Genomic DNA, 57671 nt, shown 5'->3' with positions numbered 1-57671 from the left:
GCTGCTGGGCCGGGACCGTGGCGAGGAGTCCACGGCCGTGACGGCGGCCGCCCGGCTGTACGTCCGCGGCGTGCCGGTGCGGTGGGCCGAGCTGTTCGCCGGGACCGGCGCGCGCCGCGTCGCGCTGCCGACCTACGCCTTCCAGCGCGACCGGTACTGGATCGCATCCACCGGCACGGACCCGGCGGGGCCGGACCGTGTGGATCACCCGCTGCTGCGCCTGGACTGGCTGCCCGCCCCGGTGCCGGAAACCGGCGGGCAGGACCCCGGTGCGGCCGGGGAAGCGATGCTGATCCCGGTCGCCGCGCCTGCCGGTGTGCCGGTGCCTGAGGCGGTCCGTACCGTCACCACCGCTGTCCTCGACGTACTGCGGCAGCACCTGTCGGACGAGGGCGGCGACGGGAGCGGTGCCGGGCGGCCTTCCCGGCTGGTGTTCGTGACCCGCGGGGCAGTGGCCACCGCGCTCGGAGCGGTGCCGGATGTGGTGGCGGCCTCGGTGTGGGGGCTGGTGCGTTCGGCCCAGCAGGAGAGCCCCGGCAGTTTCGTGCTGCTCGATGTGGACCCCGCGGACGACGGGGATCTCGCATCGGCCGCCGCGGGGGTGCGACGCGCTGTGCTGGGCTGCGACGAGCCCCAGCTGGCGCTGCGCGACGGTGAGTTGCTGGTGCCGCGCCTGGCCCCCGCCGACGCTCCGGACCCGGCACCGCCGGGCCCGGTGCGGGGCGGCGAGGGCACCGTGCTGGTCACCGGTGGCCTGGGCGGCCTGGGCGCGCTGGTCGCCCGGCACCTGGTCACCGGGCACGGGGTCCGTCACCTGCTGCTGGCCGGACGCCGGGGCGCCGATACCGAGGGCGCCGCCGAGCTGGTGGCCGGGCTGACCGCGCAGGGCGCGCGGGTGACCGTCGCCGCCTGCGACGTCTCCGACCGCGCGGCCCTGGCCGCCCTGCTGACGGATATTCCGGCCGAGCACCCGCTGACCGGCATCGTCCACGCCGCCGGTGTGCTCGACGACGGACTCGTCCAGGCGCTGACCCCGGACCGGCTGGAGACGGTCTTCCGTCCGAAGCTGGACGGAGCCTGGCATCTGCACGAACTGACCCGCGATCACGACCTGACGGCGTTCGTGGTGTTCTCCTCGGTCTTCGGCGTCCTGGGCAACGCGGGACAGGCCGCGTACACCGCGGCGAACGCGTTCCTCGACGCGCTGGCACAGCGGCGTGCCGCGGAAGGTCTCGCGGGCCTGTCCATCGGGTGGGGGCCGTGGCCGCAGGGCACCGGTATGTCCGCCGGGCTGAGCGCCGCGGAGATGGCCAGGATCGCCCGGGCCGGGTTGCCGGTGTCCTCCGTCGAGCAGGGACTGGCCTGGTTCGACGCCGCGACCGCTGCGCGCGGGGCGTCGGTGGTGGCGACTCGGGTCGACCGGGCCGCTCTGCGGGCGCGCGACACGGTCCCCGCCGTCTTCCGGGGCCTGGTCCCCGCCGCACCCGCCCGTCGGACCGCCGCCACCCGGACCTCCGACCCACTGGCCGGGCTGACGGGAGATCAGGCCCGCACCCGGCTGCTGGAGTCGGTGCGCGAACAGGTGGTCGAGGTGCTGGGGCTGGCGGGTCCGGCGGCGGTCGGGGCCGGGCGGTCGTTCAAGGACCTGGGCTTCGACTCCCTGACCGCCAACCAGTTGCGCAACGCCCTGCGCGAACGCACGGGCCTGCGCCTGCCCTCGACCCTGGTCTACGACCACCCGACCCCCGAAGCGCTGGCCGCCCACCTGTGGGCCGAGCTGGACGGCGGGCCCGCCGAGCGCCACCTGAGCGCGCCGGCGGCCCCGGACACGACGCGCGGCCCGGAGGCCGGGACGTCCGGCGCCGAGCCGATCGCGATCATCGGAATGAGCTGCCGGTTCCCCGGACAGGTGCGATCGCCCGAGGAGTTGTGGGAGCTGCTGGCCGCGGGCAAGGACGCCGTCTCCCCGCTGCCCGCCGACCGCGGCTGGGACCCGGATGTGTACCACCCCGACCCGGAGCGGGCGGGCAAGACCTCCGCGAGGGCGGGAGGCTTCCTCGACGGCGCCGCTGGGTTCGACGCGGGATTCTTCGGGATCTCCCCACGTGAGGCGGCCGCGATGGACCCGCAGCAGCGGATGCTGCTGGAGCTCGCCTGGGAGGCGTTCGAACGCGCCGGGCTCGACCCGGCCTCCCTGCGGGGCAGCGCGACCGGCACGTTCGTCTCCGCTCTCTCCCAGGCCTACGGCGCGGGAGCGTCGGCGGACGCCGACGGATACCAGCTCACCGGGACGCTCCCCAGCGTGCTGTCGGGCCGCCTTGCCTATCTGTTCGACTTGGCCGGGCCGTCGGTGACGGTGGACACGGCGTGTTCCTCCTCCCTGGTCGCGCTCCACATGGCGTGCCAGTCGCTGCGCTCGGGGGAGAGCGGCCTCGCTCTGGCCGGCGGTGCGACGGTGCTGGCCGGCCCGGACGTGCTGGTCTCGTTGAGCCGGCACCGGGTCATGGCGCCGGACGGGCGGTGCAAGGCGTTCGCCGAGTCCGCGGACGGCATGGGCATCGCCGAAGGCGCCGGCCTGCTGGTGCTGGAGAGGCTCTCGGACGCCCTGCGGCACGGGCACCCGGTGCTGGCCGTCGTCCGCGGGTCGGCGGTGAACTCCGACGGCGCCTCCAACGGGCTGACCGCGCCCAGCGGTCCGGCGCAGCAGCGCGTCATCCGGCAGGCCCTGGCCAACAGCGGACTCTCAGCGTCCGAGGTCGACGCCGTCGAGGCACACGGGACCGGCACCGCGCTGGGCGATCCGATCGAGGCGCACGCGCTGCTGGCCACCTACGGCCAGGACCGGGGCGGCAACCCGCCGCTGCTGGTCGGCTCGGTCAAATCCAACATCGGGCACACCCAGACCGCCGCCGGTGTCGCGGGTGTCATCAAGATGGTGATGGCGCTGCGGCACGGCCGGCTGCCCAGGACGCTGCACGTCACCGAGCCGTCCTCGCGTATCGACTGGAACGCGGGCGCGCTCCGTCTGCTGACCGAGACCACGCCGTGGCCCGCACTCGGCCGGCCGCGGCGGTGCGCGGTCTCGGCATTCGGCATGAGCGGCACCAACGCGCACGCCGTCCTGGAACAGGCCCCCACTCCCGCCAGCGAGCCCGTGAGCGGGACCGACGCGCCGGCCTCGGCGCCCACCGGCCGACCGCTGACCGCCGCCACGGCATCGGACGGCCCGGCGGCCTGGCCGCTGTCGGGCAGGTCCCCCGCCGCGCTGCGCGCCCAGGCCCGGAAACTCCTCACCCACCTGGAGAACCACCCCGGGCTGCGGCCCGTCGACATCGGCTACTCGCTGGCGACGACCCGTACCGCCTTCGAGCACCGGGCGGTGCTGGTCGGCGACGACCGCGCGGCGCTGCACGAGAGCCTGACCGCCCTGGCCCAGGGCGCCGCGCACCCCGGAGTGCTGCGGGGAACCGCGCCCGAACGCGGCCCGGTGGTCTTCGTCTTCCCCGGCCAGGACGCGGCCTGGCCGGGAATGGCGGCCGGACTCCTGGACGCCTCGCCCGTCTTCGCCGCCCGCGTCGACGAGTGCCGGGCGGCCCTGGCCCCGTACATCGACTGGTCGCTCACCGGCGTGATGCGCGGTGAGCGCGGTGCGCCTCCGCTCGAGGGGCGGCCCGATGTGCAGCAGCCCGTGCTGTGGGCGGTCATGGTCTCCCTCGCCGCCGTGTGGCGTTCGCTGGGGGTCGAGCCGGCCGCGGTGGTCGGCCATTCCCAGGGCGAGGTCGCCGCCGCCTGCGTCAGCGGCGGTCTGTCCCTGGAGGACGGCGCCCGTGTGGTGGCGCTGCGCAGCCGCCTGATCCGCGAACGGCTGTCCGGGAGCGGCGCGATGATGTCGGTGATGGCCCCGCGCGAGCAGGTCCAGGCGGTGCTCGACCAGGTCTCCGGCGCGGTGTCGATCGCGGCCGTCAACGGCCCGAGGATCGTGACGATCTCCGGCGACCCGGCCGCTCTGAACGAGGTCGAGCGCGCCCTGTCCGCTGCCGGGCTCATGCGCTGGCGGCTGCCCGGGGTGGACTTCGCCGCCCACTCCGCGCACATCGACCGGATCGAGCCCGAACTGCTGGAGCTGCTGGCCGGCGTACGGCCCCGCGCGTCGGAGGTGCCGTTCCACTCCACGGTGACCGGAGGCCGCCTGGACACCAGAGAGCTGGACGCCCGCTACTGGTGCCGCAACCTGCGACAGACCGTGTCCTTCGCCGAGACGATGACAGGCCTGGTGCGCGAGGGACACGGCATCATGATCGAGGTCGGCCCGCATCCGGTGCTCGCGGTCGGCACCAGCGAGATCATCGAGGACGCGGGCAGCCCCGCGGTCACCCTGGGCACCCTGCGCCGGGACGACGGCGGATGGGACCGCGTCCTGCGCTCGCTGGGGGAGGCCCACGCCCACGGCGTGCCCGTCGACTGGCCCACGGCGCTGACCGGTGGCCGCGCGGTGGACCTGCCGACCTACGCCTTCCAGCACGAGTCCTACTGGACCGCCCCGCCCACCCCGGAGCCCCGCACGCCCGGCTCCGCCGACGGGCCGCTGTGGGAGGCGGTGGGCCAGCGGGACGCCGCCGTCCTCGCCACGCTCATCGGCCTCGAAGTCGAACACAAGGACGCCCTCGACGCGGTGCTCCCCGCGCTGTCGGCCTGGCGCGAACGGCAGGACCGGCACGCCCTGGTCGGCAACCTCCGCTACCGGACGGCCTGGACACCCCTGCGCGTCCCCGCCGCCCCGTCCCTGACCGGCACCTGGCTGGTCGTCACCACCGGCGGTGCCGACGACGCGGACGTGACGGACGCCCTGACCGCACACGGCGCCCGATTCCGCCGCGCGGTCCTCGACGGGACCTGCACCGACCCCGGGACGCTCATGGCACGACTCGGCGACCTCGACCGCACGGCCGGAGTGCTCTCGCTCCTCGCCACGGCCGAAGAAGCCGACACCGACCGGCCCGCACTGCCCGCCGGCCCGGCCCTGACCGTCTCCCTGACCCGGGCCCTCATGAGCTCCGGCACCCGGGTGCCGCTGTGGACGGTGACCCGTGGCGCGGTCTCCACCGGCCCGGCCGACCCGGTACGCGACCCGCGCCAGGCCATGACCCTCGGACTCGCACGTACCGCCGCCCTGGAAACACCCTCGCTGCGCGGCGGATCGGCCGATCTCCCCGAGCGGCTCGATGCCGAGGCGGCCGGCCGTCTCGCCGCGCTGCTCTCGCAGGGCCCGGGGGAGGAACAGGCGGCGGTACGGTCCTCGGGCGTCCTCGTCCGGCGCCTGGTGAAGGCACCCGCACGAGCCGGCTCGCCCGCCACCTGGACACCCCGCGGCACGACTTTGATCACCGGCGGCACCGGGGCCCTGGGCCGCAGGACCGCCCGCTGGCTCGCCCGGCAGGGTGCCGAACACCTGGTGCTGCTCAGCCGCCGCGGCCCCGCCGCCCCCGGCGCGGCCGAGCTGTTGGCGGAGTTGAACGCCTGGGGGACGACCGCCGAGGCGGTGCCCTGCGACCTGACCGACAAGGACGCCGTGGCCGCCGTGCTCGACGAGCTCTCGGCGAACGGCACCCCGGTGCGCTCGGTGGTCCACCTGGCCGGTACCCGCACCCTCGGCCCGCTCGCCACGGCCGGCCCCGGCCATGTCGCCGAAGCGGTGCACGCCAAGGTGACCGGTGCCGCGCACCTCGACGAACTCCTCGACGACAAAGAACTGGATGCCTTCGTCCTGCCCTCGTCGGTGGCCGGGATCTGGGGCGTGGGCGACCACGCCGCACAGGCGGCGGCCGGGGCGTACCTGGAGGCGCTGGCGGCACAGCGCCGCGCCCGCGGTGCCCGCGCGACGTCGGTCTTCTTCGGCCCCTGGGAAGAAGCCCGCGAGCAACTGGGCGAACCCGGCAGCGAGCAGCTGCTGCGCACCGGGGTGTCCTTCCTCGACGGCGACCTGGCCCTGACCGGCCTCGCCCAGGCACTCCACGAGGAGGAGAGCGCGCCGACGGTCGCCGACATCGACTGGAAGCGCTACCTCCCCGTCGTCACCACAGCCGGCCCCAACCCCTTCTTCGCCGAGCTGCCCGAGGCGCAGGATCTCGCCCGGCCCGTACCCACCACCGGCGACGGCGAGTTCACGACGCGGCTGCGGCTGCGGAGCCTCCCGGCCACCGAGCGGCGGCGGCTGCTCCTGGACCTGATACGCGGCGAGGCCGCGGCGGCGCTCGGCCACGCGTCCGGCGACGCGGTCGCCGAGCACGCGGTGTTCCGCGACAACGGCATGGATTCCCTCGCGGCGGTCGACCTGCGCAACCGGCTCGCCACGGCGACCGGCACCGCCCTGCCCAGCACCGTCGTCCTCACCCACCCCACCCCGGCCGACCTGGCCGACCACCTCCTCGACCACCTCGCCACCCCGTCGGCGCCCAACCACGGCACCGTCGGCGCCTCCCCGACGGACCTGGTCGCCCGTCTCCACCGCGAGGCCGTACGGACCGGCCGCCCGGACGGCGCCGACACCCTGCTGTCCCAACTCGCCGCCCTGAGGCCCAAGAGCACCGAACCCCTCCCGCCCGCCGTGGACCGGCTCACCGCCGGCACCTCGGGCCCCCGCCTGATCTGCGTGGCCCCGATCGTCCCCCTGACCGGACCGGACACCTACTTCGCACTCGCCCGGGCCCTCCCCGAACACTGGGACATCTCCTGCCTGACGCCCCCCGGCTTCGGTGCGGACGAGGCCCTGCCCGCCACCCTCGAAGCACTCGTGGCAGGGCTTGCACAGGCCGTGCACGCCGAAGCCGGCGGCGAGGCCGCCGAGCCGGTGATCCTCCTGGGCACCTCGTCCGGCGGCATCCTCGCCCACGCGACCGCCCGCCACCTCGCCGACCGCGGCACCCCCGTACAGGCCGTCGTCCTCCTGGACACCTACGACCTGCGAACCCCCACCGCCCGCGCGCTCCTTCCCCACCTGTGGCACGGCCTGTACGAGCGCGAACACCTCACCGACGGCTACACCGCCACCGCCCTGTCCGCCTACGCCTGGACCGAACGGCTCCTGCACACCTGGACCCCCGGCCCCGCCCCCTTCCCGACTCTGCTCCTACGAGCCTCGGAGCCCCTCCCGGTCGCGCCGGGGACGGACCCGGGACCGCACGCCTGGCAGACCACCCTTCCCCACATCACCACCACCCTCACCACGCCGGGCAACCACTTCACCCTCGTCAACCAGCACGCCCCCACCACCGCCACCCACATCACCGACTGGCTCGGCGAACGGGGGTGCACCCGCTGACCTCCGAGGCGGACTGTCAGTGCCTGCACGCAGAATGACGGGCATGATCCAGACGCTTCCGCTGGCCCTGCCGGGCACCCTGGTGGACACACATCGCATCGACTTGACCGCGCCCTACTCCAAGGGCTGGGGCGTTCGGACCTACGATGTCGCGGCCGCGCCGAACGGGGATGTGTACGCGCTGCACGGGGTGCACCGGCACACCTACGGCGTGGCCGACGGCGAACAGGACCCGGCGACAGCCGATTTCGGGTACCGGATCATCACCCGGTACTCCGCGGACGGCGAGGTGCTGGCCGGCGCGGTGTGCTGTCCGTCCCGCGATGAGGAGAACGGCTCGGCCGTGGTCGACGGCAGCGACATGACGCTGTGCGTGCTGCCGGACGGCACCCTGTCCGTCAGTGCCCACCCGGACTCCACCACCTTGATCACTCCCGATCTCGGCCGGGTCCTCGCCGCCTACGACTCGAAGGACCGGCGCCCCTTCGAGAAGTTCACGCCGGGTGACGCCTTTGCCGGCTCGATCAGCGTCACGCCCTCGGGCCGCCTGCTGTGCGTCACCACCGAGTACGGGGTCTGGAACTACGGCAACCTGCTGGCCAACGTCGTCGGCCTGGCCGACGGCGCACTGACCCCCGCCTCCAAGCCCGTGATCGAGGCGATAGCCTCGCTCGACCCCAGCCCGAACCGCCACAGCGACGACGACCTGCGCAGCCACATCCGGTACCAGGGCGGCCGGGTGGGCCTGGCCCACCGGCCCCGGCCGGCGCTGACCGAGCTGCTGGACGGCGAGGACCGTCTGTCGGGGTGGCGGGACTCCCGGCTCGGCAGGCCCGTGCCGCTGGCCGACGACCTGTTCGTCGTCCCCGTCTACGCCCGCACCTTCCGCGGCGGGAGCCGCGGCCAGCCGTTCGTCTTCGCCCTCGTCGACGACCGGGGCACCATGACAGGGCGCCTCCACGGCATGCACGCATGGCGCGACAGCCCCTTCACCGGCTTCTGCTTCAACCTGGCCGCAGACCCGCACCGAGGCCGCGCCTTCCACCTCAACCGCTATGGCCTGTACGCCTGGAACAGAGCCGGAGCACTGCGTGCCAAGCTCGACACCGGGACGAAGACGTTCAAACCGCTCACCCACTTCACCCTCGCCGCCTGCTCGCCCGCCGGAGACCTGCTGCTGGTCCACAACAAGCAGCACCTCATCCTGCGCGTGCCCGCCCCCGACGACCTCACCGACCTCGCGCCGGCCGTCGAGCAGGCACTGCGCACCTACGCCAAGCAGCGCACCGCTCTCAAAAAGCAGTGGTCGCCCGTCAACTGGCACTGGGTGCACACGTCCGCGGTCCACCACCTCTGACGACGCGCCCCGGCGGCTGGGATCCTGATCGCCGGGCGATATGCTGGCAAAGGGTGTAAATTGGGCGAAAATGCTATGGGGAGAGGAGGCGGCATGTCCTCGAAGCGACGTCGTAAGAAGAAGGCGCGTAGCCGCAAGGCGGCCAACCACGGCCGTCGGCCACAGTGCTGAGTGCGACAGGCGAAGACGAAAGACCGGCAAGAGAAGCGGAGCTCTCTTGCCGGTCCTTCATGCCGCCCTCCGTCAGGCGGCGGCGCCGGCGATCCGCTGCTCCAGCGGTGTGTCCTTGCGGCTGACCGCCAGGTAGCCGACGAGGGTGCCGATCGGCAGCAGCAACGCGAGGCTGACCGGGCCCGTACCCCAGCCGAGGCCGCCGCGGCCGGTGGAGACGCCCATCCAGTCGGCGAACGAGGCTCCGAGCGGGCGGGTGATGATGTAGGCCGCCCAGAAGGCGGTGACCGGGTCGAGGCCGGCGAAGCGGCCTGCCAGCGCCGGCACGGCGATGAGGGCGGCGAAGAGGATGCCGGAGGGCAGGTACCCCAGCTTCAGGGTGCCGGCGGTGAGATCGCCGATCGCGGTGCCGAGCGCGAAGGTGGCGAGCACCGTCGCCCAGTAGAAGGTCTCGCGGCGGCGCGTGCGCACGCTGTGGATGGACAGTGTCTTCTCGGACGCGTACCAGGCCATCAGAACGGCGGCCAGCGCGAGGGAGAAGGCGACGGCCGAGACGGCGTAGGGGATTCCGGCCACGACGTGCACGACATCGGCGGCCATGGTGCCGAAGACGCTGACCATGACGATCGTGGACCAGTAGATCCAGGGCCGGTAGCGGCTCGACCGGAATTGCAGCGTCAGCAGGGCGGCCAGCCCGAGGAGTCCGAGACTCCCGGCCGGTATCGGGCCGAGCGTCCGGCCCAGGTAGTCCGAAGCCGTCTCGCCCATGCCGGTGGTGAGTACCTTCACTCCCCAGAACAGAGCGGTGACCTCCGGCACTTTGCTCCAGAGCGGCTCGGGCCGCTCCTGGGGCGGGAGGCCGCGGCCCGGCACTCCCCATGCCTGCTCGGTCACCGCTCTGCCGCTTGGCTCTGCCATCGTCGCTCCGCTCGCTTCTCCGGCGCCGCGCGCCGTCAACTGCAGGTTGTTCCGCTGCCCGGGCATGCTTGAGCCGCCCCGGCGCGAACGAAGCGATTTCGGCCGACCCGGCCAGTGCGTAGGGCACTGTAGACCATGAACCCATGAGCGACGTGGCCGCTGCCGCGGACGGGATCCGGGCGCCGCCGATCGACTCCCTCAGGGCCGGCCCGGGGGCGGAGCCGATGTCGGCCAGGTGCCGGACGAGCAGGGCATCGCGGTCCGTGTGGGACGCCACCCCGATGTCGACCGCGATGACGGCCACGCGTACGGAACTTCTTCGATGCGGACGTCCCAGCTGACTATGTGTCAGGAGCGGTCTCGGCCGGACGGTTTGCCGCTCTTCCCGGCCATTGCCGTCCGCACGGTCACGTCCCGGACCGCGGCGCGCTAGACATGGTGACGGTCAGTCGGTCAACAGGAGGGAACTGCTGTGAACGGCTTTGTCACCAGGAGCGCAAAGGCGATGCTCGCACTCTCCGTCGCGGCCGTGCTCGGTACGGCGGGCATGGGGACGGCGCACGCGCAGACGCATGCCGGGAACGCCGGGACGGCGCGCACCGCGGCCGACGCGGTGAAGGCCATGGTGGGCGAGCGCGGAGCACAGGCGAGACCCGACAGCCGCGTGGTGTGCTACCGCGCCCACGTCGCCGGCATCGGCTGGCAGAGCCCTGTCTGCAACGGCCAGGTGGCGGGTACCACGGGGCAGAGCAGGGCCATCGAGGCCCTGGAGGTCGCGACGTCCGGTGTCGGCGGGATCTGTGTGGAGGCGCATGCCGCCGACATCGGGTGGCAGGGCATACGGTGCGGCGGCGATCTGCAGAACGTCACCGTGGGCACCACGGGCGAGGCCCGGCGCATGGAAGCTCTCTGGCTCAACCCCCGCTCCGGTTCGGTGAGCGCCCAGGCGCATGTGCAGAACTACGGCTGGACGGGCTGGTACAGCGGCAACCCGGTAACCGTCGGCACGACAGGAGCCTCGCTCCGGCTGGAGGCGGTCCAGATCACCGTCTGATGTTGTGGAGGGAGCGCCGTGCTCTGGCGAGCACGGCGCTCCAAGCGGTCGGCGAGCGATACGGACGTGCCGGCGGGGCGGCTCCCGGCGCGGTTCAACAGGCGTTGAAATAATGGTCCTTGGCGGCGTACAGTCCGAAGGGTCACCACTTGGTGAAGCTCTGTTCGCGGGCACGCGTGTGCCCGGAAGCCACCGACCATGGAGGCGCACATGCCGAACGGATCCGACGACGGGGTGGCCACCCCCGGAAACTTCGACTTCGAGGCTTTCTACCAAGGGGGAGTGCTGCCGGGGACCGACCTCGTCCTCGGCGTGGTGCCGTGGGACATCGGCGGACCGCAGCCGGTCCTGGTCGCGCTCGCGGAGGGCGGGCGGCTGTCCGGCGACATCCTCGACGCCGGCTGCGGGCTCGGCGAGAACGCGCTCTACCTCGCCGGGCGCGGTCACCGGGTGACCGGTTTCGACGCCGCGTCCGGCGCGCTGGAGCAGGCGCGGGCGCGCGCCGCCTCCCGTGGCCTCGACGTCACGTTCGTCCAGGCCGACGCCACCACCCTCGACGGTGTCCAGCAGGGATTCGACACCGTTGTCGACAGCGCGCTCTACCACTGCCTCGACGGCGCCCAGCGCGGCGCGTACTCCGCGGCGCTGCACCGCGTGACCCGCCCGGGCGCACAGCTGCACCTCTTCTGCTTCGCCGACGTCAAGTGGCCCGGATTCAGCCTGCCCGTGATGACCGTCGCCCAGGACGACCTGCGCACACACCTGGGCGAGCACTGGCGGATCAGCGGGATCGAGCTCGTGGACTATGTCACGGCCTTCACCCGTCAGTACCTCCAGGAACACCAGGGGGACCTGGAGAAGGCGGGCGTCAGCGTCGAGATCGACGCGTTGCGCACCGACGACGCGGGCAGGGTGGTGGCCCCCATGTGGCAACTGCACGCGGTACGCCGGTAGCCACCGGCCCTTTTGGCTCTCGCCCGGATCGCGGGCCGAGCCGACTTCCGTCGGCCGGCCCGCGATCACGTGTAAGGCCGCGTCGGCGGTCGTCGCACCATCCCGGTCGGCGCTCGCTTCACCCCCGCGCGGCCACATGCCGGGCCACGCACTCGGTGATGGCGGGGATCACCCCCGTCATCTCCGGGCGCCAGGCCGGGACGGCGTTGACCTCGCAGACGGTGTAGGAGTCGGCGGAGTCGAAGAGGAGGTCCACCCCCGCGATGACGAGGCCGACGCTCTTGGCGGCCTGGACCGCCAGCGTCTCGGCCTCGGGGTAGCGGCCGTGGCAGAGCTCGGCGCGGCCGCCGCGCGCGAGGTTGGAGGCGAGGGCCCCGTCCCGGGACGTGCGGACCTCCGCGGCGACGGGCTCGCCGTCCACGACGACCACGCGCAGGTCACGGCCGTGGGACGGGGCCACGTACTCCTGGAAGAGGTAGGGCACCTCGTGCGCGAGGCTCCCGGCCACGTCGTGCAGCAGGCGGGTGTCCGGGGCGAGGAACACCCCGTTGCCGCCCAGCCCGTTGACGGATTTGACCACGCACGGCATGTCGAGAGCGGCACCGCGGATGACACCCGGGAGGGGAGCGGTGGCGTAGGACAGGGAATCGGGCACGGGCAGCCCGGCCAGGGCCAGCTCCTGCAGCTGCCAGAACTTGTTGTGGCACGTGAGCTGGGCCTCCAGCGGGTTGAGGAGCGTGGCGCCCATGCGCTCCAGGTGCCGCAGGAGGGTCACCTCACGGTCGTGGTGCTGGGTGCCGGGCACCTGGCGCACGCAGACCACGCTCGGCGCGGGCACGTCCAGGCCGGCCAGCGTGCGCAGGAACAGCCGCCCCTCGCGCACGCCGAAGAGCAGCTCGTCGGTGCGCCAGACGGCGAACCGCGGCCCGTGGATCTCCCCGAGCGCGGCGGCCAGTTCCCCGGTCGAGCGCTTCAGGGGCGCCGGGTGCGCCCGCGCCAGCATCCACACATCGGCAGGATTCCGGATCACCGACTGCGCCATCTGCCTGCCTTCGTTCACGTCAACCCCAAGGACCTGCAAGAACCTCTCCCCGGACCCCCGTCCTGAAACACGCGGCCGAAAGAGGGCCGTCGGTCGGCGCCGGGGCTTCTCGGCGGCCTCGTCCCCGGCTACGGTGCCCCGCGCCCGGCCGTCGGACGACGGTGACCTTCGGACCCAGGGAGGGAGGCGGGCATGACCGACGGCACGCTCTACGAGAGTATCGGCCCGGGATACGCCCGCACGCGCCGCCCCGACCCACGCATCGCCGCACGCGTCCGCAGCGCCCTGCGGGGCGCCCGGACCCTGCTCAACGTGGGCGCGGGAACCGGAAATTACGAGCCCGACGACCGCACCGTCGTCGCGGTCGAGCCCGCCGCGGCGATGCTGGCCCAGCGGCCGCCCGGCGCCGCCCCGGCGGTACGGGCCGTGGTGGAGGCCCTGCCCTTCGGCGACACCGCCTTCGACGCGGCGCTCGCCACCTTCACCGTGCACCTGTGGCGCGACGTGGCCGCGGGCCTGGCCGAGCTGCGCAGAGTGGCCCGGCGGCAGGTCATCCTCATGACCGAACCGGAGATCGGCCACCGGTTCTGGCTGACCCGCTACTTCCCCGAGACGCTCACACTGCCCAGCGAGGCCCACGCCCCCGCCGTCGCCGACATCCGCGAGCACCTGAGCGTACGGGCGGTCGAGGCCGTACCGGTGCCCGCCGACTGCACCGACGGGTTCGTCGGCGCCTACTGGAACCGGCCGGAGGCGTTCCTCGACCCCGCCGTCCGCGCGGGGATGTCCATCCTCGCCCAGCTCCCGCCCGCGGCCGCCGCGCGCGGGGTCCGGCGGCTGCGGACCGACCTCGCGCGCGGCGCGTGGGACGCCCGGTACGGACATCTCCGCACACTGCGGACGTACGACTACGGCTACCGGCTCGTCGTGGCGGGCGAGCAGGGCTGAACCGGCTTGCCCTTGCCGTACAGCCATGTGGCGAGGGCGGGCCCCGCGTCCCTGGGGGAGACCGTACCGGCAAGGGCGGTGAACTCCTCCGTCGTGCCGTGCCCGTCGCGGTGCCGCCCCGCCCAGGCGCGCAGCAGGCGGAAGAACGCCCGGTCGCCGACGACGGTGCGGACCGCGTGCAGCGCCATCGCCCCGCGGTCGTACACCGGGGCGTCGAAGAGGTGCGAGAAGTCGCCGGGGACGGCGGGCGGGAAGGCCCATATGGGATCGCTCGCCGGCTTGGCGCAATCGGCGTCGAACGCCTGCTGGGCGCCGATCCCGCCGTGCTGCTCGGCCCACAGCCACTCCGCGTAGGTGGCGAAGCCCTCGTTGAGCCACACGTCCTGCCACCGGGCGAGGCTGACGGAGTCCCCGAACCACTGGTGCGCCGTCTCGTGCACCAGCGTGACGATCTCGGGCGCGTGGGCGTACAGCGGTCTGGTCTGCGTCTCCAGGGCCGTGTACGGGATCTGCGGCGCGTGGTCCACGATCGCGCCGGCGGCGCCGAACGGGTAGGGGCCGAAGAGCCGGCTCTCCCAGTCGACGACCTCCGGCAGCCGTTTGAGCACGGGGGCCGAGGCGGCCGCCTCGCGCGGATCCACCGCGGTGAAGACCGGCAGCCCCGAGGGCGTGCGATAGCTCTCGGTGCTGAACTTCCCGATGGTGGCCGTGGCGAGATAGCCCGCCATCGGCTCGGGGCTGTGCCAGCGGAAGGTGGTGCGGCCCTGCCGGGTGCTCTGTCCGGTGAGCGTGCCGTTGGCGACCGCGGTGTAGCCCTCGGGCACGGTGATGGTGAAGTCGAACGCGGCCTTGTCCAACGGGTGGTTGTTCAGCGGGAACCAGGTGCGGCTGCCCTGCGGCTCCCCGGCCACGAAGGCGCCGTCGTCGGTGATGTTCCAGCCGTCGTACGGATCCCCGGGCACATTGATCGCCCGCGGGGAGCCGTCGTAGTCCACCGTGACCCGGAAGACCTCGCCGCGGCGCAGCGGGGCGCGCGGGGTGACGATCAGCTCCTGGCCGACGCGGTGGAACGCGGCGGGTGCCGCGCCGACCCGCACGGACCGGACGGTGAGCCCGGACAGGTCCAGGTCGAAGCGGGAGAGGTTCTGGGTGGCGCGCGCGGTGACCACCGCCCGGCCGTCGAGATGGGTGTCGGCCGGTGTGTAGGCGAGGGTGAGGCCGTAGTGCAGGGCGTGGTAACCGCCGTTGCCGTCCAGGGGGAAGAACGGGTCGCCGAGGCCGGGGGCCCCGGCCGAGGGCGGGTCGGGCGGCGGGCCCGCCGGAGCGGCCCCTGTCGCGGCGGTCAGGGCGACCACGGTGGTGAGGGAGACGAGAGTGCCACGGAAAGCGTTCACGGACCTTCCTTCCGGTCGTCGGCGCCGACGTGACACTGCCCGTCCCGGCGCCTCAGAACGCGGAGTTGGCGAACCAGCGTGTCAGGAGGTCCTCGTTCCCGGACACCTCGAAGGCGTCCGAGGAGCGGTCCCGGCGGCCGTACAGGAGCAGCAGCAGGTCCGCCGCGGCGCCCTGAACGGTGGCGTCGGCGTGCGCGCCGGCCGCGGCGTCCGGTTCGAGCCCGAAGCCGTCGGGGCGCAGGCGGACCAGCCAGTCGCCGCCGGTGTCGGTGCTCGCGAAGCGCAGGGTCTCACCGTCGCCCCGCAGGTCGGCCACCTTGGGGGCGAAGAAGGCCGCGTACGGCAGGTTGACCAGGAACTCGTCCACGGCGTCCGTCGCGAGGCCGCTGTCGATCACGGACGGGACGCCGGCGGCGGCTTCCGCGTCCGTGCGGTGGACCAGCGTCTCGATCATCATCCGCCGCACCCAGAACCTGGCGTGCTGATCGGCGCCCCACGCCCACATCGGCGCATCCGCGTCGACGGTCGTGAACGCGCTCGCCGCCACCTCGGCGCTCGCCGTGAGCCAGTCGGCGTAACCGCTCTCCAGGTCCGGGAGCTCCAGCTCCACGTCACGGCTCCGCGGCCGCTCCTGGACGCACTGGCGCAGGAGGACGGAGAACCAGCGCTGGACGCTGCCGGTGTGCTTGACGAGGTCGGCGAGCGTCCAGCCGGGGCAGCCGGGCACCGGCGTCGCCAGGTCGGCGCCCTTGACCAGGGCCACCATCCGCGCGGTGTCCGCCGCGATCGCCTCGCGGTGGACGGCGGGGGCGGACGCCCGGCCCGAATGATTCGACATATCCATGTTTTGCCGCGCTTTCCTGAGCCTTCGACCCGGCGTTCCGACGGGCCGGGCCTCTGCGCGCAGCCTGCCACAGGCCCGGGGAGCCCTCACGCCCGGGACCGCCCGGGTCGCCTTCGCGGCGCGGTCATCCCTCCAGCACCGCGCGCGCGAGGTCGAGGCCCAGGTCGTGGGTGCGGTGGACCGGGAGGCCGACGTCGGTGTACCAGTCGTCGGTGGCCTCCGGGTGCGGCCCCACGACCCCGACGCGGCCCGCGCCGAACGGGGTGACGAGCGCGGCGACCGTGCCGTTGGTGTAGGTGGCCAGGACCGTCGCGTCCGCGCCGCTGTCGAGCAGGAACTGCGGGCCGTCCTGGAAGAACAGGGTGCGCCGCAGGCCGCGCCAGTCCACGTCGACCAGGGTGTTGCTCTCGTCGTGGACCGTGGCGCCCGGCGAGCAGATGTACTGGTCGGTGTCGCCGGGCAGCAGGCCGAACCCCGGGGTGGCCCCGGCCAGATAGCCGCCGAGGCAGAAGCCCAGATAGCGGCCGCCGCCGTGGACGTAACCGCGGATCGCGTCGCGCTGCCGCCCGAGGTGCCGGAAGGCGTGGGACAGTGTGCCGCCGCCCGGCTGGGCGTACACCCGGGCCTGGGCCAGCGATTCGGCCGACAGCGGCACCGCCTCGCGCGGGCCGGTGTAGCGGATGTCCAGGTCCCACGGCCCGGCGGCGAGCAGCTCGGCCACCGCTTCGGGGCAGCCGGGCAGGGAGGCCGGCCCGCGGTAGACCAGCGCCAGCGGGCGCTGCCCGGCGGCCAGGACGGGGGCGTCGCCGGGCGCGCGGTCGGGGGTGCTCCGGGTGCCGAAGGCCCGGCGGAGCGAGTCGAGGATGCCGTTGGGTGCCATGAGTGCCTCATCGCCCCGTGCCGAAGCGGCGGCTACCGGCGGCGGGGTGCGAGCACGCGCTCACGGCCGGCGTCCCGGTGGTTCACGCCCTGGGCCGGGATGCCGCGCCAACTCGTGCCCGGCGTGAGGTACTCGCCCTTCATCAGCAGCGACAGCGCGTCGAGCCAGACACCCTCGCCGACCACGCCGTCGTAGAGCACGATCGCCCGGGTGCCGATGCTGGTGCCCGCCTGGACGGTGACCGTCGACATCTTCATGACACGGTCTTCGAACAGGTGTGTCTGCAACGATACGCCCGTGCCCACCGCGGCGTCGTCGCCGATGTCCACCAGGTCGAACTCGGTGAGGTAGGTGGTGCTGATCCAGGTGCGCCTGCCGATGCGGGCGCCGAACCAGCGCAGCACCGGCGGCAGGAACGGGGTCCCGGTCAAGGTGCCCACCCCGGCCGGTACGGCGGCCGCCTCGAAGAGACCGGTCACGAACTCCGTACGCCGTACGAACCAGCTCCACAAAGGTTCGACCCGCGGCCGGTAGACCCCGGCGACCAGGCGCTTGACCACCGCGCAGTACGCGATCACCGCGAGCCCCGCGCTCATCAGCAGGACCGGCGAGGCGAGGACGGGAAGCGCCAGGCCCGGCAGGCGGACCACGTCGGACAGCGTCAGCACGTACAGAAAGGCGCTCGTGCCGAGCACGGAGGCGGGCATGGTGGCGCGGAAGAACTCGATGCCCAGCCGCCGGCGCACCGCCTTCCGGGTCGGCGCGAACGTCAGGTCCTCGGGGAACGAACCGCTGCTCTGGCGCACCGGCAGGTGGATCGCGGGCGACCCCAGCCACGAGGTGCCCGCGGGCACGCCGTCCCGCGGTGGCACCGTGCCCACGCCGACGAGGGAACCCGGGCCCGTCCGGGTGCCCGCCGGTACGAACGCGGCATTGCCGACGAACGCCCGCCGGCCCACCTCGGTGGGCCCGAACGAGACCCGCCCGGCCGCGAAGGAGGCGGCACCGACGCTGGCCATGTCCGCGATGAAACTGCCCTCGCCGAGGGTGAGCAGGTCCGGGTCGAGGTGCGCGGCGGTGGAGACCTCGGCGCCCCGGCCGATCCGCGCGCCGAGGAGTCGCAGCCACGGCACGGTGTAGAGCGTGGCGTAGAGCGAGTTGGTGAACGTCAGGCTGAACTCCAGCAGCTTGTCCGCCATCCACTTGCGCACGCCGAGCGCGGACCGCAGCGGGCGGACACCGACCGGGACCGTCGGCAGGACCAGGCGCTTGCCCACGGCGACCACGCAGCACACCGTCAGCACGTACACCGGGCCGGACAGCGCCGAGACGAGGAGCGCCGCCCAGCTGTCCCAGGCCAGCAGGGCCCACCAGACCAGCGCCAGGCTCGGCACGATCACCGCGGGCACGACGGCCTCCAGGGCCGCGAGACCCAGCAGCGCGGCGGCGAGGTGGCGCGGCCGCCACCGCCCCACGTCGCCGTCGGCGCGCAGCATGGCCTCCACATCGGGGGCGAGCGCGTCGGTCGGGCCCGGCGGTGACCCGGCCCAGCGCGCACCGGAGGGAATCGCCTCGCCCTGGCCGATCACCGACTGCTCGCCGAGCCCCGACCCGGCCTCCATGCGGGCGCCGGGTTCGAGGACCGCGTTGGCGCCCACGTAGCACCGCGCGCCGATCTCGATCGGCGCGACCGTCACCCAGCCGTCCGCCACCCGCCACGGACGCAGGGTGGCGCCGTAACCGACCGAGGAATCCCCGCCGATGCGCAGCAGCGCGGGCACCGCCACGGCGTTCGTGGCGATCGTGGTACGGGGCCCGACGCGCGCGCCGAGCAGGCGCAGATACGCCGCCATCATGGGCGAACCGCTCAGCACCGGCAGCGGGCTGACGCTCAGCAGCAGGCCCAGCGCCCACAGCCGGAGGTACGTCCTGCCCCACAGGCGGTAGCGGCCCGGCCGGATGCCCGCCGCCAGCGGGCGTGCGAGCACCACCGGCACGACCCAGCGCACACAGAGGTAGCTGATCAGCACGCCCAACCCGGCCTGCACGGACGACCGGAAGGAGAGCTGGCCCCCGTTCCGGTCGAGCACCCAGGCCAGCGGCAGCGTGAAGGAGAGCAGCAGCAGATAGATCACCCCCGCCTGGGCCGCCCCCGCGGCCGCGATCCGCCCGCCGCCGTGGCGGATCGGCTCCGGGCGTGGCGGCCCGGCCGGCGGCGCGGTGTCCGGCGCCGCGCCCAGCAGGGCCGCGAGGCCGCGCACCGTCGGGTTGGCGTAGAGGTCGCGCAGGGTGGGCGCGCCGACGCCCCGGCCGCGCAGCAGCGACACGACGCGCGCCGCGAGCAGGGAGTGACCGCCGAGATCGGTGAAGAAGTCCGCCTCCGCCGACAGCGACGCCGGCCCGACGCCGAACACCTCCGCCCAGGCGTCCCGCACCTGCTCCTCCAACTCGCCCCGGGGGGCCACCACTTGACCGCCGCCCACCAGGCGGCGGCCGGTCGGCGCGGGCAGCCGCCGCCGGTCCACCTTGCCGCTCGGCATGGCGGGCAGCTCGGCGAGGATGTCCAGGAAGGACGGCACCATATAAGCGGGCAGCCTGCGCCGCGCGTGCTCGTGCAGCCGGGAGACGAGCGCCTCGTCCGTGTCCGAGCCGTCCACCGAGCGCACCACGTAGGCGGACAGCTCGCCGGCGCCGCCCTCCGCGTCCGGCGCGGGCACCAGCGCGGTGGCCGCCTCGGCCACGCCGGGGTCCTCCAGCAGCACGTTGTCGATCTCGCCGAGGTCGACCCGGTGCCCCCGCACCTTCACCTCGGCGTCGGCCCGGCCCAGGTACTCGAACTCCCCGTCCGCGTCCCTGCGGCCCAGGTCGCCCGTGCGGTAGAGCCTGCCGCCCGCCGGGGCCAGCGGGTGCTCGACGAACCGGTCGGCGGTCAGCTCCGGCCGCCCGACGTAACCACGGGCGACGCCGGGGCCGCCGACACAGATCTCCCCGACCGCGCCGTCGGGCACGGGCATGCGCCGCTCGTCGAGCAGCACCACCGTGTAGGTGGGCAGCGGCCTGCCGATGGTCACGGGCCGGCCCGGCAGCAGCTCCCCGCAGGTCGCCGTGACGGTGGCCTCGGTCGGCCCGTAGGTGTTGAGGATGCGCCGCCCCGGTCTGCTCCACCGCTCGACGAGCCGGGCCGGGCACGCCTCGCCGCCGACCATGATGCCGCGCAGGCGCGGCAGGTCCCGGGGGATCGTCGCCAGCAGCGTCGGCACGCAGTACAGCACCGTGATCCCGCGCTCCTCCAGCCAGTCCGCGAGCTCGGCGCCGAACCGCCCCGAGCCGGACGGGCCCGCCACGAGGGTCGCGCCGACCGCCCACGTCGGCCAGATCTCCTCGATGGAGAAGTCGAAGGAGATCGTCATGCCCTGGTGGACCCGGTCCTCGGGCCGTACGTCGTACAGCCCGGGGACGACGCGCAGGAAGTTGCAGATGCTCGACTGGGCGATCTGCACGCCCTTGGGCCTGCCGCTCGAACCGGAGGTGTACATGATGTACGCGAGCGGGTCGTCCTCCTCCCGGCCCGGCGGCGGGCGGGTGCGGGGTGCCGTCGCGAGCTCCTGCGCGCACGCGTCGAGGTCGAGCACGCGGCGGGCGAGCCCCGCGGTTCCCTGCGCGGCATCGGACGCGGTCAGCACCAGGTCGACGTCGGCGTCCTCGGCGATGTAGGAGACCCGGTCCGGCGGGGAGTCCGGATCGATCGGCACGAACGTCGCACCGGCCTTGCCCACCCCCAGCAGGGACGCGTACATCTCCACCGACCGCGGCACCAGGATCGCGACCCTCGACCCCGGGCCGATGCCGAGGCCGCGGAGGTGGTGCGCGAGCCGATTGGCGCGGGCGTCGAGTCCGGCGTAGGTCAGCCTGTGCCGCTCGCACTCCAGCGCCGTGGCCGACGGCGAGCGGTCACAGGCGGACTCGAACACCAGGTGCAGTCGCCTCGCGCCTGTGACCGGCCTGAACGTGGCCATGTTTCCATGGCAGCGCTGATCACGGGTGATCGCATCCTTGGGCGGGGGCGGTGCGATCGGTCAGCTCATGCGAGCGGGTGCGCGAGCCGGGCGAACAGCTCGGCCACGGTGGTGTCGGCGTCGGCGCCGGGGGAGAGGTTCAGGAAGCCGGTTCCGCGCGAACACCCCCACCCCGGCCTCGCGCAGCGCCTTCGTGCAAGCCAGACTTCACCTCGGTGGCGGGCGGCGCGACCTAGTTCACCAACACCGATCTCGGTGGCTACCACATCGCCTGCAACGCCGACATCGGCGAGGTGACCGTGGAGACGGTCGACGAGGCGGACGAGGTGGTCAACCGTTCCTCAACAGTGTCCAGGAGTGGGTCTTGGATCCATGTCCTGGAACTGCGCGCATCCCGAACGGTGTTGGGTGCGCTGGTTCCTCGCGTTTTCGTTGTCCCCGCCCGGCGACGCGCATCGTGTGCACGCTCCGTGGCGGGTGGGCGGGGTTCCTCACGCTCTCGGACAACTCGGTCGGCCTGGACGGTCCGATGCCCACGAAGATCGCTCCGGTCGTCGTGGGGCGGTGCCGTCCGTCGCCGGACCGGGTACCCGAGGGCGCGTCGCCCGATGGCGATGCTCGCGGCATCGTGACGGGACATCTTCCTGGTCTTGCTGGTCAGGGGTTTGCGCCAGTACTGGTCGCCCCAGATCGACGTGTACGCCGGGTCCACGGCGACGATCGCGAGGCCGAGTTCGGCGGCCATCGACACGATGCGGGCCTTGACTTTGCCGGTCGGGATTCCGGAGATCAGCTGCCGGAACCTCTTCCGTCGGCCGTGCTTCTCACGGGTCTTTTCCTGCGCGAAGTCCAGGTTCTCGATCCCGATCGCAGCGACACCGCACCGCTTGGCCCAGTGCAGGAGCCGGGTGAGGGCGTGCCGGATCTGTGCGTCCCGGTGGTCTGCCGACCCGGACAGGTCGAAGAAGAACCGGCGCGGGTCACCGGCAGGGTTGCCGTGCCCGTCGAGGCGGTAGGCGGCGAAGTGATCAGCGTTGGTGTCGACGCCGACCATGCCCTCTGCCCGTGCGCTGGCGAGCGGGATGGTCCGCACCGCGGGCCGCTGCCAGGACGCGGTGAGGTACCAGCGGCCCCGCTCCACGTCCAGGTGGATACGGTAGGCCACCGCCCGGTTGCCGCTGATCCGTTCGCGCCACTCCTCGCCTCGGTGCGCGAACGCGACCTTCGAGGCAAGGACGTACCGGCCATGGCGGGCGTTGGACAGGTGTGCCAGCGGAGCGGGCAGCTTGATGGACACCTCGCCGTCCGGGGTGACGCGAATCGTCTCGTTGCCCCACCGCTTCCCGCTCTCGCCGTCGGCGGCGAGGAACCAGCGCCCGGCTTCCCAGCGCCTGCGCCACTGGGCCTCGGTGAGCTGCGCGGCAGCCAGGTTGTGCCGGTTCCTGGCCATCTTCCGGCCACCGCGCACCACCCGCACCCGGCCCGATTCCCAGTCGGCGCGGGCCTGCTCCAAGCGGCCTTCCAGGCAAGCGAGACGGCGCGACTTGTGAAACCACTCTCCCTTCGGCCGGTAGCCGCCCAGGGCCCGCTTCGAGCCCTTCTCGCCGATCGGCAACGACAGCCTGTGCCGCAGCGTACGGATACCGGCCTCAAGATTGTGGATATGGGCGAGCAGACACCTGCGGGCCAGCGCCCATTGATCGTGGGTGGCCTTCGTGATCGCACCAGCGATACGAGAAGAGGACTGCTCGGTCAGCGACCGTTTCCGGGCCGCCCACTGGCCGTTGCCGTGATCGTTCCCGGCCCGGCAACGGACCTTGAGATCCCGGCAGGCCAGACGGCCCTGATACTCACCCACGACACGAAGGACTTTCTCATCCTCGGGAGTGAGGTGCTTGAGGCGGCCGCGTATCGCCACGCCGGACGGGCCGGCAACAACGAACGGATCACCGATCGGGCGGAGTCGATTCTTCTCAGCCATCGGCAGCAGCCGCCACCAGTTCGACGTTCATGCGGCCCAGCCGGTCTTTATGCTCCACCACCACGGTGGTCACAGCAGGGTCTGCCGACAGCTGACGCGCCTTCGTGCGGGCACCGTTCATGCCGGATGCGATCTCCGACTCAACGCGCACCACCTGGTGACCGGCCTTCGCCGCCCACTCCGACAACCGGGCCGCCTGCCGGGCGAGATCGCTCGTCTGGACATGCGAGGAGACACGGGCATACAAGCCAACGCCGCCGGTCACGGATGGCGACGTGTACGCGTCGATGTTTACCAGGATCGTGCGCGTCCCCACTCGCTCCGCAGGGACCGGCAACGTGCCCTCACGAAACCAGCGGTAGGCAATACGCGGGGCGATCCCCTGTGCGCGTGCCCAATCCGTCAGGTTCACACACAAGACGATACAGCACCCATGACACCCAAAATACGTTCATGGACACTTAGTTGAGATGTTCGCCACCCCCTCGGAGTGAAGGGGGTGGCGAGATCGGCGTGGTCGGGACGGCGGTGGCGGTGGCGAACGCGGTGCGGCACGCGACGGGGGTACGGGTGCGCGAGCTTCCCGTGCTCGTGGACGACGTTCTGCCACCACGCTGACGCGCTGTCTCCTCACCTGCCGCCGGGGGAGCGACGGGCGCGTGCTCTCAGTCCTGCCGGCTCGACGGCACGGGGAGTCGGGTCCGCGGCCCGCCCGCCGAGCCGGTGTTGAGCACGCCCGCCGGCTCCAGCAGCAGGATGGACGTCTCCTCCTCGGCCTTCGGGCAGTGTTCCGTGCCCCGCGGCACCACGAAGAGCTCACCGGGCTCCAGGACGACGTCCCCGTCCCTGAGCCGGATCGTGAGGCGGCCGCTGACGACCAGGAACAGCTCGTCCGTGTCGTCGTGGGTGTGCCAGACGAACTCGCCCTGAACCTTCGCGAGTTTGACCTCGTAGTCGTTGAGGTCGGCCACCTTCCGCTGTCCGCTGTGCCCAGTGGTCATGGAAGGCCGCGAGCTCCGCGGCGATGTTCACGGCTCGGGTGGTCGTGGTCATGGTGGTGCCTCCTGGCTCGTGGCCGGTGCTCCGGCCGGTGCCTCGAGGGTGCCGGGGCCGGCCACTCGCGGTCTTGTACGTTCCTTGCATGACCGGAGATCGTCCCCGCACGAAGATCAGCGCTTGGCGGCCGGCCGTGCCCGGCATCGCCGAGGTGTTCCACGCCCGGTTCGTCGACCACGCCTATCCGGCCCACACCCACGACACCTGGGCGCTGATGATCATCGACGCGGGCTCGGTCGAGTTCGCGCTCGACCGCCGCCGTCACGGCGCCACCGGGACGAGCGCCGTCGCACTGTTGCCGCCCGGGGTCCCGCACGACGGGCGGACCGTCACGGCGGCCGGGTTCCGCAAGCGCGTGCTCTACCTCGATGCGACGGTCCTCCCCGAGCGGTTCACCGGACCGGCGGCCGGGGTGCCCGTCCTCGGTGACGGCCCGCTGTGGCGGCGCATCCACGGGCTGCACGCGGCCCTCTCCCACGCCGGGGACGCCTTCGAGGCGGAGTCCCGGCTCTCCTTCGTCCGCGAGCGGCTCCACGGCCACCTCGACCGGCTCGCCGTCCTGCGCCCCGCCGGGCCCGGCCGCGAAGCGGGGCGCCTGGCAGCGCAGTTGCGCGACCTGCTCGATGCGCGGATGCGCGCGGGGGTCTCGCTCCAGGAAGCGGCCGGGATCCTGCAGGCCCACCCCACGCACCTCATCCGCTGCTTCAAGCAGACGTACGGGCTGCCGCCGCACGCCTATCTGACGGGCAAGCGGGTCGAGCGGGCGCGCTCGCTCCTGCTCTCCGGGCGGCGACCGGCGGAGGTCGCCACCGCCGTCGGCTTCTACGACCAATCACACCTGAATCGCCATTTCACCCGCCATGTCGGCACAACACCGTCCCGTTTCACGGCTGTCGGGAGGGCCTGAGGATCGGAGGCGGGGCCCTGGCGGGTGACCCTCTCAGCGCCTCCGGCACCCCTTTCGGGGGAACCGGGGCGCCCCTGGGAACCGGCGCGTCACGGTCGTACGTGACAGTGAAATCCCTTGAGTACAGCGCGAGATGGCTGTTCTCGGCCATGGGCGGACGCACCTCGCCCGCGCCCGTCGGCCGCTCCGCCCACAGGACCCGCCGCCGCGCCGCGGAAGCGCATATGCCGCGTTCCTCCAACCCGCCCACCAGCGCTTCCGCCACTGCTACCGTCGCGCGGCATGGAGCAGCTCTTCAGCCACGACGAACTCGCCCTTATCACGGCGGCCGCAGACGAAGCGGGCATGCCCCCGCGGGAGTGGGTCCGCTGCGCGGTCCTCCAGCACCTCACCGAGGATCCGTACGAGGAAGCGCACACCACCGCTTCCCGTACGCCCTACCGGCAGGATCTGGAGCACGCGGTGTGGCCGGTCACCTCCCACACCCGGTCCGGCAGGACCATGCACGAAGTGCACCACGCGGGCTGCTGGGTGCCGAAGGGCGGCGAGGAGACCCTCAGCACCGCGGAGGCGCGTGACGAACTCCTCGCGAGCAAGGCCCGGCCGTGCGACGCCTGCCTGCCGGAACGGTTCCTTACTCCCGCGTCGTAAGCGGCCCGTGAGGTCCGCACCACGTGTGCGCGGCGCCTGTCGCGGCCCCGCGCGCAAACCGCACAAAACGTCCCACGCGCCGGCGAAGTCCATTCGCCGCGGAAATCCTGTGGGCCGCCCCTGCGGCGGCCCCTGATCTCCTTCCGCGCGCGGCCTGTTCCGTCCACCGGTAATGGGCCGTTTCAGGCCAATCATGGCTTGCCCGGACACCGCCGATTTTGCGGTAGGTTCTGCCGTGGCCCATGATTGTGAGCGTGCGTCAGTTGTGACGCACCGGGCTATACGAATATGCCGCGCATATCTCGTTCAGCATTCAAATAGGTGAGGGCGGCGCACAGCCTCTCGCCCCGCCGGTAACACCCTCTTCTTCTCTCTAGGCAAGGCCGCATGCCCGTCCATCAGCTTCCGGACCTCATACGTCACGCCCGTGAACACTCCCCGTTCTATGCGAATCTCTACGCGTCCTTGACGACGGATGTGGATTGCCTCACGGCCCTTCCCGTCGTGGACCAGGGAGAATTCTGGGCAGCCAACACACTCCACGACAATCGCGTGCTCACCGGCCCGCTCACCGAGGCGTCCGTCTACAAGACCGGCGGCACCACCGGCGCCCCCAAGTTCTCCTGCTACACCCGTGAGGAATGGCGGGAGTTCGTCACCGCATTCGGCAGCGGACTCGTCGACGCGGGCCTGAAGCCCGGCCACCGCGTGGCGGATCTCTTCTACGCCGGCGAGCTGTACGCCAGCTTCCTCTTCATCCTCGACTCCCTCTCCCACGCGCCGGTCGACAACGTCCGGCTGCCCATCGGCGGCGCCGCGCCGCTGGAGTCGACGGTCCCCACCCTCCGCGACTTCGCCGCGCAGGTGGTCGCGGGCACCCCCACCACGCTCTGCCGCCTCGCCGAGCACCTGGTCGCCCGGGGCGAGCAGCTGCCCGCCGTTGAGCTCCTGTTCTTCGGCGGCGAGGCGCTCTTCGACGACCAGCGGCGCCTGCTGGCCGCCGCCTTCCCCAACGCCGAGGCACGCTCCCTCGGCTACGCCAGCGTCGACGCCGGGCTGCTCGGCTGCCCCGTGCCCGGACCCGACCCGCGCGTCCACCGCGCCTTCACCCCGCACTCCGTCGTCGAGATCCTCGACGAGACGACCGGGGAGCCGATCCTCGAAGCGGGCCGTCCCGGGCGGGTCGTCGTGACCAGCCTGTTCCGCCTGCTCATGCCGATCATCCGCTACCCCGCCGGTGACCGCGCGGAGTGGACGGACACCGAAGCCGGCCACTTCCGGATCCTCGGCCGCGCCGAGGAAGGCGTGCGCGTCGGACCGGTGTCGCTGTACTCGCAGGACGCCCAGGACGCCGTCGCCGCGGCGGACGGCGAGGGCCGCATCGTCGGCATGCAGCTCGTGGTGCGCCGCTGGGACGGCCGTGACGGGCTCGTCCTGCGCCTGGCCACCGCGCCCGGCGACGACGACCCGGCCGGTCTCGACGTCCTCGCCAAGGAGGTCGTCGAGGGGCTGTGCACGGCACGCCCGCTCTACCCCGACAGCCTGCGCGCCGGATTCGTCCACCCGATGGAGGTGGAGTGGGTCCGTAACCGCGACCTCGTCGTCAACTCCCGCTCCGGCAAGCTCATCCGCGTCATCGACGAGAGGCCGACCGCATGACCGCCCCCGCAACGGACCGGTCCCGCAGGCTCCCGCTCGTCCTGCGCAACCGCGCCTTCGGCACCGTCTGGCTGGGCCAGGTGCTGACCCAGGCCGCGGTACGCATGTTCCAGGTCGGTGTCTCCTGGTGGCTCGTCGCCTACGCCGTCAGCGGCGGCAACGGCCTCGCCTCGGGGCTGTTCATGGCGGTCAGCACGCTGCCCGCCGTGGCCCTGGCGCCCGTCGTCGCCCGCGCCATCGCCCGGCTCGCCCACCGCACGCTCCTGCGCGCCGCCGCGGGCACCGCGGGCGTGGCCGCGACGGCGCTGGCCGCCTGGGCCTACGCGAGCGACCTGCCGCTCGCGGCCGCGTACGCCGCGACCCTCGCCCTGGCCACCTGCCAGGCCTTCTTCGACCCCTGCCTGACCACCTCGGTGCCCGAACTCGTCGACGACGAGGACATCGAGGCGGCCACCGGCTTCGAGTTGTCCACCCAGTCGCTGGCGAGCCTCGGCGGGGCGCTGCTCGGCGCCCTGATCGTCGACCGCGCCGGAGTGGGCGGGCTCGCCGTCGGCTGCGCGGCCGCCTATGTGACGGCCGCCGCGCTCATCGCGACCGCGCGCTTCCGCCCCGCGGACGGGGGCGCGGAGGAGGGCGCGGGCACCGAGGAGCGGCGGACGCTGCGTCAGGTCCTGTCCGGCCTGCCCTTCGTCCGCAAGATCCTCATCAGCTTCACCGCCGCCAACCTCTTCACCACCGCCGTCTTCGTCGTCATCCCGCTCTACACCAAGGGTGTGCTCCACGGTGGCGGTGGCACCGTCGCCCTGCTGGAGGCCTCGCTCGGCACGGGCACGCTGATCGGCTCGTTCACCGGCGCCCGGGTGCCCGGCCGGCCCACCGTCGTCGGCTCGCTGTGCCTGGCCACGATGGCCCTCGCCCTGGGCCTGCCCGGCATCGTCGGCGAACGGCCCGTCATCGCCGGCTGCCTGGCCGTGGCCGGCTGGTGCGTCGGAGTGATCGGCGTCCGCTTCGTGGCGCTCTTCCAGCGGCTCGTCCCCGCGGCCGACAAGCCCGCCTTCTTCGCCGTGATGCAGGCCGTGCTCGGGGCGACGTTCCCCGTCGCCTCCCTGCTCTTCGGCGCGCTCGGCGACCAGCTGTCCCCGCAGACGCTCTGCCTGATCCAGGCGGCCGGACTGGTGCCCGCAGCCTGCGCGCTGGCGATGCTCCGCGACCGCACCCCGGCCCCGGAGACCGCGCCCGCGCACGAGGCGGAAGCCGTGGGAGCGGCCCGGTGAGCGTCACCATCGAACAGGCCACGCCCGCCGACATCGCCGAGCTCCGCCAGCTCTACTACGCCGTCTACGGGCCGCACTACCCCACAGCCCTGGGCACCGACCCCGCCGAGATGTCCCGGCTCATCCAGGACCCGTTCACCCTCTGGCTCGTCGCCCGCCGCACGGGGGCCGCCAAGAGCGGCGGGCTCGTCGGCTCGGCCGCCATCCACAGCGAACCCGGCAGCCGCCTCGGCCGCCTCGAAGGGCTCGCCGTCCACCCCGACCAGCGGGGCTCGGGCCTCGCCGGACAGCTCACCGAGGAGCTGTGCGCCCGGATGCTCAACCCCGGCCGCCTCGACTCGGTCTACGCCACGGTCCGCACCGTCAGCGCCGGTCCCCAGCGCGTCGTCTCGCGCAACGGCTTCCGGCCGATGGGCATCCTGCCCAACGCGGTCGACCTCGACTGCCGTGAGAGCCTCGCGCTCTACGCGCGTCACTCGCCCGGTGTGCTGGACCGCCGAGTCCCCGTCGGCGAGGTGCCCGCGCCCCTGCTGCCGCTCCTGCGGAACGTCGAGCGCAGCCTAGGCATCAGCTACGCGGACGCCCGGCCCACCGCCCCGCTCCCGGCACCGCCCGAGGCCCCGGACGTGACGCTGGAGATGGTCGAGGCCCCCGCCTTCGTCCGCCGCCGCTTCCACGACCGCTTCCCCGACGCCGCCCAGTGGTTCTACCCCCTGCACACCCCCAATGTGCTGCTGGTGCCCGACGACGGCGACTTCGAGGTCTACGCCTACCTCAACCGCACCGGGAAGTACTGCGCCCTCGTCGCGGGCCACCCCGACCCGGCGGCCGCCGCCGGCTACCTCGAACCGATCACCCGGGCCCTCACCCGCGCGGGCGCGGGCTACGTCGAGGCACTGGTGCCGCTGGCCCACCACGGCGCGCTGTCGGCCTTCCTGGCCCAGGACTTCATCCCCAGCGCCCTCTACCCCGCGATGCGCCCCGAGGGCGACGGCTTCCACGACTACGTCGTGCTGACCCGGACCACCGAACACATCGACTTCCGCGGCGTCGTCGTCGAGAAGCCCCTCCAGCCCTACCTGGACTCCTACGTCTCGGCCTGGGCCTCGACCCATCTGCCCGCCGTGACCGCACCCGAGGTTGCCCCATGAGCCCCGTGAACCCCCATCTCGCCCCGATCGACGTCCCCGACCCGGAGCTGCTGCCCCGGGTCCAGGAACTGTGCGACCTGGCCGACCCCTACGCGACCGGCCCCGCAGAGGACGCGCTGTTCACGGCCGCCATGGCCGAGATCAACGCCTGGCACACCGACCGGTCCCCGTTCTTCCGGAAGCTGTACGAGGCCACGGCGCCTGTCGAGCCCACCGAGCCGTACCGTGCGCCGCTGGTCCACGCCAACTTCTTCAAGCGCCACGAGGTCCTGTCCATCCCCCGGGACGACGTCGACCTGCACCTGACCTCCTCCGGCACCACCGGCCAGAAGTCCCAGATGTTCTTCGACCGGTGGACCATCCGCTCCGCCCAGCGCATGGTCGCCCGCATCTTCGACCGCAACGGCTGGATCACCCCGGAACAGGACGTCAACTACCTCCTCTACAGCTACGAACCCGCCCGCGACCTCAACCTCGGCACCTCCTTCACCGACAACTACCTCTGCGACTTCGCCCCCGCCCGCCAGGTCGAATACGCCCTGCGCAACACCGGCAACGGCCATGAGTTCGACCCCTTCGGCTGCGTCGCCGCGCTGCGCCGCTTCGCCGAGGAGGACGCGCCCGTACGGATCCTGGGCTTCCCCGCGTTCCTCTGGTTCACCCTGGAGCGGATGCGCGCCATGGGGCTGCCGCCCCTGACCCTCCCCGAGGGCTCCCTGGTGGTCCTCGGCGGCGGCTGGAAGGGCCACGCGGACCAGCGCATCGGCAAGGACGAGCTGTACGGCCGCGTCACCGAACAGCTGGGCATCCCCTCCGAGCGGATCCGGGACACCTTCGGCTCCGTCGAGCACTGCATCCCCTACATCGAGTGCGACCACCACAACCTGCACGCACCCGTGTGGTCCCGGATCGCCACCCGCTCCACGCGCACCCTCGAACCACTGCCGTACGGCGAGCCCGGCTATCTGCACCTCGTCTCGCCGTACATCACCTCCGTACCCGCCCAGAGCGTCCTGATGGGCGACCTCGCCTCCGTGCGGCCCGGCGAGGAGTGCGGCTGCGAGCTCGCCACCGACTGGTTCACCGTCCACGGCCGCGCCGGTGTCAGCCGCAACCGCAGCTGTGCCGTGGCCGCCGCCGAACTGATGAAGGGAATGTCATGACCGAAAACATGAACCACCACTACTGGCAGGGCGCCTTCATCGGTGACGACGAGGCCGGGCGACGCCTGGCCACCCTGCCCGCCGCCGTCGAGGAGGCGCTCGCCGCGCCGCTCGACACCGAGACGGTCCTCGCCGCCTGCGACCGGCTGGCCACGGCCCTGTCCGACCCGGCCCACCCCGTGTCCGTACGCCTCGCCGGGCACCTCCCCGCCGACGAGAGCGGCGACATCCTCGCCGAACTCGCCGCCTTCCTCGGCCGCGACGCGCTCACCCGCAAGCTCCGCCGCGAACTCGGCTCCACCGCACCCCAGCGGCTGGGCCGCCCCGACGCCAGGGAGACGGTCTACGAAGCCTGGGCGCCCGTCGGCCTCGTCGCCCACATCGCCCCCGGCAACGCCGCCACCGTCGCGCCCCTCAGCCTGGTCGAGGGCCTCCTCGCCGGCAACGTCAACATCCTCAAGACCAGCAGTGGCGACACCCTCCTCGCCCAGCACCTGCTCGCCGAACTCGCCGCCCTCGACCCGACCGGCGCTCTCGCCGACCGCGTCATCGTGCTGCGCTTCTCCTCCTCCCGGCAGGACTGGCTGCGCCTGATGTGCGCACCCGCCGACGCCGTCGCCGTATGGGGCGGCGAGGCCGCGGTCGAGGGCGTCGCCGCCCATGTGCCGCCCGGCTGCCGCCTGGTGGAGTGGGGGCACAAGATCTCCTTCGCCTATCTCACCCGCGACGCGTGGCAGGACCCGGCCACCCTGGCCGCCCTCGCCGCCGACGTCTGCCTCTTCGAGCAGCAGGCGTGTTCCAGCCCCCAGGTCGTCTACCTCGACACCGAGGACGCCGACGACGTCTTCGCCTTCGCCGACCGCCTCGCCGAGGCGCTCGCGGCCGTGCCCGCCCCGGAGGGCGACGTGCTCGACCCCGCCGAGGAGGCCGAGCTCACCACCACCGAGCTGATCGCCCGCCTGGAGGAACACCTCGGTCTGACCCGCGTGTTGACCGCCCCCGACGGCACCTGGCGCGTCCTGGCCGACACCCGTCCCGTCCTCACCGCCTCCCCGCTGCACCGCAGCGTGTGGATCAAGCCGCTGCCCCGCAAGCGGATCATCCCCACCCTGCGCCCCATGCGCCGCTACCTCCAGACCGCGGGCATCGCGGGCAGCCGCCCGGACATCGCCGAGCTGTCCGGCACGGTCCTGGCCGCGGGCGCCACCCGCGTCACCCCCGTCGGCGCCATGACGGCGGGCTACTCCGGCGAACCCCACGACGGCGTCTACGCCCTCCAGCGCTACAGCCGCCGCGTCGCCGTCCAGGCCGACGAGCGCTTCGCCACCACCGCCTGCCTCGACGACCTGGCCCGGCCCGTCGTCCTCCCGCCGCCCACCGGGCCGCTGCGGGACAAGACGGACGTCCAGGAGCTCAACCGCCATGTCGCCCCGCGCGACGCCGAGCTGTACTTCCGCAGCGGCGGCAGCACCGGCACCCCCGCCCTGTCCCTCTTCACCTACGACGACTACGACACCCAGATGCACGCCGCCGCCCGCGGCCTGCTCGCCGCGGGCTACGACCCGGCCCACGACCGCACCGCCAACCTCTTCTACTGCGGCGGGATGTACGGCAGCTTCATCAGCTTCTTCTCCATACTGGAGCGGCTGGGCGGCGTCCAGCTGCCCATGGCCGCGGGCACCGACCACCGGGCGACCGCCGAGACGCTGATCGCCCACCGGGCGGACACCCTCTTCGGGATGCCCTCCTACCTCTGGCAGCTGCTCCACGAGGAAGCGGACCTGCTGCGCTCGTACGGCGGCATCCGCAAGATCTTCTACGGTGGCGAGCACTTCACCGCCGAGCAGCGCCGCACCCTCACCGAGACCTTCGGCATCGAGGTGATCCACTCCATCACCTACGGCAGCACGGACCTCGGCCCGCTCGGCTACCAGTGCACCGAGAGCGACGGCAGCGTCCACCACCTGCACGCCGACCTCCACACCCTGGAGGTCCTCGACGTCGACGCCGACCGCCCGGTGGAGCCGGGGGAGACCGGACGGCTGGTCTTCACCACCCATGCCCGGCGCGGCCAGAGCATCGGCCGCTACGTCATCGGCGACCTCGGCTGCACCCTTCCCGGCCGCTGCCCCTGCGGCAGCCACTCCCCGAGGTTCGAGCTCCTCGGGCGGCTCGGCGACGTGATGCGGGTGGCGACGTACTTCCTCAACTACCGCCGGTTCGTGGCCATCGCGGAGGAGCGCCTCCACTACAGCGGTGAGCTCCAGATCGTGCTGGCCAACGGCGGCCCCCGGGAAGCGCTCACCGTCCGCATGGAGCGCGCGGGCGACGTACCGGCCGACGCGGCACGCGACGCCTTCCTCGCCGACTACCCGGAGCTCCGGTCGGCCGTGGACGAGCGGCTGCTCGACCTCACCGTGGAGACCGTGGACGGCGCCGGTCTCGAACGCGCGCCGATGAGCGGCAAGCTGCGGGCGGTCGTGGACACCAGGCAGTAGGCGGCACCGGATCGACAGGGGGGCGGGGCCTGTGCTCCGCCCCCTCGCTGTCCGAGGGCGGACGTCAGCGCACCCAGTCGGCGGCGAAGGCCCGCGCCGGATTGTCGACGAGGACCTGTCGGACGAAGTCCTCGCCCAGCTCCTCCGCCAGCGCGGGGCGCAGCGCGCGCAGCAGATACGGCATGCCCGGACCGCCGCGGGCGGCCGCGGTCGTGGTGTCCCCACCGAGCAGGACCCGGTCGGCGTGACCGGCCTCCGCGAGGGCGGTGAGCGCGTCGAAGAGCCGCCAGTCCGTGGCGTGATGGGCACGCGACGGCCCGTCGAACGCCAGGAACGCACCGGCCCGCGCCGCCCGGAGGTGCGTCCGGGTGTCGGGGCACCGGCCCAGGTGGCCGAGCACGACCTTCCCGGGCGCCACTCCCAACTCGCCGCAGAGCAGGTCGAGTACCTCCATGGCGCCGGTGCCGAGCTCCAGATGGACCGCGATCGGGGCGCCGGTGGCGTGGTGGGCCTCGGCCGCGGCGGCCATGGTCCGCCGGGCGTGGGCGTCGAGCCCGTGGAAGCCGCCGGCCACCTTGACCAGGCCCGCGCGCACCGGCGCGGTCGTCAGATCGGCGACGAACGACTCCGCGAGGCCGTCTTTCACCCGCTCCAGGACGTCCTGCCCGTAGTGCACGGCCTGGTGGAGCCCCGTGGCCGCGACGATGCGCACCCCCGTCTCCCGGGCCAGTCCCGGCAGTTCGGCGAGCCGCCGCCCCATGCCCCGGGGCGTCCACTGCACGACCGTTCCTCCGCCGAGCTCCCGGAACGCCCGCAGCTCGGCGGCCGCGGCGTCCCGGTCGTCGAGCTCCTGGCCGGGCAGCAGCGGGCTGCGCAGGAAGAGGTGGTCGTGGGCGTCGCACACCCCGAGCTCCCCGGCGGGCAGGTCGCCGAGCACCGTACGCACTGCGCTCATGACGCGCTCACCGGTCCGGACAGCAACTCCCGCAGCTCCATGTCGTTCCTCCCGCTCGACGTTCCTCATGCGTAACGCTTCACCCGTTACATGATCACTGTAACGGGTGAAGCGTTACGATGCGGAGGTGAAGGACGACGACCGACTGGCCCTCCGCTTCGACTGCGGGGCCACCTGGCTCAATCTGCTCGCGACCCGCGGCCGTTGTTTCGGCGCGGACCCCGTCGAGCGCATCGCCACGCCCGAACGGCTGGGGGAGTGGCTGGAGCGGAGCGAACTGTCCCCGGCGCGGCCGCCTTCGGCGGCCGATGTGCGGGAAGCGCAGGCGCTGCGGGAGACGCTCCGTGCGCTGGCCCTCGCGGTGGTCGCCGACGGGCCGCCACCGGCGGGCGCGGTCGCCGGGCTGACCCGCTTCCTCGACGCGACGCCGGACCCCGTGCGCCTGGTGGCCGGGGAGCGGCTGAGGCGGGAGCCTCCGCGGACGGCGGGGGCGGCGCTGGGGCGGGTGGCGCGGCAGGCGGTGGACCACCTGACGGGGCCCGAACGGGAAGCGCTGGCGATCTGCCCCGAGTCGGACTGCCGCGGCGTCTTCGCCAACCTGGGCGGGCGCCGCCGCTGGTGCCCGTCCCCGGCGTGCGCGAGCCGCGGCCGGGTCAGGGCGCACCGTGAGCGGCGCCGGACGGGCCCCGCGAACCCGTCCGGCGATCGAGCTCCGGCTAGTTGACCGGCACCGGCGCGGACAGGCGCAGCGCGGACGTCCCCAGCCCGCTCGGCGTGAACGGCGGCGGTGCGAACAGCGTCCCCGCGGGCGCCGCCTTCGTGTTGTGGCGCAGCAGATCCTCCTCCGCGTAGCGGAAGCACCCCGCGTGCCAGGTCAGGATCCCCGACAGCCAGTTCTTGAGCTCGTCCGCGTACCCTGTCAGCGCCGTACGGGCCTCCTCGTCCAGGCCGAAGTCCTCGAAGAGTACGGGCAGTTGGACCGCGACGACGTGCTGGAACTCGCGCATCCGGGACGCCATCAGATCGCTGACGATGCCGAGCGCCTCGGCCACCCCGCAGTCGAAGAAGTTCTGCACCACGAGGACCGCGTTGTGCACCTCGCCCTCGAACTCGATCTCCTTCTGGTAGGAGAAGATGTCGTTCATCAGGCAGGCGTAGTCGGCCGCCGCGGACTCCAGCGCCCTGACCGGCCGTGTCTCATAGATCTCCGGCGGTACGGAGTTGCCGTGGCCGATCCGGCAGAGGCTCATCGTGAGGTCCGAGCCGAAGGTCTTGCGCCGCATCTCGATGTAGTCGACGGGCTCGGGGATGCGGTTCTGCTTCTGGTTCGACAGCTCCCACAGCCAGCTCTCCAGCATGACCGTGACGCCCGCCCGGAACGTCCGGCGGTCGTCGGGCCCCATCGGGCCGGCCGTGCGCTGCCACAGATCGGCGAGGCCCCGCTCCAGCGGGTTCGCCGGCGCGGGCATCGTGGCGAGGTCCGACGGCATGAACAGCAGGAGCCGTTCGTGACAGGTCTTCGCCGCGGTCATGTCCGGGGTGCGTCCGAAGACCGCCGGGTAGTAGTCGTCCGCGTACGTGCCCCAGGTGAGCCAGTCCGACGCCACGTCCAGCTCCTCGGGCGTCGCGTCCGGGTGGATACCGGCCGCGCACAGGGGCAGGTCGATGTCCTTGAGCCGGGCCTCGTCCCAGACCCCGGACCCGGGCACCCCGGGCACGGCCTCCAGGATCCCCATCCGGTGGCTCCACTCGACGTTGTGCCGCCGGGCGCCCTCCAGGTGGGGGCTCAGCCGGGTCTCGTACGGCATGGCGAAGTCCGGGTGCGGCAGCGGGCCGACCTTCTGGAACGGCACGTGGGTGAAGCTCCGCAGCCTGGCGGGCACCGACGCGGCCAGGGACGACACCAGCCGGGCCGCCGAGGTGCCCAGGCCGCAGGGCCCGGCCAGCACGTCGGCCGCGACGGCGAAGGGCGCGTGCTCCGGCACACCGGTCTCCGCGGCGCCGTTCATATAACGGCTGGAGCGCATGTGCCACTCGTGCCCGCCGGACTGCCAGTCCTGGAGCCCCTTCACATACGCGAAGACATCGGCCCAGGCGTCGGGGCCCAGGCCGTGCTCCAGCAGCATGGGCTCCACCTCGGTGAGCGCGGTGTGCTCGAACTGCTGGAGCCGGGAGGTGAGGAGGTCGTTGACGGCGTCGGCCGCCTCCTGCGTGCCGCAGCCGAGGAACTTCTCCAGGACCAGGATCGCGTTGGCCAGCTCGCCCTCCTCCTGGGTCTCCCGCTGGTACGAGAAGATGTCGTTGCGCAGGTGCACGCCGTCGGAGAACGTGTCCTTCAGGACGCGCATCGGGCGGGACGCCGCCACGGCGGCCGGCACCTCGGCGCCCGCCGCGTGCTCCACCAGGTTCGCCGACCAGGGCGCGCCACCCACCTTGCGGCGCATCTCGATGTACTCGACGGGGTTGGACACCCGGCCCTCGTCGATGTTGGCGAGCTCCCACAGCGACTCCTCCAGGAGATGCCGGGTGCTCTCCTTGAAACGCCGCCGCCAGTCCTCCGACATCGCGGGGACCGTACGGGCCCAGAGGTCGGCCAGGCCCTCCTCGACCTGGTTGGTGGGCGTCCCGGCGGCGTCCTCCGGGTGGATCGGCATAAAGGCGGGCAGGCGGTCGAGATACGCCTTCGCGCCGGGCATGTCACGGGTGCGCTTGAAGATGTCCAGGAAGTGGTCGTCGAAGAAGAACACCCAGACGTACCAGTCGGTGATCAGGTCGAGCTCGGGACCCGAGACCTCGGGGTGGGTGTAGGCACACAGCAGCGCGTAGTCATGGGAGTCGAAGTCCGACTCGTCCCAGATACCGGAGCCCTCGATCATCCGCATCTCGCGGGCCCACGCCTTGGAGTGGACGCGGGCCCCCTCCAGATGGGGGCTGAGGCGCGCCGGATACGGCATGTAGAAGGAGGGGAGTTCGAAGGGCTGTGACATGGTCGACCACGCTAGTTCGCGGCGCCCGGTCGGATAGATCGGGAAGTCGTACTTCCGCCCGATCTGGTGAATGCGGATGCCGGCCCGGTTAAGGATCTTGCGCCCGGGGCTCCCTGATGCCTCGGGGTGAGCGATTGGCGATCTTGCGGACGGGGACACGCCCGCGCGCGTAATGTCGTGAGCATGGGCGATGAAACGCTTCAGAAGGACGTATTGGACGAACTCGGCGAGGACCGGATCCAGGAGCTCGCAGGGGAGCTCGGCACGGATACGGAGGGTGCGAAGGGGGTGGTGGGGGCCACGGTCGAGGCCCTGCCGGAGGAGATCACCGAGGGCGCCCCCGCGGGGGTCGCCGGCTTCGCCGGGCTGGGAGGGGGCCTGGGCGGCGGGCTGCTGTCCGGTGTGCTCGGCAAGGTCAGCGGGCCCGTCGCCAAAGCGGTCGCCAAGAAAACGGGCCTGCCGGAAGCCACGGTCGCCCGGGCGCTCGAACTGCTGCTTCCCGTGGTCATGACGACCATCGCCAAGCGGCGCAAGCGGTAGCTCGTCCGACGGGGCCGCGCCCGGCGTTCGCCGACCGCGCGAGCGGGAGCGCCGGGCGGGCCCCGCCGGTCACCAGGGGCACTCGCTTAACATCGTGGTGTACGCCGAGCCCCCGCCGGCGCCGACGGCCAGCCGTCGAACGACCTACGACCCTGGACCCAGCAGTGACCGGATCTGCCCGCCCCGCCGCCGGGAGCGGCCCGCGCCCGCGGCGACTCCTGACGGCGCTCGGGGCGGCCGCGGTGCTGACGGCCACCGTGGCCGGGTGCGGAGCCGCGGGGGAGCCGCTCAGCGCCGGTACGACGGCGCCCGTCGCGGCTCCTTCCCCGCTCTGGCCCGAGCGGACCCCGGCCCCCACCCCGACGGGTGAGCAGCACGACGACGTCACCGCCACGCGCGTCCCGGGCATCGCGGCCGTACCCTCCGGGGACATCCGGAAGGTGGACGCCTACGCCGTGGTCAAGGCCGAGGTCGCCGCCCACCGGCACGACGTCACCGGCGCCGACGGGCTGGACGAGGCGACCGCCGCCAAGATCAGCTCCTGCTCGGAGGCGGAGCGGAACTGTCCGATCCGCACCCCCGTCCTCCGGGACCTCACGGGCGACGGGCACGACGACCTGATCGTCGGCATCGAGATGGACGACCACTTCCTGGGGCTGCGCTGCTACACCCTCGTCAAGGGGGAGCTCACCCGCGTCATGGCCACCGTGGTGCGGCCCTCGTCCATCGAGGTGGCGGGCCGGGACGTGATCGTCTGGGAGCCGTCCGACACCCCCCACTACGCCGTGCGCTCGGTCTACTCCTGGGACTCCCACCGGCATTACATGGAGCTGAAGAGCGACGAGATCCGCCGCGTCGAGGCCACCGCCACCCCGCGTCCCACGGAGACCCGTCGATGACCGCCGGACCCCGCGCCGCACGGCCGCGGCTGCCCAGGATCTCCCGCTTCGGCTCGCTGTACGGGAAGTTCACGCTCTTCCTCGCTGTCATGTGCTGCGTCGTCGCCGCGGTCCTCGGCACCCTGGTGCACGTCATCGTCACCCGGCAGACCGTCCACCAGGCCCGTGTCGAAGCGCTCCAACGGCTCGACTCCGCCGCCCGCGCCTACTCCGCCGGTGACCCCGTGCACCACCAGGCCGTCCTCAACCCGCCCGGACTGCCCACGAAACTGCGGGAGATGGCGCTGCACGGCCGAAGGGGCACCGCGCTCGGCGACGACAACGGCATCGCCACGATGTGGGCCGCGACCCCCGCGGCCGGCGGGGTCCTCGCCACCCGGCTCGACTACCGGCACAGCGCCGCCACCATCGACGGCCTCGACCGCGCCATCATCGGCTCCTCGACCCTGGCCATCGGCGGCACCCTGCTCATCGGCGTCTTCGCCGTCTCCCGGGTCACCCGCCGGCTGCACCGCACCGCCGACGTGGCCCGGCGCATCAGCGCGGGCGACCTCGACGCCCGGGTCGCCGACCCGCGCAGCACCGACCCCTCCAAGCCGCAGGACGAGGTGGCCGCCGTCTCCGCGGCGCTCGACGCGATGGCGGTCACCCTCCAGGGGCGGCTCCAGAGCGAACAGCGGTTCACCGCGGATGTGGCCCACGAGCTGCGCACCCCCCTCGCCGGCCTCCAGGCGTCGGCCGACCTGCTGCCCCCGGGCCGCCCCACCGAGCTCGTGCGCGACCGGGTGCAGGCGCTGCGCCGGCTCACCGAGGACCTGCTGGAGATCTCCCGGCTGGACTCGCTCACGGAGCAGGCCGACCTCGACGCGCACCAGCTGGGGCAGCTGGCCGAACGGGCCGTACGGGCCTCCGGCCTGGACGCGGAGGTGCGCGTCGTGCGCGACGCCTGCGTGGTGACCGACCGGCGCCGCCTCGAGAGGGTCCTCAGCAATCTGCTCGCCAACGCCCACCGGCACGGGCGCCCGCCCGTCACCCTCACCGTCGACGGCCCCGTGGTCACCGTCCGCGACCACGGCGAGGGCTACCCCGACTACCTCCTCGAACACGGCCCGCAGCGGTTCCGCACGAAGCCGACGGGCTCCGGCGGCAAGGGGCACGGCCTGGGCCTGACCATCGCGGTCGGCCAGGCGAGGATCATCGACGCGGAGCTGACGTTCGCGAACGCGACGGACGGCGGCGCGGTGACGGTCCTGAGGCTGCCCGAGTACGACGACGACCCCGACTTGGAGCCGGCCCCGTAAACAGGGACGGTCCCAGAAATCAAGCCCGTGGGGGCACCTCCCAGCGGTAGCTGGGGGAGTTCGAGGGCCGGGGTCCGGGGCGGAGCCCCGGTTCGGGAAGGGGCGGGGTGGGGAGGAACCAACGCGCCAGCGCCGCATCGAGAGCGTCCAATGCCGCAGCCGTATCGGATGCGGCCCATGCGACGATCCCGTCGGGCCGTACCAGCAATCCGCCCAGCTCCTGCGGAGAGGCGCAGCGTCCGCTGACCACCGGCACATATGCCTCGCCCAGCGCTCGCGCCTCCCGCGACCCCACGAGATCCAGCAACACCCCCCGTCCGTCGTGCAGATGGTCCGCCAGCCGGCTGCCGTCCGCGAGTTCCAGGTCCGGCGCGCTGCGCCCGACCAGCGGGTGGTCGCCCGGGATGTCGTAGCGCTGCCACACCCCGGAGATCTTCTTCACGAAGTACGTGGTGGCGTCGACGGTCCCGGCCAGCTCGGCGACCACGTCGCGCAGCGCGCTCGCGTGCGACTCCGGCCGCATCAGCGCCACTTGGGCCCTCGTCCACCGCAGGACCCAGGCTCCGACGGGGTGCCGCTCGGCGGTGTAGGTGTCGAGCAGCCCCTCGGGCGCCCGTCCCCGCACCGTGGCGGCCAGCTTCCAGCCGAGGTTCACCGCGTCGCCGATGCCGAGGTTGAGCCCCTGGCCGCCGAACGGGGAGTGGACGTGCGCCGCGTCGCCCGCGAGCAGGACCCGGCCCTTGCGGTAGTCGGTCGCCTGGCGGGCGTTGTCGGTGAACCGGGTGGCGGAGTGCACCCGGGTGACGGTGACGTCGGCCACCCCGGACACGGCCCGCAGGCTCGTCTGCAGCTCCTCGGCGGTGACGGGGGCGTCCCGGTCGGCCGGGGGCCCGTCGAACTCGACGGTCAGGATGCGGCCGGGGACCGGCCCGTGCGCGTACGTCCCCGTGGGCGTCCAGTTCCAGCCGGCTCCCAGCCGCTCGGAGCCCTCCATCTCGACGACCGCCTGGTGCCCGGTGATCCCCGGGGGCGTGCCGGGGAAGTCGAACCCGGCGAGCCTGCGGACCGTGCTGCGGCCGCCGTCGCAGCCCACGAGCCAGCCGGCGCGAACCGTCTCGTCGCCGAGGCGGACGACGACGTGGTCGTCGACGGTGTCGAGACCGGTGAGCTCCACGCCGCGACGGAGCTCGACACCGAGCTCCGCCGCGCGCCGGGCGAGCAGCAGCTCCAGCGATGCCTGGGCGACGAAGCCGACCTCGCCGGCCGGTCCCGCGGCGGCGAAATCGGGGTCGGTCCCGTCGAGGAGGTCCGCGCTCAGCATGATGCCCGCGAAGTGCCCGGCGAACTTCGGTGCCCGCGCGGGCGGTTGTCCGTCGGCAGCCGTCCGCTGCCGGGTGAAGGACGCGAAGCGCTCCAGGTTCTCACGCTGGATCCCCTCCAGCTCCGGGAGGAGGCCGCGTCGGTAAAAGGCCTCGGCGGTGGGCGAGTTGATCGCCCCCGCCTTGACGGTCGTGTCCACTTCGGTGAGCCGCTCGACGACGAGCACGTCCACCCCCGCGAGCCTCAGCTCGCACGCCAGCATCAGCCCCACCGGGCCGGCTCCCGCCACCACCACGTCGTAGTCCATGGCAAAAGTGTAGTCACTAAAAATTTTGAGTGGGTATTATTTTTCCGTGGATGAGGACTTCATGGCCGAGGGCGACGAGAACCAGGCCCTCGGCCTGCGCGAACGCAAGAAGCTCCGGACGCGGCAGCGCATCTCGGACGTGGCCACCGCACTGATCGTCGAACGCGGCTTCGACAACGTGACCGTCGCGGAGGTCGCCAAGGAGGCCGGGGTCTCCACGATGACCGTCTTCAACTACTTCCCCCGCAAGGAAGACCTCTTCCTCGACCGCATCCCGGAGGCCGTCGACCTCTTCACCCGCGCCGTGCGCGACCGGCACGACGGCGAGACGCCGGTCGGCGCGGTGCACCGGCTGCTGCTCGGACTCCTCGACCAGCGGCACCCGCTGGCGGCCGTCGCCGACCGCTTCGTGTTCTTCTGGCGGATCGTCCTGGACTCTCCCGCCCTGCGGGCCCGGGCCCGCGAAGGAGTCGAGGAGGTGGAGAACGCCCTCGCCACGGCGGTCGCGGAGACCACCGGTGCCCCCATCGGCGACCAGCGGCCCCGGCTCGTCGCGGCCCTCACCGTCGCCGTCTGCCGCGCCACCTACACGGCGGCCGCCGGCCGGCTGCTCGCGGGCGAGCGCGCGGAGGACATCGCTGACAGCCACCGGAGTTACGTCGACGAGGCATTCGCCGCCCTCGACCGGGCCCTGTACGGCTGACCTCCACGGCGGCACGCCGTGCGCGTCACCCGGACGCCCCTTCCGGAAAGCCCGCCGTTGGCCCGCGAAATACCGTCCCTGACATGACGTCCGTACGCCGCCCCTCGTGCTTCAACCGTCTCCTGCGCGCCTCCAACGTGACCGTCCCCCTCGCGGCCGCCACCCTGCTCGCACCCGGAATCGCGGGCTGCACCACCTCCTCCGGCCGGGCCGCGGGAGAGCCGGACCTCTCGGCCTACTACGAGCAGCAGATCACCTGGAAGCCCTGCTCGAAGGAGACGGACAAGGCGGTCAAGGACGAGACGGAGAAGGCCGACGCCTCGGCGGAATGCGGGCGGCTCAAGGTCCCGTACACCTACGCCGACCCCCGCAAGGGCGAGATCAGCCTCGCGCTGATGCGCTACCGCGCCAGAGGCCGGGCCGACCGCGGCGGCTCGCTCGTCCTGAACTTCGGCGGCCCCGGCGAATCAGGCCTCAAACAGCTCAAGGAGTACGGGCCCGACGGCTTCAGCAAGGCCGGGACGCGCTACGACCTGGTCACCTTCGACCCCCGTGGCGTCGGCGCCAGCTCCCCGGTGCTCTGCGGCGGCGACGGCGGCATGACCGAGGCCGAGCACCTGCCCGGCCCGGACCTCTCAGGACCCGGCGGCATGGCCGACTTCATCGCCGAGCAGGAGAGGGAGCTCCAGCGGTGCAAGCGGACCGCGGGCAACATCATCCCGTACGTCGGCACCGTCAACGCGGCCCGGGACCTGGACGTGCTCCGCGCGGCGCTGGGCGAGGAGAAGCTCAACTACCTCGGCTTCTCCTACGGCACCAAGCTGGGCGCCGTCTACGCCCACCGCTTCCCCACGAAGGTCGGCCGCATGGTCATGGACGGCGTCGACGAACCCGCCCCCAACCTCAAGGACTCCACCCTCGCCCAGACGGCCGCCTACCAGCGGGCGCTGCGCCACGCCGTCGAGATGTGCACCGGCCGGGGCGAGGAGGACTGCGCGCTCGGCTCCGACACCGACAAGGCCATGACCAACGTCGCCCGGGCCTTCGACGAGCTCGACGACCAGCCGATCGACTGGCCGGGCGGCCGCAAGCTCGACCGCGAGGGCGCCATCGAGGAGACCATGGGCCTGCTCCGCTCCCGCGAGAGCCTGCCCGAGACCCCCAACCTGCTGGCCGCCATCATCTACCACGTCCACCCCGGCGAGGCCGCGGAGCTCGGCCGGGCGGCGGCCGACCGGGCGGGCGGCAAACGGGAGAACGGCTCCCACGACAAGGTCGAGGAGGCGATGACCGCGATCAACTGCGCCGACACCTCCGGCCGTTACACCACCCGGCAGGTCGTCGCCGCCTACCACGAGTTCGTCCGCGCCTCGCCCGTCTTCGGCCCCTTCATGGCCGCGGGCATGGCCGCCTGCACCGGCTGGCCCCAGGCGGGGGACGACACCTCGCACGACGTACGGGCCGCCGACGCCCCCAAGATCCTCATGCACACCACCGAGTACGACCCCGCCACCCCCGTCCAGTGGCTGCCCAAGATGGCCGCGGCGGTCGGCTCCGCCGTGACCATGACCGACACCGGCGGCGGCCACAGCGTCTACGGCACCCAGGACGCCACCTGCGTCAACGAACGGATCGACGCGTTCCTGCTGGAAGGCACGCTGCCGCCGGACCACTCCACCTGCACCTGACGCGCCCGCTGCTCCATTGGGAGGGACTGCGATCGCCCCGCGGGTGGCGTCGCATCGGCCCGGGGCAGGCATCAGACCCGAAGGGGCGTCGGCACAAGCGCCCCCGTCCAGAACCCGGCCCGCGGTGCCGAGGGGTGCCGCGGGCACACGAGGAACGGAGCAGCCAACGATGCTTATGCGACACCGGGCCGGTACCGCGGTGGTGGCCCTCGCCCTGGCGACGGCAGCGGCGGGGACGGCACTCGCCACGGAGTGCGAGCACGACGACGCCTTCCTGACAGCGGCGCACCAGGGCAACATGGCCGAGATCGCGGCCGGCAAGGACGCGGGCCGGCACGCCGTCATGCGGTGCACCAAGGAGACCGGGGAGGTGCTCGTCAGCGACCACACCCGCATGGACGAGTCGCTCAGGGCCCTGGCGAAGCGGCTGAAGGTCAACCTCCCAGCCGCGACCACGGCCGACCAGCAACAGGAGATGAAGGACATCCAGAAACGGGCGGGCACCCGTGACTACGACAAGGTCTGGCTGAAGGCGCAGGAGACCGGCCACGTCCAGGTGCTCAAGCTCATCGACGGCGAGGTGAGGACGGGGAAGGACCAGGAGGTGCAGGAAGCGGCCCGGGCGGCCCGGCCCTTCGTCGCCCACCACCTCGACCTGGTGCGCGACTGCATGCGCCGTCGCTGACCCGCCGCACACCGGACCGGCACGGGTACGGGCCCTGTCCTCGCCCGTACCCGTGCCGCCGGCTCAGCCGGCGGCGGCCAGCGGCTGTTCGGCCCAGATGGTCTTCCCCTCCGGGGTGAAGCGGGTTCCCCAGCGCTCGGTGAGCTGCGCGACCAGCAGCAGCCCCCGGCCGCCCTCGTCGAAGACCCTGGCCCGGCGCATCCGCGGCGAGGTGCTGCTGGCGTCGGAGACCTCACAGATCAGCGACGCGTGGTCACGGATCAGCCGCAGCCGGATGGGCGCGTGGGCGTGCCGGATCGCGTTGGTCACCAGCTCGCTGACGACCAGTTCGGTGGTGAAGCCCAGCTCCTCCAGCCCCCACGCCGTCAGCTGCTCCGAGGCGTGCTTGCGCGCGTCGGCGACGGTGGCCCGGTCCGCGGGCAGGCTCCAGCTGCGCACGCGGTCGTCGCCGAGCGCCCGGGTGCGGGCCAGCAGCAGCGCGACGTCGTCGGCGGGCCGCACGGTCCGGTCGGGCAGCAGAGTGTCCAGCACGTCGTCGCAGATCCGCTCCAGGGACCCGGGAGGGTCGGTCAGGATCTCGCGCAGCCGCACCGTCCCCGGACCGGTCTCGTGGTCGCGCCCCTCGACGAGCCCGTTGGTGTAGAGCGCGAGCAGGCTGCCTTCCGGCAGTTCCGTCTCGAACGACTCGAAGGGCAGGCCGCCCAGCCCGAGCGGTGGACCGCTGGGGACGTGCACGGAGCGCGCGGCGCCGTCGGGCAGCACGACGACGGGTGCGGGATGCCCCGCCCGCGCCATGGCGCAGCGCCGCGTCACCGGGTCGTAGACCACGTACAGGCAGGTCGCGCCCGTCTCCCGCACCGTGGCCGAGGGCTTCGTCCCCTGCCCCTGCGCCAGTTGGATGACGAGGTCGTCGAGGTGCGTGAGGAGCTCGTCCGGCGGCAGGTCGAGGTCGGCGAGCGTACGGACCGCCGCCCGCAGCCGGCCCATGACGGCGGACGCCTGCAGACCACGGCCGACCACGTCCCCCACCACCAGCGCCACCCGGGCGCCGGACAGCGGGATGACGTCGAACCAGTCGCCCCCGATGCCCGCCTGCGCGTCGGCCGGCAGATACCGCGAGGTGACCTCCACCGCCCCCTGGTCCGGCAGCCGGCTCGGCAGCAGACTGCGCTGGAGGGTGAGCGCGGCCGTACGCTCCTGGGCGTACCGCCGGGCGTTGTCGACACACGCGCCCGCCCGCGCCGCGATCTCCGAGGCGAGCAGCAGGTCGTCGGCGTCGTAGGTGCCGGTGGCGCGCACGAAGGTGGCCACGCCCAGTGTGGTGCCGCGCGCGCTCAGCGGCACGGCGAGCACGGAGCCGACGCCGCGCTCGCGGACGGCGGCGGGCACGGCGGAGGTGTCCGACAGCCATGCCCGGGTCCCCGGGTCGTCGCCGCTGTGCAGGGACGGCCTGCCGGAGGCGAGCGCGCGGGCCGGTGGGGAGTGCGGCGGGCAGCGGTGCGCTTCGGCCGGCCCCGGGTCCGCGCCCGGACCCTCGTCGAGGGCGGTGCGGGCGGCGACGCGGCGCAGGACGGCGGCGGGCCCGGCGGGGTCGTCCGCCCGCCCTTCCTCGCTCTCGCCGTGGAGCACCGAGTCGAAGAGGTCGACGGCGACGAAGTCGGCGAACGGCCCGGCGGTGACCTCCGCCAGCTCCCGTGCCGTACGGGCCACGTCCAGGGTCGTCCCGATCCGCGCCCCCGCCTCGTTGACCAGGACCAGCCGCTGGCGGGCCCGGTACTCCTCCGTGTGGTCGAGGGCGGCGAGGGCGAGCCCCCGCACCTGCCCGGCCGGGTCCTTCAGCGGGGTGAAGAAGGAGGCCCAGGCGCGCTCCCGGACCTCACCGGGCGCCCGGAAGAAGGCGTCCGTGCGGATAGGCTTTCCCGTCCGCATCGCCTCGGCCATCATCCTGCCGAAGGCGTCGAACGGCGGGCCGGGGTGGATATCGGCGAGGCGCATCCCCAGCATCTCCGCCTCCGGGTGGCCCGCGACGCCGAGCATTTCGTCATTGACGCTCACGAGCCGCAGCTCGCTGTCGTAGACCGACGTGGCGATGGGGGACTGGAGATAGGCCCATTCCTTGAGCGGCGCGGCTCCGTCCGGGCGGACTTCCCTTTCCCGCGCGGCCGCGGGCGCGTCCCGGGCGGCCGTCAGGACGAGCCATCCGACCCCGCCGTCACCGTCCGGACCGGGGCACGCACGGACCGGAATCCGTACCGTGGTGCCGTCCCTGTGACGGGCGGGGACGACGCCACTCCACCGTGCGGCCCTGGTCAGCGACGTGCGCGCGGAGGCGGGCAGGGGGGCGGCGAGCAGGCCGGAAGCGGGGCGGCCGACGATCTCGTCGGCGGGATAGCCGAGCAGGCGCTGGGCCAGGGGACTCCACAGGGTGACGGTGCCTCGACCGTCGACGGCGGCGACAGGAACCGCCGCCGCATCCGGGAAGGTATCGGCAAGGGCGTCCATCGGCTTTCATCTCGTTCTCGATGCGCGATACAGCGGGAATTCCCACGCCCGTCGCATCCAGGGCATGGCGCGCTGCTGCCTCGTTTCCTTACAGCTTTCCCGCACGGGCCGGTGCTCAAGCCTCCCGCGCACTCCGTACGCGCCGTGCGCGAACGACGACGTGGCGTGTTCGGCGGGCGGGTCCGGGCCGCCGCCGTGCGCGCGCACCGGATTCGGTCCCCGGCGACCCTCGTGAACGCGCCGTATCCGGATCGCCCGACATCCGCACCAGTCGGTCGGATCCGGAGAAATCCCCGCGCCGCGCGCGCCGTTTGCTACGGAATCGAGACAACCCCTGGCGTTCTCACCTGCACACCCATGACATCCTGAGCCGTCACAGTTCTGCCGGACGGGATCGGCGGACGTCCGGGGATTACGAGGATGCACCAATGAGACTCTGCTTCTTGGTGGAGGAGCAGTACCGGCGCGACGGCATGCCGGTGGACGTGATCCGCCAACTGACCTCCTGGGGACACCAGGTGGACGTGCTGCGGCCGGGCAGCTCCCTCCTCAAGCTCTCCGAGACGGTGCGCGCGGGCGCGCACGACGCGTGGGTGCTCAAGACCGTCTCCGGCGGACCGGGCCTGATGCTGCTGGAAGCGGCCGCGGCCGCCGGCCTCACCACGGTCAACGACGCCCGCGCGATACGCGGTGTGCGCGACAAGGCGCTCGCGGCCGTGACGGCCGAGCGCCACGGCCTGCCCGTCCCCGTGACCTACGCCGCCGCCCGCCCGGAGGAGTTCGCCGGGATCCCCGCCGCCGCGTACCCCCTGGTGGTCAAGCCCGCCGACGGCAGCTCCGGCCGGGCCGTCCGCCTCGTACCCTCCCCGGACCGGCTGCCCGACCCCGGCGCCGCACCCGCGGGCATGCTGATAGCCCAGCCGTATGTGCCCAATTCGGGCGTCGACCTCAAGGTGTACTGCGTCGACGGCGAGTTGTTCGCGACCGAGCGCTGCTCACCGCTGCACCCCGATCAACCCGCCCGCGAACGCCGGGTGCCGCTCTCCGCCGAGGTGGCGGACATCGTCACCCGGGTCGGTGCCGTCTTCGGCCTCGACCTGTACGGCGTGGACGTGGTGCTGGGGCCCGACGGGCCGGTGGTCGTCGACGTCAACGACTTCCCGAGCTTCCGTCAGGTGCCGGACGCGGTCGCCCGGGTGGCGTGGGCCATCCTGCGCCTCGCCGACGCCGGGCCCTCCCGGCACACCGCGGCCGCCGCCGTCCCGGCACAGCACTCCGCCCCCGCCCAGGTGGGCGGTGGCGCGTGAGGATCTGTCTGCTGACGCCCGCGCCGGACCACCCGCTGCTGGCCGCGGCCACCGCACTTCTGACGCCCTGTCATCAGGTGGAGGCGCTCGACCCCCGGCACGCCGTGCTGCCTTCCCCCGCGCGCGCCCCCGAGGCGCTCGCCGACGTCTATCTCCTCAAGGCGCGGACGCCGTGCGCCCTGGCCTTCGCCCGCTACCTCGAACAGCACGGCGCCCCCGTGCTGAACTCGGCCGACGCGACCGAGCAGTGCCAGGACCGCACCGCCATGGCCGAGGTCGCGCTGGCCGCCGGACTGCCCTTCGCCGCCACCACGGCGGCGACGACCCTCCCGCGCCTGGCCGCGCGGGGCGGCCTGACGTACCCCCTGGTCGTCAAGAGCCGCCACAGCAGACGGCACGACCTCGTGGCCCGGGTGGACGACGCCGAACAGCTGCGGGCGCTGGCCGCGCAGTGGCCGGACGAGCCGGTGGTGACACAGGCCTACACCCCCAACAGCGGCTGGGACCACAAACTGTGGGTCGTCGGCGACGAGGTCTTCGCCGCCGTACGCCGCTCGGAGCTGGCCACCCCCGCCTCCCGCCGCACCGAGTCGGTCGCGGTCGGCGAACTGCCCCCGGCCTGGCTCGACGTGGTGCGCCGCGCCGGTGAGGTCTTCGCCCTGGACGTCTATGGCGTCGACCTCCTCGACGCGCCGGGTGGGCCGCTGATCGTCGACGTCAACGCCTTCCCCGGCATCCGCGGCCAGCGGGGCGCGCCGGAGGCACTGGCGGAGCTGGCTCTGCGTGCGGCGTCGGGCAGTTATCGTCCGCGCGGTGTGACGCGCGGCGTCATCGTGAACGGCTGAGGGACGCCCGCCGCGGGCGCCGACAACCCGCGCCCAACGGCGATCACTCCGGACCGCCGGAGAACACCAGTGGCCTGCGGTCCTCCCACGGCACCGCCTGTTCCAGCTGTGCCGCCACCCGCAGCAGCAGATCCTCCCTGCCGTGGGCGGCGACGAGCTGCACCCCGATCGGCAGGCCCTCGCGGCTCTGCCCCAGCGGCAGGCTGACCGCGGGGTTCCCCGCGACGTTGAACACCGCGGTGAACGGCCCGTACTCGAGGATCCGGCGCAGCCAGGAGCGGGCCGTGTGGCCGTCACCGTCGTAGTCGAGGGTGCCGTGCGGCGCCGGGAGTTGCCCGAGCGTCGGCGTCACCAGCAGGTCGTGGCGGGTGAAGAAGTCACCGACCGGGCGCGTCACCCGGTGCTGGGCGTCGACCGCCGCCATCACATCGAGCGCGGTCGCCGCCTCCGTCTCGCCGAGCACCACCCGTGACACCGCCTCCAGCAGCGACGGATCGGGCCTGCGCGGCGCCCTGAGCATCGCGGCGCCCGTCGCGAACACGCTGAGCATCAGCGCCTCGACGACCGACTCCGGATCGACGGCCGGGCCCGCCGGGGACACCACGTGCCCGATCCACTCCAGCACCTGCCCCGCCGCCTCCGTCGCCGCGGCCACCTGCGGGTCGACCGCGACCCCCGACCACGCCTGCGTGATGACCGCGACCCGCAGCCGGCCCGGGTCCGCCCGCAGCTCCTCGGCGTACGGGCGGGCCGGCGGCGGCGCCGCGTACTTCTCGCCGACGGGCGGTGCGCCGACGGCGTCGAGCAGGTGGGCCGTGTCGCGCACGGTCCGGGTGAGCCCGAACTCCACCGTCTGCCCGAACGCGGCCTCCCCGCCGAGCGGCCCGCTCGGCGTACGGCCACGGCTCGGCTTCAGGCCGACGAGCCCGCAGCACGAGGCGGGCACCCGCAGGGAACCCGCGCCGTCGTTGCCGTGCGCGAAGGGCACCGCACCGGCGGCCACGAGCGCGGCCGCCCCGCCGCTCGACCCGCCGACACCACGGTCCCGCGCCCACGGGTTGCGCGTCGGCCCGTGGCGCACCGGCTCCGTCGAGAAGTTGAGGCCCAGCTCGGGAGCGGTGGTCTGACCGAGCGCCACCAGCCCGGCGGTGCGGAAGCGGGCCATCAGGTCGTGGTCGGCCTGTGCGACGGCGCCACGGACGGCGCGGCTGCCGAGCGCGAACGGTACGCCCCGCGCGAACGGCCCGCTGTCCTTGATCACAAAGGGCACGCCGCCGAACGGACCGTCCGGCTCGTGGTCGAGGGCGGGTTCGAACAGCGGCAGCGTCAGCGCGCCCAGCTCGGCACCGGCCACGGCCAGGGCGCGCCGCGCCACCGACTCGACCTCGGCCGCGCTCACTTCACGCGCCCGGATCAGCGCCCGCAGGCCGACCGCGTCGAGGCCCGCGTATTCGTACAGCTCCACCGGTCTCCCACTTCTCGGCTGATGGCTGGAATCAGACTGACGTACGGAGCCGCCGTACGGCCACCGAGTTTCGCCGCCGTGCTCCCGGGTGCCCGGTGACCTCGTAGATTCTGCCGTGTGCGGCAAGCGGTTTCGAACCACCCGCCCCAACAGCCCGTGGTGTCACAGTGGCCGGAACTCCCCGTAACTCCCCGGCCCCGCACGCCGTTTCCCGGGGCAGATCAGTCCTCATGCAACGGGGCCGCCGAAGGCCGCACCCACCGGACCACCCCGTCCGGAGCACCGGCGATCCGGGCCGGGCCCGCCGCGGAACCCGCGAGGCCCGGGCACGGGGCCCTTCCCGGCCCCTTTCGACCGGCGGCCGTCTCTCGGCGCGGAATCGCGCTGTGACGGCGGGAGACGGCCGCCGCACCTTCGTGAGGCACATCGAAGCCGAGGCGAGGGAGCCCTGATGAGCCTGCTGCGCAAGATCCGTGAAACCGGACGGGTGGCGGAGGACGCGCCACCCCGGCCCGCCCCCGCCGCATCCGCCGCGGCCCGCCGCCTGGGCGGCTCGGTCCAGGTGCGCTGCGTCGACGCCGGATCGTGCAACGGCTGCGAGATCGAGATCGCGGCGGCCTTCGGGCCGGTCTACGACGCAGAGCGCTACGGAGCCCGCCTCGTCGCCTCGCCCCGGCACGCGGACCTCGCGCTCGTGACCGGACCGGTGACCCGCAACATGGCCGAACCGCTGCGGCGCACCGTCGCCGCGATGCCCCGCCCCCGGCTCGTCGTGGCGGTCGGCGACTGCGCCCTGAACTGCGGGGAGTTCGCAGGCGGCTACGGCGTCGAGGGCGCCGTGGCCGACGTGGTCCCCGTCGACCTCAAGGTCGAGGGCTGCCCGCCACGACCCGACCGGATCGTGGCGGCGCTCCGCGCCGTGACCGGCCGGTGACCGCGACCGCGCCCACCGGGGGCGCGGCCCAAAGCACGGGCGCCCCGGCGGCGGGCGGCGGCGCGCGAGCGAGGGACCGCGCATGAAGGGTGCCGAAACCGCGGCGGTTCTCGCGGTCGGGCTCGCCGGCGCGGGGGCGCTGTCCGGCGCGTTGCTGCCGAGACGGGCGCGCGTCATAGCCGTCGGGCTGTGCACGGCCGGACTGGGCGGCGCCGGGCTCACCGCAGGACTCATGGCCTCCGGCGGCGGCCGGTGGTCCGCCCACCTCCCCGGCCTGCTGCCGATGGCCGGTGTCTATCTGGCCGTCGACGCCCTGTCGGGGCTGTTCATGGCGGTGGCGGGCGCCGTGGTCCTCGCGGTCGCCGTCTACGGCATCGGCTACGCCGGGGGCGACCACGCGCGCGGAGTCGCCTCGCGCGGGGTCCAGGCCGCGCTGCCCCTGTTCGCCCTCACCCTCGTGCTCGTCCCCGCGGCCGCCTCCGTCTCGACGTTCCTCCTCCTGTGGGAGGCCATGGCCCTCACCTCGCTGCTGCTCGTCCTCGCCGACCAGCGGGACCGCGCCTCCGTCCGCGAGGCCGGGGTGTGGTACGCCGTCATGACCCACCTCGGACTCGTCCTGCTGCTGGCCGGCATGGCCCTCTTCGCCGCCTGCGCCGGGGGCGAGACGTTCACCGCGCTGCGCGCCGGGGCGAGCGGGATGTCACCTGCCGCCCGTGGCACGGTCTTCGTGCTGGTCGCCGCGGCCTTCGCGTCGAAGGCCGGGATGGTGCCCCTGCACCCCTGGCTGCCCAGGGCCCACCCCGAGGCCCCCAGCAACGTCTCCGCGCTGATGAGCGCCGCCATGGTCAACCTCGGCGCCTACGGAATCGTGCGCGTGGCCTTCGACCTGCTGGGCGGTGCCCCGCGCTGGGGCTGGCTGCTCGTCCTGGCGGCGGGCGCCCTCTCCGCCGTCTACGGCATCCTCCAGGCGGCCATGGCCTCGGACCTCAAGAGGCTGCTCGCCTACTCGACGTCCGAGAACCTGGGCCTCGTCCTCATCGGCGTCGGCGCGGCCGGGCTCTTCGCCTCCTCCGGCTATCCGGTGCCCGCCGCGCTCGCCCTCGCGGCCGCGCTCCTGCACGTCGCCAACCACGCCGTCTTCAAGGCCCTGCTGTTCTGCGCCGCGGGCTCCGTCGTCCGCGCCACGGGCCTGCGCGACCTCGACCGCATGGGCGGGCTGCGTGCCCGGATGCCCGCCACCGCGGGCTTCTTCACCGTCGCCGCCCTCGGCGCGATCGCCCTCCCGCCCGGCAACGGCTTCCTCAGCGAGTGGCTGCTCCTCCAGTCCCTGATCAACGGCCTGACGGTGCCCGGCATCTCCACCGCCATCGTGCTGCCGCTCGCCGTCGCGGTCATCGCCCTCTCCGCGGGACTGGCCGCCGCCGTCTTCGTCAAGGCCCTCGGCGTGGGCTTCTTCGCCAGGCCCCGCAGCGCCGAGGCCGCCGCCGCCACGGAGAGCCCGCCCGGCATGCTCATCGGCATGGGCCTGCTCGCCGTCGGCTGCACCGGGCTCGCGCTGGTCCCCGGCATGCTGGGCGACGGGCTGTCACGGGCCGTGGCCGTCGCCGGACTCGGGAGCGGGCCCACGCTGTCCGGCGACGGCTTCGAACTGCGCCTGGACCGGCTCGCCGCCTCCATGTCCCCCCTGTGGGTGGCCGCCGCGCTGACGGCCGGACTGCTCGCCGCGGCCGCCCTGATCCGGATCACGGCCCGCCGCGGCCGCCGCGCCAACGTCAAGCTGTGGGACTGCGGCGGAGGAGCCCCCACCGCCCGGATGTCCTACACCGCGACCTCGTTCGCCGAACCCCTCCAGCGGGTCTTCGACGACGTCCTCGCCCCCGAGCAGGACGTCAACGTCACCCCGCTGCGCGAGTCCGCCTATCTGGTGGAACGGGTGCGCTTCCAGAGCCGGATCCCCGACCGGATCGAGCACCGTGTCTACCGCCCCGTCCTCGCCGCCGTCACCGGCCTCGGCCAGAGCGCGCGCCGCCTGGCCACCGGCAGCGTGCACCTCTACCTCGGCTACGGGTTCTTCGGCCTCGTCGCCGTCCTGCTGGCCCTGGCGGTGGGCTGGTGAACGGGCTGGTGAGCGGCAGCACACGGCGGGGCACGCAGGGGGAGACGCAGGAGGAGACACCGTGAAAGCCATCGGCACGGCGGCAGTGACCGCCCAGGTCGTCCTCGTCGTCGCCGGGGCGCCGCTGCTCGCCGGCACGATGCGGCAGGTGCGGGCCCGGATGGAGGGCCGGGCCGGCCCCGGCGTCGTCCAGCCCTGGCGGGACCTGCGCAAGCTGCTCCGCAAGGAGGCCATCACCCCCATCGGCACCGGACCCGCCTTCCGCGTCGCCCCCCTCCTGCTCGTCGCGACCACCGCCGTCGTCGCCGCCCTCGTCCCCCTGGCCTCCACCGTCACCCCCGTCAGCGGCAGCGCCGACCTGATCCTGGTGGTGGCGCTGCTGGCCCTCGGCACGGTCGCCCTCGCCCTCGCGGGCCTGGACACCGGCACCGCCTTCGGCGGCATGGGCGCCTCCCGCGAGATGACCGTCGCCGCCCTTGTCGAACCGACCATCCTCCTCGCCGTGTTCGCCCTGTCGATACCGACCGGTTCCACCAACCTGTCCGCGATCGTCTCCGGCGGCATCCACGACCCGGTGCGGCTGGCCTCCCCCGCGGGGCTCCTGGCCACCGCCGCACTGGCCGTCGCCGTCCTCGCCGAGACCGGCCGGCTGCCCGTGGACAACCCCTCCACCCACCTGGAGCTGACGATGGTCCACGAAGCGATGGTCCTGGAGTACGCGGGCCCCGACCTCGCCCTGGTCGAACTCGGCGCCCAGATGAGGCTCGCCGTCCTCCTCGGACTGCTCGCCTCCCTGTCCGCGCCCTGGGGCATCGCGACCACCGCCTCACCGGCCGCCCTCGCCCTCGCCCTCGTCCTGCTCACCGCCAAGGTCGCCCTGCTCGGCTCCGCCCTCGCGGCCGCCGAGGTGTTCTGGGCCAAACTGCGGCTCTTCCGCGTCCCCGAGCTGCTCGCCGGATCCTTCCTGCTGGCCCTGCTCGCGGTCACCGCCTCGTACTTCCTCACAGGAGAGTGAGTGAGGGACACATGAACGACAGCGTCTACACCCAGCTGCTCGACCTGGCGTGCGGCGCGTTCCTGCTCGCGGCCGTCGTGGTCCTGTGGCTGCGCCAACTGTCCTCGATCGTCCAGGTCTTCGCCCTCCAGGGCGTGGCCCTGGCCGCCGTCGCCGGCCTGCTGGGCGTGCACGAGGGCCGCTGGGACCTCCTCGCCGTCGCCGTCGGCATCGGCCTGCTCCGTGCCGGCGCCCTGCCCCACCTCATCCGCCGCGCCCTCGCCGCCGGCACCCCGCCCCCCACCCGCCACTACGAGGAGGACGTCAGCGAGGCCCGCGAGACCCAGCCCCTGGTCAACGTCGCGGCCTCGCTGCTCAGCGCCGCCCTCCTCACCCTCCTCGCCTACGCCGTCGCCCGGCCCCTCGTCGAACTCGACCCCACCCCCGCGACGAGCGCCCTGCCGGTCGGCCTCGCCGTCGTCCTGATCGGCTTCTTCACCCTGGTCACCCGGCGCCGCGCCCTGGCGCAGGTGGTCGGCTTCCTGCTCCTGGACAACGGCATCACCGCGACGGCCTTCCTGGCCGCGTCCGGAGTGCCGCTGATCGTCGAACTCGGCGTCTCCTTCGACGTCCTGCTCGCCGTTCTCGTCCTGCAGATCCTCACCACCCGGATGCGGGCCGCCTTCGGCGGCACCGGCATCGACGACCTGCGGGAGCTACGCGACTGATGACGCACGCCACCACCGCACTGCTGCTGACCGCCCCCATCGCGGTGCCCCTCGCCACCTCGGCCGCCCACGCCGCCACCGGGCTGCGCGGCGTACGGCCGTACCGCCGGGCCCACGCCCCCCGGCACTCCGCCGCCCTCGCGCACCGGCCGCCGCCCCCGCGGACACCGGCCGAACCCGCGCGGACCACCGGCTCCACCGCGGCCGCCGGGGGACCGGCCACGCTCACCGGCGGACCCCCGGCCGCACCCCCCGGGCCACCGCCGTTCGCCACCGACGGACCGCCCGCCGCACCGCCGTTCGCCACCGGGACCGACACCGCGGCCCGGCCGCTCGGCACCTGGCTCGGCCTGGTGTCCCCGGCCACCATCCTCTTCTGCGGGGCCGCCCTCGCCGCCACCGTCCCGGACCGCGGACCGGTGACGGCGTACGGGCGGCTGCTGCGCGCCGACGCCCTCACCGTGTGGCTGCTGCTCGCCGTCGGCGCGGTGGCCGCCCTCGCCTGCGCCGCGAACCCCTCTCACCTCGCCCACGAGCGGGCCGACGCGGGTGCCGCCCGCCGCTACAACCTGCTCGTCCACGCCTTCCTCGCGGCCATGAGCGCGGCCGTCCTGGCCGCCAACCTCGGCGTCCTGTGGATCGCCATCGAGGCCACCACCATCGTCACCGCCTTCCTCGTCGGCCACCGCCGCACCCGGGCCTCCGTCGAGGCCGCCTGGAAGTACGTGGTGATCTGTTCCGCCGGGATCGCCCTCGCCTTCCTCGGCACCGTCCTGATCTACTACGCCGCCCGGCAGGCGGGCATCTCCGAGGCCTCCGCCCTGGACTGGCCCACCCTCGCCGCGCACGCCGACCGGCTCGACCCGGCCGTCACCCGGCTCGCCATGAGCCTCATCGTCCTCGGCTTCGGCGCCAAGGCGGGCCTCGCCCCCCTGCACGCCTGGCTGCCCGACGCCCACAGCCAGGCACCCGCGCCGGTGTCCGCGCTGATGTCCGGCGTCCTGCTCTCCGTCGCCTTCGCCGGGCTGCTGCGCTACAAGGTCATCGCGGACGCGGCCCTCGGCACCGGCTACACCCGCACCCTGCTCGCCGGAGCGGCCCTGCTCACCCTGGCCCTGGCCGCCGTCCTGCTGCTCGCCCAGCGCGACTACAAGCGGATGCTGGCCTATTCGAGCATGGAACACATGAGCCTGATCGCTCTGGGCACCGCCATCGGCACCCCGCTCGCCGTCTCCGCCGCCCTGCTGCACATCGCGGGCCACGGGCTGGCGAAGACCGTCGCGTTCTGCGCTTCGGGCCACATCCTGCGGATCCGCCGCACCGCCCGCATCGGGCGGGTGCGCGGGCTGCTGGCCGAGGCCCCCGCCCTCGGCACCACCTTCGGGCTGGCCGTGGTCGCCCTGCTCGGCCTGCCGCCGTTCAGCCTCTTCGCCTCCGAACTCGGCCTCGCCCGCGCCGGATTCACCGCCGGACACGGCAAGGTCGTCGCCGTCGCGCTGGTCCTCACCCTCGTCTCCTTCGCCGCGCTCGTCACCCGCACCGCCCGCATGGTCCTCGGTCCGCCGCCCGAACCGGAGGCCGTCGCCGACGGGCCCGTCCGGCTCGGGGCGGCCGCCGCGGCCCCCCTGGTCGCCGGGCTCGTCGCGGCCGCGGCCCTGGGGGTGGCCACCGGCCCCCTCACCCGGCTGCTCTCCGCGGCCGGCGAGATCATCGGAAGGCACTGACCCATGCCCCGGACCGTGACCGACATCGGCCCCGACGAACTGCCCGAGCGCGCCGCGGACCTGCTCGTCGACGGCCACCGCCTCGCGCTGGTCGCGGCCCACCACGACGGCCCGTCCGCCCCCGGCGGCCCCGCCGTCCGCGTCGTCTACCTCTTCGCCTCCGGCCCGCCCGACACCCGCACCGAACTGCACGTACGCCTCGACCCGAAGGCCCCGGAACTGCCCACCCTGGCCCATCTGTCCTTCCCCGCCGGGCGGTTCGAGCGGGAGATGCGCGACCTGCACGGCATCGTGCCCCTCGACCACCCCCTGCCCCACCGCCTCGTCCGCCACTTCCACTGGCCCCGCGGCTGGTACCCGATGCACCCCGACGCGGGCCCCCCGCCGCCCTTCGCCGAGCAGGAGGGCCCGTACCCCTTCCTGGAGGTCGAGGGC

At 73.4% G+C, this 57671-nt stretch carries 41 protein-coding genes (2 of these 41 running past the window's edge); 27 read left to right on the top strand and 14 right to left on the bottom strand.

Going from position 1 to position 57671, the window contains the following annotated elements; translation table 11 throughout:
- Positions 1 to 7318, top strand: partial view of a type I polyketide synthase gene (locus DXZ73_RS07215; RefSeq protein ID WP_116210179.1) — the 3' portion only. Its footprint begins 5507 nt before the window's first position; the window shows 7318 of its 12825 coding nt (coding positions 5508–12825); its start codon lies beyond the left edge, outside the window; it ends in the stop codon at positions 7316 to 7318.
- A 43-nt stretch (positions 7319 to 7361) separates the two neighbouring features.
- Complete coding sequence (locus DXZ73_RS07210) at positions 7362 to 8675, top strand: hypothetical protein (RefSeq protein WP_116210178.1); 1314 nt, start codon at positions 7362 to 7364, stop codon at positions 8673 to 8675.
- A 243-nt stretch (positions 8676 to 8918) separates the two neighbouring features.
- On the opposite strand, the gene DXZ73_RS07205 is transcribed toward DXZ73_RS07210, so the two are convergent.
- Positions 8919 to 9764, bottom strand: coding sequence for a hypothetical protein (locus tag DXZ73_RS07205; protein ID WP_116210177.1), 846 nt, complete (start codon positions 9762 to 9764; stop codon positions 8919 to 8921).
- Between the two features lie 505 nt (positions 9765 to 10269).
- Here DXZ73_RS07205 and DXZ73_RS07195 point away from each other — a divergent pair.
- Both DXZ73_RS07195 and DXZ73_RS07190 read left to right on the top strand, forming a co-directional pair.
- Positions 10270 to 10818, top strand: a complete 549-nt coding sequence (locus DXZ73_RS07195; protein ID WP_116210175.1) for a hypothetical protein — start codon at positions 10270 to 10272, stop codon at positions 10816 to 10818.
- Between the two features lie 210 nt (positions 10819 to 11028).
- Positions 11029 to 11772: a class I SAM-dependent methyltransferase gene (locus tag DXZ73_RS07190; RefSeq protein ID WP_116215467.1), complete on the top strand. Its 744-nt coding sequence runs from the start codon at positions 11029 to 11031 to the stop codon at positions 11770 to 11772.
- A gap of 118 nt (positions 11773 to 11890) precedes the next feature.
- Here DXZ73_RS07190 and DXZ73_RS07185 read toward each other — a convergent pair whose 3' ends face one another.
- Positions 11891 to 12832 carry an ATP-grasp domain-containing protein gene (locus tag DXZ73_RS07185; RefSeq protein ID WP_240351252.1) on the bottom strand — a complete coding sequence of 314 codons (942 nt, stop codon included), beginning with the start codon at positions 12830 to 12832 and terminating at the stop codon, positions 11891 to 11893.
- 174 nt (positions 12833 to 13006) lie between these two features.
- Between DXZ73_RS07185 and DXZ73_RS07180 the strand changes: the two genes are divergently transcribed.
- The gene (locus tag DXZ73_RS07180) at positions 13007 to 13762 is read left to right on the top strand and encodes a class I SAM-dependent methyltransferase (protein ID WP_116210173.1); all 756 of its coding nucleotides are present in this window, start codon (positions 13007 to 13009) and stop codon (positions 13760 to 13762) included.
- On the opposite strand, the gene DXZ73_RS07175 is transcribed toward DXZ73_RS07180, so the two are convergent.
- The 7 genes from DXZ73_RS07175 to DXZ73_RS07145 form a co-directional block, all read right to left on the bottom strand.
- Complete coding sequence (locus tag DXZ73_RS07175) at positions 13729 to 15156, bottom strand: M1 family metallopeptidase (RefSeq protein ID WP_116210172.1); 1428 nt, start codon at positions 15154 to 15156, stop codon at positions 13729 to 13731. The genes DXZ73_RS07180 and DXZ73_RS07175 overlap by 34 nt on opposite strands.
- A gap of 52 nt (positions 15157 to 15208) precedes the next feature.
- Positions 15209 to 15994 carry a maleylpyruvate isomerase family mycothiol-dependent enzyme gene (locus tag DXZ73_RS07170; protein WP_240351251.1) on the bottom strand — a complete coding sequence of 262 codons (786 nt, stop codon included), beginning with the start codon at positions 15992 to 15994 and terminating at the stop codon, positions 15209 to 15211.
- 130 nt (positions 15995 to 16124) lie between these two features.
- Positions 16125 to 16880 carry a BPL-N domain-containing protein gene (locus DXZ73_RS07165; protein ID WP_116210170.1) on the bottom strand — a complete coding sequence of 252 codons (756 nt, stop codon included), beginning with the start codon at positions 16878 to 16880 and terminating at the stop codon, positions 16125 to 16127.
- Positions 16881 to 16912: 32 nt separating this feature from the next.
- Positions 16913 to 20896 (bottom strand): Pls/PosA family non-ribosomal peptide synthetase, encoded by a 3984-nt coding sequence (locus DXZ73_RS07160; RefSeq protein ID WP_116210169.1) that lies wholly within the window; start codon positions 20894 to 20896, stop codon positions 16913 to 16915.
- Positions 20897 to 21155: 259 nt separating this feature from the next.
- Entirely contained in the window at positions 21156 to 22877 is a 1722-nt protein-coding gene (locus DXZ73_RS07155; RefSeq protein WP_240351250.1) for a transposase, read from the bottom strand.
- Entirely contained in the window at positions 22870 to 23289 is a 420-nt protein-coding gene (locus tag DXZ73_RS07150) for an IS607 family transposase (RefSeq protein WP_240351249.1), read from the bottom strand. The genes DXZ73_RS07155 and DXZ73_RS07150 overlap by 8 nt, the downstream gene beginning before the upstream one ends.
- 253 nt (positions 23290 to 23542) lie before the next feature.
- Positions 23543 to 23878, bottom strand: a complete 336-nt coding sequence (locus DXZ73_RS07145; protein WP_240351248.1) for a cupin domain-containing protein — start codon at positions 23876 to 23878, stop codon at positions 23543 to 23545.
- A gap of 140 nt (positions 23879 to 24018) precedes the next feature.
- On the opposite strand from DXZ73_RS07145, the gene DXZ73_RS07140 reads away from it, so the two are divergent.
- The 7 genes from DXZ73_RS07140 (at position 24019) to DXZ73_RS07110 (ending at position 33236) form a co-directional block, all read left to right on the top strand.
- On the top strand, positions 24019 to 24840 hold the full coding sequence (locus tag DXZ73_RS07140; RefSeq protein WP_116210168.1) for a helix-turn-helix domain-containing protein: 822 nt from the start codon (positions 24019 to 24021) through the stop codon (positions 24838 to 24840).
- Positions 24841 to 25122: 282 nt separating this feature from the next.
- The gene (locus DXZ73_RS07135) at positions 25123 to 25491 is read left to right on the top strand and encodes a DUF6233 domain-containing protein (protein ID WP_116210167.1); all 369 of its coding nucleotides are present in this window, start codon (positions 25123 to 25125) and stop codon (positions 25489 to 25491) included.
- A 387-nt stretch (positions 25492 to 25878) separates the two neighbouring features.
- A complete protein-coding gene (locus DXZ73_RS07130; protein ID WP_116210166.1) occupies positions 25879 to 27150 on the top strand; it encodes a phenylacetate--CoA ligase family protein in 1272 nt (423 codons plus the stop codon).
- Entirely contained in the window at positions 27147 to 28424 is a 1278-nt protein-coding gene (locus DXZ73_RS07125) for an MFS transporter (RefSeq protein ID WP_116210165.1), read from the top strand. Before DXZ73_RS07130 ends, DXZ73_RS07125 begins: the two co-directional genes overlap by 4 nt.
- Positions 28421 to 29575, top strand: a complete 1155-nt coding sequence (locus DXZ73_RS07120; RefSeq protein WP_116210164.1) for a GNAT family N-acetyltransferase — start codon at positions 28421 to 28423, stop codon at positions 29573 to 29575. The genes DXZ73_RS07125 and DXZ73_RS07120 overlap by 4 nt, the downstream gene beginning before the upstream one ends.
- Positions 29572 to 30738 (top strand): acyl-protein synthase, encoded by a 1167-nt coding sequence (locus DXZ73_RS07115; protein WP_116210163.1) that lies wholly within the window; start codon positions 29572 to 29574, stop codon positions 30736 to 30738. Before DXZ73_RS07120 ends, DXZ73_RS07115 begins: the two co-directional genes overlap by 4 nt.
- Entirely contained in the window at positions 30735 to 33236 is a 2502-nt protein-coding gene (locus tag DXZ73_RS07110; RefSeq protein ID WP_162890096.1) for an acyl-CoA reductase, read from the top strand. The genes DXZ73_RS07115 and DXZ73_RS07110 overlap by 4 nt, the downstream gene beginning before the upstream one ends.
- A gap of 64 nt (positions 33237 to 33300) precedes the next feature.
- Here DXZ73_RS07110 and DXZ73_RS07105 read toward each other — a convergent pair whose 3' ends face one another.
- Entirely contained in the window at positions 33301 to 34191 is an 891-nt protein-coding gene (locus DXZ73_RS07105) for a phosphotriesterase family protein (protein ID WP_116210162.1), read from the bottom strand.
- 127 nt (positions 34192 to 34318) lie between these two features.
- On the opposite strand from DXZ73_RS07105, the gene DXZ73_RS07100 reads away from it, so the two are divergent.
- A complete protein-coding gene (locus DXZ73_RS07100) occupies positions 34319 to 34915 on the top strand; it encodes a CGNR zinc finger domain-containing protein (RefSeq protein ID WP_116215465.1) in 597 nt (198 codons plus the stop codon).
- Here DXZ73_RS07100 and DXZ73_RS07095 read toward each other — a convergent pair.
- Entirely contained in the window at positions 34908 to 37178 is a 2271-nt protein-coding gene (locus tag DXZ73_RS07095; RefSeq protein ID WP_240351247.1) for a family 2 encapsulin nanocompartment cargo protein terpene cyclase, read from the bottom strand. The genes DXZ73_RS07100 and DXZ73_RS07095 overlap by 8 nt on opposite strands.
- Before the next feature lie 183 nt (positions 37179 to 37361).
- Here DXZ73_RS07095 and DXZ73_RS07090 point away from each other — a divergent pair, with 183 nt between their 5' ends.
- The 3 genes from DXZ73_RS07090 to DXZ73_RS07080 all read left to right on the top strand — a co-directional run bounded on the left by DXZ73_RS07090 (position 37362) and on the right by DXZ73_RS07080 (position 39918).
- The gene (locus tag DXZ73_RS07090; protein WP_116210161.1) at positions 37362 to 37718 is read left to right on the top strand and encodes a DUF937 domain-containing protein; all 357 of its coding nucleotides are present in this window, start codon (positions 37362 to 37364) and stop codon (positions 37716 to 37718) included.
- 164 nt (positions 37719 to 37882) lie between these two features.
- Positions 37883 to 38617: a hypothetical protein gene (locus DXZ73_RS07085; RefSeq protein ID WP_116210160.1), complete on the top strand. Its 735-nt coding sequence runs from the start codon at positions 37883 to 37885 to the stop codon at positions 38615 to 38617.
- The gene (locus DXZ73_RS07080) at positions 38614 to 39918 is read left to right on the top strand and encodes a sensor histidine kinase (RefSeq protein WP_116210159.1); all 1305 of its coding nucleotides are present in this window, start codon (positions 38614 to 38616) and stop codon (positions 39916 to 39918) included. The genes DXZ73_RS07085 and DXZ73_RS07080 overlap by 4 nt, the downstream gene beginning before the upstream one ends.
- 19 nt (positions 39919 to 39937) lie before the next feature.
- Here DXZ73_RS07080 and DXZ73_RS07075 read toward each other — a convergent pair whose 3' ends face one another.
- Positions 39938 to 41545 carry an FAD-dependent oxidoreductase gene (locus DXZ73_RS07075; RefSeq protein ID WP_116210158.1) on the bottom strand — a complete coding sequence of 536 codons (1608 nt, stop codon included), beginning with the start codon at positions 41543 to 41545 and terminating at the stop codon, positions 39938 to 39940.
- Between the two features lie 61 nt (positions 41546 to 41606).
- On the opposite strand from DXZ73_RS07075, the gene DXZ73_RS07070 reads away from it, so the two are divergent.
- The 3 genes from DXZ73_RS07070 (at position 41607) to DXZ73_RS07060 (ending at position 44621) form a co-directional block, all read left to right on the top strand.
- Entirely contained in the window at positions 41607 to 42248 is a 642-nt protein-coding gene (locus tag DXZ73_RS07070; protein WP_116210157.1) for a TetR/AcrR family transcriptional regulator, read from the top strand.
- 83 nt (positions 42249 to 42331) lie between these two features.
- Positions 42332 to 43936 carry an alpha/beta hydrolase gene (locus tag DXZ73_RS07065; RefSeq protein ID WP_116210156.1) on the top strand — a complete coding sequence of 535 codons (1605 nt, stop codon included), beginning with the start codon at positions 42332 to 42334 and terminating at the stop codon, positions 43934 to 43936.
- Positions 43937 to 44105: 169 nt separating this feature from the next.
- Positions 44106 to 44621 (top strand): DUF4142 domain-containing protein, encoded by a 516-nt coding sequence (locus tag DXZ73_RS07060; RefSeq protein ID WP_116210155.1) that lies wholly within the window; start codon positions 44106 to 44108, stop codon positions 44619 to 44621.
- A gap of 63 nt (positions 44622 to 44684) precedes the next feature.
- On the opposite strand, the gene DXZ73_RS07055 is transcribed toward DXZ73_RS07060, so the two are convergent.
- Entirely contained in the window at positions 44685 to 47123 is a 2439-nt protein-coding gene (locus DXZ73_RS07055) for a SpoIIE family protein phosphatase (RefSeq protein WP_116210154.1), read from the bottom strand.
- Positions 47124 to 47551: 428 nt separating this feature from the next.
- Here DXZ73_RS07055 and DXZ73_RS07050 point away from each other — a divergent pair, with 428 nt between their 5' ends.
- Together DXZ73_RS07050 and DXZ73_RS07045 are read left to right on the top strand one after the other, a co-directional pair.
- The gene (locus tag DXZ73_RS07050; protein ID WP_116210153.1) at positions 47552 to 48430 is read left to right on the top strand and encodes an ATP-grasp domain-containing protein; all 879 of its coding nucleotides are present in this window, start codon (positions 47552 to 47554) and stop codon (positions 48428 to 48430) included.
- Positions 48427 to 49275 (top strand): ATP-grasp domain-containing protein, encoded by an 849-nt coding sequence (locus tag DXZ73_RS07045; protein WP_116210152.1) that lies wholly within the window; start codon positions 48427 to 48429, stop codon positions 49273 to 49275. Before DXZ73_RS07050 ends, DXZ73_RS07045 begins: the two co-directional genes overlap by 4 nt.
- A gap of 43 nt (positions 49276 to 49318) precedes the next feature.
- On the opposite strand, the gene DXZ73_RS07040 is transcribed toward DXZ73_RS07045, so the two are convergent.
- Positions 49319 to 50740, bottom strand: coding sequence for an amidase (locus DXZ73_RS07040; RefSeq protein ID WP_116210151.1), 1422 nt, complete (start codon positions 50738 to 50740; stop codon positions 49319 to 49321).
- A gap of 451 nt (positions 50741 to 51191) precedes the next feature.
- Between DXZ73_RS07040 and DXZ73_RS07035 the strand changes: the two genes are divergently transcribed.
- The 6 genes from DXZ73_RS07035 to DXZ73_RS07010 all read left to right on the top strand — a co-directional run.
- Positions 51192 to 51674 carry an NADH-quinone oxidoreductase subunit B family protein gene (locus DXZ73_RS07035; RefSeq protein WP_116210150.1) on the top strand — a complete coding sequence of 161 codons (483 nt, stop codon included), beginning with the start codon at positions 51192 to 51194 and terminating at the stop codon, positions 51672 to 51674.
- An 82-nt stretch (positions 51675 to 51756) separates the two neighbouring features.
- Positions 51757 to 53790, top strand: a complete 2034-nt coding sequence (locus tag DXZ73_RS07030; RefSeq protein WP_116210149.1) for a proton-conducting transporter membrane subunit — start codon at positions 51757 to 51759, stop codon at positions 53788 to 53790.
- Between the two features lie 61 nt (positions 53791 to 53851).
- A complete protein-coding gene (locus DXZ73_RS07025; RefSeq protein ID WP_162890095.1) occupies positions 53852 to 54805 on the top strand; it encodes a respiratory chain complex I subunit 1 family protein in 954 nt (317 codons plus the stop codon).
- Positions 54806 to 54816: 11 nt separating this feature from the next.
- On the top strand, positions 54817 to 55512 hold the full coding sequence (locus DXZ73_RS07020; RefSeq protein WP_116210148.1) for a hypothetical protein: 696 nt from the start codon (positions 54817 to 54819) through the stop codon (positions 55510 to 55512).
- The gene (locus tag DXZ73_RS07015; RefSeq protein ID WP_116210147.1) at positions 55512 to 57236 is read left to right on the top strand and encodes a proton-conducting transporter membrane subunit; all 1725 of its coding nucleotides are present in this window, start codon (positions 55512 to 55514) and stop codon (positions 57234 to 57236) included. Before DXZ73_RS07020 ends, DXZ73_RS07015 begins: the two co-directional genes overlap by 1 nt.
- A gap of 3 nt (positions 57237 to 57239) precedes the next feature.
- Positions 57240 to 57671 carry the 5' end (the start) of an NADH-quinone oxidoreductase subunit C gene (locus tag DXZ73_RS07010; RefSeq protein ID WP_116210146.1) on the top strand. It continues 1074 nt past the right edge of the window, so only the first 432 of its 1506 coding nucleotides appear in the window; the start codon lies at positions 57240 to 57242; the stop codon falls past the right edge of the window.

Origin of the sequence: Streptoverticillium olivoreticuli subsp. olivoreticuli (assembly GCF_003391135.1) — a bacterium.
Classification (GTDB): domain Bacteria; phylum Actinomycetota; class Actinomycetes; order Streptomycetales; family Streptomycetaceae; genus Streptomyces; species Streptomyces blastmyceticus.
This window is presented reverse-complemented; position numbering and strand designations above follow the sequence as displayed.

What these genes read in the sequence shown, in the direction of transcription:
- DXZ73_RS07210 (WP_116210178.1), top strand. Translation starts at nt 7,362, where the DNA reads ATGATCCAGACGCTTCCGCTGGCCCTGCCGGGCACCCTGGTGGACACA.
- DXZ73_RS07205 (WP_116210177.1), bottom strand. Translation starts at nt 9,764, where the DNA reads ATGGCAGAGCCAAGCGGCAGAGCGGTGACCGAGCAGGCATGGGGAGTG.
- DXZ73_RS07195 (WP_116210175.1), top strand. Translation starts at nt 10,270, where the DNA reads ATGCTCGCACTCTCCGTCGCGGCCGTGCTCGGTACGGCGGGCATGGGG.
- DXZ73_RS07190 (WP_116215467.1), top strand. Translation starts at nt 11,029, where the DNA reads ATGCCGAACGGATCCGACGACGGGGTGGCCACCCCCGGAAACTTCGAC.
- DXZ73_RS07180 (WP_116210173.1), top strand. Translation starts at nt 13,007, where the DNA reads ATGACCGACGGCACGCTCTACGAGAGTATCGGCCCGGGATACGCCCGC.
- DXZ73_RS07170 (WP_240351251.1), bottom strand. Translation starts at nt 15,994, where the DNA reads ATGTCGAATCATTCGGGCCGGGCGTCCGCCCCCGCCGTCCACCGCGAG.
- DXZ73_RS07165 (WP_116210170.1), bottom strand. Translation starts at nt 16,880, where the DNA reads ATGGCACCCAACGGCATCCTCGACTCGCTCCGCCGGGCCTTCGGCACC.
- DXZ73_RS07160 (WP_116210169.1), bottom strand. Translation starts at nt 20,896, where the DNA reads ATGGCCACGTTCAGGCCGGTCACAGGCGCGAGGCGACTGCACCTGGTG.
- DXZ73_RS07155 (WP_240351250.1), bottom strand. Translation starts at nt 22,877, where the DNA reads ATGGCTGAGAAGAATCGACTCCGCCCGATCGGTGATCCGTTCGTTGTT.
- DXZ73_RS07145 (WP_240351248.1), bottom strand. Translation starts at nt 23,878, where the DNA reads ATGACCACTGGGCACAGCGGACAGCGGAAGGTGGCCGACCTCAACGAC.
- DXZ73_RS07140 (WP_116210168.1), top strand. Translation starts at nt 24,019, where the DNA reads ATGACCGGAGATCGTCCCCGCACGAAGATCAGCGCTTGGCGGCCGGCC.
- DXZ73_RS07135 (WP_116210167.1), top strand. Translation starts at nt 25,123, where the DNA reads ATGGAGCAGCTCTTCAGCCACGACGAACTCGCCCTTATCACGGCGGCC.
- DXZ73_RS07130 (WP_116210166.1), top strand. Translation starts at nt 25,879, where the DNA reads ATGCCCGTCCATCAGCTTCCGGACCTCATACGTCACGCCCGTGAACAC.
- DXZ73_RS07125 (WP_116210165.1), top strand. Translation starts at nt 27,147, where the DNA reads ATGACCGCCCCCGCAACGGACCGGTCCCGCAGGCTCCCGCTCGTCCTG.
- DXZ73_RS07115 (WP_116210163.1), top strand. Translation starts at nt 29,572, where the DNA reads ATGAGCCCCGTGAACCCCCATCTCGCCCCGATCGACGTCCCCGACCCG.
- DXZ73_RS07110 (WP_162890096.1), top strand. Translation starts at nt 30,735, where the DNA reads ATGACCGAAAACATGAACCACCACTACTGGCAGGGCGCCTTCATCGGT.
- DXZ73_RS07105 (WP_116210162.1), bottom strand. Translation starts at nt 34,191, where the DNA reads ATGAGCGCAGTGCGTACGGTGCTCGGCGACCTGCCCGCCGGGGAGCTC.
- DXZ73_RS07095 (WP_240351247.1), bottom strand. Translation starts at nt 37,178, where the DNA reads ATGTCACAGCCCTTCGAACTCCCCTCCTTCTACATGCCGTATCCGGCG.
- DXZ73_RS07090 (WP_116210161.1), top strand. Translation starts at nt 37,362, where the DNA reads ATGGGCGATGAAACGCTTCAGAAGGACGTATTGGACGAACTCGGCGAG.
- DXZ73_RS07080 (WP_116210159.1), top strand. Translation starts at nt 38,614, where the DNA reads ATGACCGCCGGACCCCGCGCCGCACGGCCGCGGCTGCCCAGGATCTCC.
- DXZ73_RS07075 (WP_116210158.1), bottom strand. Translation starts at nt 41,545, where the DNA reads ATGGACTACGACGTGGTGGTGGCGGGAGCCGGCCCGGTGGGGCTGATG.
- DXZ73_RS07070 (WP_116210157.1), top strand. Translation starts at nt 41,607, where the DNA reads ATGGCCGAGGGCGACGAGAACCAGGCCCTCGGCCTGCGCGAACGCAAG.
- DXZ73_RS07065 (WP_116210156.1), top strand. Translation starts at nt 42,332, where the DNA reads ATGACGTCCGTACGCCGCCCCTCGTGCTTCAACCGTCTCCTGCGCGCC.
- DXZ73_RS07060 (WP_116210155.1), top strand. Translation starts at nt 44,106, where the DNA reads ATGCTTATGCGACACCGGGCCGGTACCGCGGTGGTGGCCCTCGCCCTG.
- DXZ73_RS07055 (WP_116210154.1), bottom strand. Translation starts at nt 47,123, where the DNA reads ATGGACGCCCTTGCCGATACCTTCCCGGATGCGGCGGCGGTTCCTGTC.
- DXZ73_RS07050 (WP_116210153.1), top strand. Translation starts at nt 47,552, where the DNA reads ATGAGACTCTGCTTCTTGGTGGAGGAGCAGTACCGGCGCGACGGCATG.
- DXZ73_RS07035 (WP_116210150.1), top strand. Translation starts at nt 51,192, where the DNA reads ATGAGCCTGCTGCGCAAGATCCGTGAAACCGGACGGGTGGCGGAGGAC.
- DXZ73_RS07030 (WP_116210149.1), top strand. Translation starts at nt 51,757, where the DNA reads ATGAAGGGTGCCGAAACCGCGGCGGTTCTCGCGGTCGGGCTCGCCGGC.
- DXZ73_RS07020 (WP_116210148.1), top strand. Translation starts at nt 54,817, where the DNA reads ATGAACGACAGCGTCTACACCCAGCTGCTCGACCTGGCGTGCGGCGCG.
- DXZ73_RS07015 (WP_116210147.1), top strand. Translation starts at nt 55,512, where the DNA reads ATGACGCACGCCACCACCGCACTGCTGCTGACCGCCCCCATCGCGGTG.